The organism is Cohnella kolymensis (assembly GCF_000829465.1).
Taxonomy (GTDB): domain Bacteria; phylum Bacillota; class Bacilli; order Paenibacillales; family Paenibacillaceae; genus Cohnella; species Cohnella kolymensis.
On the sequence record NZ_JXAL01000002.1, the window covers coordinates 1 to 53267 of the forward strand.

Below are 53267 nucleotides of genomic sequence, written 5' to 3' on the forward strand. Positions count from 1 at the left end.
CTTTTATATTTACATAGAGGGGACAAAGTGAATTTGTATAAAGTAGTTGTGTTGGATATCGACGATACTTTGCTGTCTGATAGCGGCCAGATATCCGACGAAACCAAGGACGTGATCCAACAGATTATTCATCGGAACAAGATTACCGTCGTTCTTGCCACGGGAAGAATGTTTGTTTCCGCCCAAAAAATAGCTGCGGAGCTTGGAGTTGAGGCACCGATCATCGCCTACCAAGGCGCGCTGGTGAAAAGCCAATCTGATGGTCGAGTATTGTATGAGCGAGTTGTGGATCCTGCCAGTGTCAAATCTATCATAGAGTATGCTGAGAGTAAGCATTTTCATTTACATATCTACAGTAAGGATGTTCTCTATGTAAAGGAAGAAAATGATAAAGTGCGGCGATATTCGGATATGCATGGAGCACCCTACACCGTAATACCCGATTTTTATGAGTTGATTGAGTCTCCTGTCAGCAAGATGCTGCTCTTTGAAGAACCTGAAACTCTTGATCAAGCCATAAGAGAGTTGCTTCCAACTTTGAAAGAAAGCTGTTATTTAACAAAATCGAAGCCGTTCTTCTTGGAAATCTTGCATCGTGAGGTGAATAAAGGGGAAGCTCTCAGGATGTTTCTTAAGGATCAACAATGTTCGCAATCGGAAGTATTGGCCATCGGAGATAGTTGGAATGACAAGGAATTGTTCAAAGCAGCTGGTTTCACCATAGCAATGGGCAACGCAATAGAAGAATTAAAAGAAGCAGCGGATTACGTAACGAGCACGAATAATGATGATGGAGTGAGAAAAGCACTTGAAAAATTCATATTAAATGTAGGAAAATGATAGCAATTCCATATCATTTACAAGAGGCGGCTGCGAATTGGATATCAACAGTGTAATGAACTGGCTCAACTGGCTTTTTGGTGTAATTGGCGTATTTGGGGTTGTTTTATCGATTCATTATGAACAAAAATCTAAAAAGCTCGAAAGATTAAAAAAGACATTGACTTGGACGGAGCTGCAAGCGGGTACCAATGACGTGTGCAAGGATTTGAAAAGAAAGTATCAATTCGATTTGATATTGACCCCTAATTTACGTGGAGGGATAATCGCCGAATTGGTCGCGGATCATTTTGATCGGCATATCCCGATTTTTGTGGGACAAATATTTTGGAAGGAATTAGCTGGTGAAATTCCCACCATCCCGCAACATTTTATGTGCGTGACCGGTAAATGGGTGATTTATATTCCTGAGAGCATAGTCGCGTTCAAGGATCGCAAGTTATTAATTGTGGATGACTTCGCCATGTCAGGTGATACCGTCCTAGGTATTAAGGAAAAGCTTGCAGCCAGAGGCTTTGACTTGAACAACATCAAGACGTTCAGTCTAATTACAACGCCGATTGCAGTAAAAAGCAATAAGGCACCTGAATTTTATTGGAAAAAAAGTGCGGACGACGATAGTTTTTATTTCCCTTGGGGAAAAGCTAGATAGGGATCAAAAAGGGCATCGATTAGATGCCCTTTTAACTTACCTTCTCACGGGTTGACATCGTGCATTGTAGTAACTACAATGGTTACAACGGAGTGATTCTAAGTGAAGCAGATCAGCAGCAGATTTTCCGTAGCCGTTCATATCCTTTCATTGATCGCTGTCAGTCCCAAGGAATGTACCGGGGATTTTATTGCGGATAGCGTGAACACGAACCCTGTTATTATCAGAAAGATTATGGGGATGCTTAAGAAGGCGGGTCTGGTCGAGGTTCGCCCCGGGGTCGGCGGCGCTTCCTTGCTGAAGGATCCGGATCAGATTACGCTTCTCGATGTGTACCGCGCCGTGGATGTAATCGAAGATGGACAGCTGTTTAACTTTCATGATGAGCCGAATCAAGACTGCCCGGTGGGTCGAAACATCGAATCCGCGCTCCGGTCGGAGCTTAGGGATGCCCAATCCGCCATGGAACAGAGGCTGGCTCAGGTAACGTTAGACCAACTGACCGTACAATTTCATTAATTAAAGCTCAAATGGGCTTTTTTTATATACCAGTTGTAATCACAATTGTTATAACTATAATGTTTACAACCAGAAAAAAACGGAGGCGCAAAGATGAAAATTTTAGTTACAGGTGCAACAGGTAAATTCGGTTCGTTCGTAGTGGAGTCCTTGTTGGAAGCCGTACCCGCCGAGAATGTAGCGGTTAGTGTTCGCGATCCGAAGAAAGCGGAAGGCTTCCGTGCCCGCGGGGTGGCAGTTCGTCATGGGGATTTCGATCAACCGGAATCATTGGAAAAAGCGTTCGAAGGTGTAGACCGTTTGCTTATTGTTTCCGCCGACGGAGACAATGAAAGTCGGATTCGCCAGCATCTCGCTGCAGTATCTGCTGCCAAACGCGCTAACGTACGATTGATCGCTTATACCAGTCTTGGAAATGCAGGTGAAAGCACGCTGTTCCTCGCACCTGTGCATCAAGAAACGGAAAAAGCGATTCGTGAAACCGGCATTCCTTATTCCTTCTTACGCAACAACTGGTACTTAGAGAACGAAGCAGGCACCGTTCAAGCGGTCTTGGCAGGAGCACCTTGGCTGACTTCGGCGGGATCCGGCAAAGTGGGCTGGGCGGCCCGCCGCGATTATGCGCAGGCGGCTGCAGCCGTCCTGGCCGGCAAGGGTCATGACAATACCATCTATGAGCTGTCGGGCAGCCCGATCACGCAGGAGGAGCTGGCTTCAATCCTTGCCGGTGTCCTTGAGCGCGATGTCCCCGTACAACAAGTGGATGACGAGACTTATGCCGGTGTCATGGCAAATGCAGGCGTGCCCGAACCGGTCCTTCCGATTGTTGTCGGCATCCAAAGCGCGATTCGCGAGGGTGCTTTGGATATCAAGAGTGATGATTTAGTGAAATTGCTTGGCCGACCGGCTACCCCGCTCAGCGAAGTTCTTCGTCAAATCGTGAGCGATATTAAGTCTTAAGCACTCGAACGAACCAAAGGCTATCCCGTAAGGTCTAATAAGACCAGAGGGATAGCCTTTTTTTATTAATCCGCATACAAATACGATTTCACATCATATCCGACAAAAGCTTTCCAAATGATGTTGTACGGATAGCTCCAGTCGATCTCGTAGCCCCCAAACATCTCGTGCAGCCGGTTGTTGTTGAAGATGATCGAGCCCTTTTGATCAAAAGCCACTCCGTCCACCCATAGCATCCGGTCATCAGACACGAAATCATGAAACATATGGTTGTTGGGCGTGTAAACCCCGATTCCCTTCCTCTCAAGCATCGTGTAAAACACATTTCCTTTATTATCGGCGTGCATTCCATCGGTGGTCGTGCGCTTGCTGCCAATGGCCCGGACTGCCCTGCGGATATCTTTCAACGACGTATTGAAGTTTCTTAAAAGCGAAGTATCAATGGCATAGAGATTGCGCCCCGTAACCTGACAGTAATACAACGTGGAGCGGTCCGCCGACAGGGCAATGCCATCTGCTCCGATGCGAAGCGGTTTATCTTTGTATACCGGCATATAGTCAATTTGAAAATGAAAATCCGGAAATTCCTGTGTACTGTAATGCCGATCAAGCACCCGTCTGAGTTTTCCCGTCTTCATGTTGTAAACGATGATTCCGCCGTCAAGCGGATGATCCGGCCAACCGCAACCGGAGTCGGTTATATAGACGAACCCGTTCTTATTGTCCACAACCAAGTCGTTCAAAAAAGAAGTCCGATACGGTGCGATCTCATTCGGGATGATAATCGAGTCGAGCAGACGATTGGTGTTTAAATCCCAGACGATGAGCTTCTGTGATCCCTCCGGCGATGGCGCATACGCAATTTTCCCTTGATCGAGCAGCCACACCCGGTTAAGTTCATCGATTTCATAGCCCAGAACGGATTGAAGCACACTGACATTTCCCGCCTGATTCCATTCCCAGCTCGGAAAGGCATCCAATACCGGTTTTCCATCCTTGATAACAATTCGATTCATCGTGGAAGGGATGCCGTGCGCCCATCGGGGGACCGAAACATAAAACCGGCCTTGTGCGTCGACTTTTACTCCGGCAGGCATCGCCTTTCTCCAGTATTGATTGGCTTCAAAATCCTCTTTCACCCTTGGATTCGGAAAATTCCAATCCAGTCGATTCCAATGGAAGATCATTTGATATTGCCCTATCGGATTGGCTCTTATGTTATGAATCATATATAAACCTCCCACGATCGTTAACCAAGATTCTCGATCTTATAGGTATATGCCTATAGGGGAAGATGGTGCGTGTTCGGCAAATGCAGGAAAGGAAATGAAGAAACCACTCTTAAAAATAGATTCCATAAAATTAGGATTATCAGCAGTTACTCGTTGGATTTGTTCATAAATAGCATTGAAGTCGGTCTAATTATCCGTATCTTTAGTTGCAAGCTCGTCGAGAGACCATTGAATCTCAATTGTAGATTCCGTGTGAAAGTTGATCGATTTAGAAATATTTAAGAATTGTTTATGTGCGGTTTAGAACCGTTTTATAGGCAGTTTAGAAGAGGGGGTTAAGATGAATCTATGGAAGCCGAGAGGACATTCCACAAAATAAGAAGCACGGCACTTTGCCAAATCAAAGTAGCTCGATGCACAAATCCAAGGAGGAATTGGTATGAACAAAAAAAATTGCAATGATCGGAGCGGGGGCGGCGCTTGGCAGTATGCTGCTGGTGTCATCGGTGTACGCGGGAATCGGGACTGCGGCAGGCTATGATACTTACAAATCAGCCATCAAGAATACAGCTGCTGTGGCCAATGTCACCGAGAAGGTGAGCATGTCTGTAGTGGATAACGGAAAAGTGCTGCTGCAAGTGAATTCGACGGTGAAGTCCAACAAGGTAACGGATACGGACAGTGCCGACATTACTCTGCAGAGCGGAACTACCGCGCAGAACCTCAAAGTGTACAATCAGAACGATACTCACATCATGAAATCGGGCAGCTCCAACGTGTACAAAGTCTTCGAAATGGATCAAGAGCACCGTGACATGATGAACAAACACAGAGATCAGATGGAGAAGCATGACCCGGCTATGGCCGAGCAAGTGGAAAACGTGATCGATGCTCTGATGGGTAATCTCAAGAACAAGGTGACGCTGGCGAACAACGGCGCCTCTAAGGAAGTGGCGCTCAATCTAACGGGAAGCCAAATCCCTGCTGTCGTGAATGCCGTCGGCTCGGTGCTTGTTAAAGAAGGCGCACGTGACCACGCCGAGGAGTTTGACGCGCACGGCGCAGATTCCATCGTTATAGATGTGGAAACGATAAAAGATAGTCTTCCGAAGCTGTCGGATGATATCAAAATCGAGTCGGTCAAGTTGAACGCAAAGGTCAACGCCGACAACCGCATCACGAACCAAGCCGCGGAAATCGCGATCAGCGGAAAAGACGCCAGCGGAGCTGCGCATAAAGTCGTGGTGAAACTAAACGCGGACCTGTCCGCTTTTAACAGCACAACTCCGGATACCGTTGACTTGACCGGCAAACAAGTGGAAAAGTTGAGCCCTTCAAAGCATGAATGGCGATCAATAGTATGAACGGTTAAGTGTGGAGAGCGTCTGAGCATCAAAGCAACACGGGACGCTCTCCCATTTTCAAATTAGAAAGGAGGCCGGTTTAATGGATCAGATCGTGCAATTGGAAGGACTAACGAAGATGTTTCGCAATGGACGGGGAATTCATGACATTAGCCTGAACGTGCAAACGGGTGACATATACGGCTTTTTCGGGCCTAACGGTGCAGGGAAAACGACAGTCATGAAAATAATGGCTGGGTTAAGCAGAGCGGATAAAGGCAAGGTGCGGTTGTTCGGGCACGACGTCGTCACGCATTACGAGCAGGCTATGGCCAGCGTAGGTGTGCTGATTGAAACGGCGGAAGCTTATCATTACATGAGCGGCAGAAGAAATTTGGAGCTTGCAGCGAGAATGTATCCGCATGTCGACAGCAATCGCGTGGATGAGGTGCTTGAATTGGTAGGGTTAAGAAGCTATCAGCATGAGAAGGTGGGCCATTATTCACTCGGGATGAAGCAGCGGCTTGGTCTGGCTTCAGCCATTGTGGCAAGACCCGAGCTGCTTATTCTGGATGAGCCGACGAATGGGCTCGATATCGAGGGCATGGTTCAGATTCGTGAGATCATCATGCAGCTGGCCCGCGAGGAGAAAATCACCTTCTTCATATCCAGCCATCTCATTCACGAGATGGAGCTGATGTGCAATCGGATCGCCATCCTTTACGGCGGTAAGCTGATAACCGAAGGATATAAATCGGAACTGCTGCAAGGACGATTCAGCTCGTTGGAGGAGCTTTTCCTTCATGAGGTATCACAAGAAAGGAAGGCGGCTGCCCATGCATAGCTTGTATGCCAGCGTGTGGAACGAAACGCTGAAGATTGCTTATAAGAAAAAGACGCTGTTTTTCATGATCATGACTCTGATTATTCCTGCAGGGGCCGCTTTGCTGCTCGCCAACGTGCAGGGCAATCTCGGCATTAGTGCCGTTTCGTCCAGTGACTTTCCGATTGTGATGCTGAATTTGTTTACAGCGATATTTTTGCCCCTCTTCGTATTCATGGGTGCGGCCGACCATTTCTCAGGGGAGATCAGCGATCGGACACTGAAAGTGATATTGACGAGGCCCATTTCGCGCTTTAAAGTATTTGCAGCCAAACAAATCTCTCTAGCTATGTATATTGCCGCGTATTTACTTATCGCTTTGATCGCCTCCGTCGTTTCGGCTTTTTTCTTGAGCGGCGTCATGTCGGGATTTGCTGTTCTTGATTGGTTAATCGCTTACGGGACCGCTTTTGTGCCGCTTGCAGTGCTAAGCATCACGGCCGTTCTATTGGCGCAATTTTTTACGAGCAGCAGCGGAGCTTTAACCATTAGTATTCTGCTGTATATAGCGGCTAAGGTTGGCGCGTTCTTTTTCCCGCAGGCATTAACGTATTCCCCGACATCGTATATGGATTGGCACATGCTTTGGCTCGGCCGCCCGATGCCGTCAGGAGAGTTGTGGAGTATCTGTATGTTTTTGCTGGCGTGTAGTATATTGTTTTTTACGGCAGGGTTTTATTTGTTCGATAAAAAGGAGCTTTGAGGATGTCCATTCGCGTGCGGCTAGTACTCTCTTATTTGGCTATGCTTCTGGTACCGGTCGTGCTCGCGGTGGTGGCCGTTCTCATATTCCTGCTTGTCAATGGATCGTCTGGGGATCCCTTTAAAAATGCATTTGAGCAGGAAGCGGGAATCTATGCCGATATGAAGCAGATGAGTGCACGCGAGCCGGAGTCTTTGCTTCAGCGGTCTGTTGCGCAAGGCTTTGATCAGCGTTTGAACGAGATTGATATGAGGCTCATCATCCGTGTCAATCATGACATTGCTTATGCATCGCCTTATCTGGATCGGACCGCATGGGAAGGACGATTGCCGCAATACGGAACCATTTTGGACCAACATACGCAGATGCATGGCGATTTATGGATTACCCGCCATGAGGATTTTCTATTGCCGGACAACAAGCAAGGCTCAATATTCGTAATTGCGGATATGGCCACGATGCAAAAGACTTTCCGCCACTATATCATATGGGTCATTGTCGGTGTGCTTTTGATTCTCGCTCTGACCAACGGGGTGCTGACGTATCTCGTTTCACGCAGCATTATTCGTCCGCTCAGAGCATTACAGAGAGCAACCGAGGAAATTAAAGAAGGAAATCTGGACCATCAGGTAAAGCCGCAGTCTAAAGATGAAATCGGCCAGCTTAGTGCCGCCTTTGAAGAAATGCGGAAAAAGCTCAAGGAATCGGTGCGACTGCAGCTGCAGTATGAGGAGAACCGTAAGGAACTCATCTCGAACATTTCGCATGATTTAAAAACTCCGGTTACGGCCATCAAAGGCTATGTGGAAGGCATTATGGACGGCGTAACGAATTCTCCAGATAAACTGGATCGCTATTTGAAGACCATTCATACCAAAACGGTAGATCTCAATAGAATGATAGACGAACTGTTTTTATTCTCGAAGCTGGATCTGGGCAAGGTACCGTTTAACTTTGAAAAGGTGGATATAGGCGGTTATCTGCGGGATTGTGCTCAAGAGATACATTTTGACATGGAACAGAAGGGGATCAAGCTGAAGCTGGATACGGTGCCGAAGGGCAGCAACATCTTCGTCAAGGCGGATCGCGAGAAGCTGAAGCGGGTGCTTACAAATATATTAGAAAACGCAATGAAATATATGGATAAGGAGGACGGTAAAATCGAAGTGGGCGTCACCTTTCCGGACGGCGAGGCTGTAATCAGCATCAGCGATAACGGTCAAGGCATCGAGGCTGCTGCGCTTCCGCATATTTTTGACCGGTTTTACCGCGCGGATCCTTCACGCAACTCTACTACCGGTGGAAGCGGACTTGGATTGTCGATTGCGAGGCAGATCGTAGAAGAGCATGGGGGCCGGATATGGGCCGACAGTGAGCTTGGCATGGGTACAACTGTGTACATTTCGCTGCCGGTATGGAGTCAGCGTGAAGGAGAGGGAGCGCAGGCATGAGCAGCATTCTGATTATTGAAGATGAACAAAGCATTGCAGAGCTGGAGCGGGACTATCTAGAGATTAACGGCTATACCGTAGCCATTGAGAACAGCGGAGATAAGGGGCTCCAGCGTGCGCTCACCAGCGATTACGATCTCATTATTCTCGACCTCATGCTGCCTAAGGTCGACGGGTTCGAGATTTGCCGCAGAATCCGAAGCGAGAAGGATATCCCGATCCTCATGGTTTCCGCCAAAAAGGAAGACATCGACAAGATCCGGGGCCTCGGCCTTGGCGCAGACGATTACATCGTCAAGCCCTTCAGCCCGGGTGAGCTCGTCGCCCGGGTAAAGGCTCATTTGTCGCGGTATGAACGGCTCAGCGGACGGGGCGAGTCGCGCAGCGATGAGATACAGATTCGCGGCTTACTGATCAATAAAGCCTCCCGCCGCGTTCTCGTGAATGAGAAGGAGGTTACTTTTACGACCAAAGAATTCGATCTGCTGCTCTACCTAGCCATGAATCCTAACCGGGTGTACAGCAAGGAGCAGCTGTTCGATCATATATGGGGCATGGACGCGCTTGGAGACATTGCTACTGTCACTGTACATATCCGCAAGCTGCGCGAAAAGATTGAGCTGGACCCGTCCGATCCCCAATACATCGAGACGATTTGGGGGGCAGGCTACCGGTTTCAAGTATAATAATCTAAAACACACAACGATGTTGATTTGGAGGGGTTATTAGTGGAGATAGGTTTAAGTACATTTGTTGAGACATCGCCGGACGTTAAAACCGGTGAGGTGATGAGTCATGCACAGCGGATCCGTGAGGTTGTCGAGGAAATCGTACTGGCAGACAAGGTCGGGTTGGATGTGTATGGCGTAGGTGAGCATCATCGCAAGGATTATGCGGCGTCTTCTCCAGCAGTTGTACTGGCTGCCGCTGCGTCACAAACGAAACGCATAAGGCTTACAAGTGCGGTCACGGTGCTCTCATCTGACGATCCGGTGCGCGTGTTTCAGGATTTTGCTACGCTCGACGGGATCTCGAACGGACGTGCGGAAATTATGGCGGGCCGGGGATCATTTATCGAGTCATTCCCGCTGTTTGGATATGATTTAAACGACTACGATGAATTGTTCGAAGAAAAGTTGGAGCTGCTGCTGAAGTTACGGGAGACTGAGAAAGTCACCTGGAAAGGCGGACATCGGCCGGCAATTGAAAATCTAGGCGTATATCCGCGTCCGGTTCAGAATCCTTTGCCGGTGTGGATCGGCAGCGGGGGAAATCAGGAGTCTGTTGTCCGGGCAGGCCTGCTGGGACTGCCGCTCGTTCTGGCTATTATCGGAGGAAGACCGATACAGTTTGCGCCGCTTGTGGAGCTTTATAAGAAAGCCGCGGCTCACGCAGGTCATGACGCATCGAAGCTGCCGGTTGCGTCGCACTCGCACGGTTTCATTGCCGAGGATACCCAAACTGCCGCGGATAAGTTTTTTCCTTCTACCCAGGCCAGCATGAATGTGATCGGACGGGAGCGGGGTTGGGGGAATTACAGCCGTGCAAGTTACGATGCCGCGCGGAGCTTTGAAGGAGCGTTGTATGTCGGCGATCCGGAAACGGTTGCGCAGAAAATCATTCACCTTCGCAAGAACGTGGGCATCACACGCTTTTTTCTACATGTACCGCTTGGCACTATGCCTCATGAGGACGTGATGAGAGCGATCGAGCTGCTCGGAACAGAGGTAGCGCCGCGGGTTCGAGAAGAAATATCAAAATGGGAAGCTGAGAACGAAGATAAGTAGTAACCCTGGGGCATCATGTAAAACACAACCTAACGATGGGGAGGTATGTTCAACGATGAATTCCAATGCGCTTGAGAATACATACATTGTCATCACAGGGGCTTCCAGTGGTCTTGGCTATGCTATGGCTGAAGCTTTACTTCAGGCCGGAGCAACCGTGGCACTCGCCTCAAAGCAGGGGAGCAAGCTGAATGACGCCGTCAATCGTTTGAAGCTGCAAGGGTACCCTGCCGTTGGGCTACCTCTAGATGTACGTTCTGAACAATCCGTTGAGGAAGCGGTTCAATGGGTTAACAGAGAGTGGGGAAGGCTGGACGTCCTGATCAACAACGCAGGCATTGGCATGAGGACGGTAAATCCGCGTTTTCTGGTCGAGCCCCAGCCTTTTTTCGAGGTGACGCCGGAGGGTTTCCGAAATCTGATCGATACCAATCTCACAGGTTATTTCTTAGTGACCCGAGGTTTTGCGCCTTTGATGATTAAACACGGCAAGGGCCGGATTATTAACATTTCCATGAACCATGAGACGATGAAAAGGAAGGGGTTCGTTCCTTACGGGCCATCTAGAGCCGCAACAGAGTCCCTTTCTTACATCATGGCGGAGGATTTGAAGGAGTATGGGATTACGGTGAATATGCTCTTACCTGGGGGAGCCACGATAACGGGAATGATTCCGGATGACATCCGGAAAGATGCCGAATCGCAGCTTCAGTTGCTAGACCCGGCCGTAATGGCTGAACCGATTGTATTTTTGGCTTCGGCGGAAGCAGAGGGCATGACAGGGGAACGGATTGTCGCCGTAGACTTCAACAATTGGCTTCAACGGAGAGGGTGAGGCGGCATCCCTCGCGGTATCTCACACATCCTCAATAAAACACCTTACTATGAAGGAGATCGAGCGCACGTTCGATTTCCTTTAACTCTGCCTCGGGAATATTTTTGATGCGTTGAACAAATCGAGACTCAATGCGTTGAAAAGCCTCGTTCATCAACGCTTCTCCCTTTTCAGAAAGCCGGATAAATTGCTTGCGCCTGTCTTCACCATCGGTAATTTTTTCGCATAACTGTTTTTCGTTTAATTTTCTCAGTTCACGGCTCGTGTTGGGCATGGACATATGCATACAGTCACTGATTTCACTAAGCGTAACCGGCTGACTGATTGCAATGTATTCTAGAATCTTATATTGAACAGGCGTAATCGCTTCGAATTTCACATCTTTTGTCATCTCATGAGTTACTTGATGAACGGCGGCCGTGAAGGCCACGAATTTGTGGAACAGTGGGTTCTTGTCCACTAGATCACCTCCACTGACACGATAGCAAAAATGTTATCACATAACAATTATCAATTGACAACTAAAATAACCATGTGTTACCATTTGCTTATCAAATGATAAGTAAAGGGGCTTTTTACTTTGAAAATGCTCATTATTTATACACATCCGAATCATCGCAGCCTAAGTTATGCATTTTTACAAGAAGTCATCAGGGGCAGCAAAGAGAATACGAGCATACAAGAGGTAAAGGTTTTGGATTTGTATGAGGAAGGATTCGATCCGGTCTTGGTTTTTAATGAAAATAAACGCAGGAGAGATATGCATACCGACCCGGATCTTGCTGTATACAGGGATCAGCTTATGTGGGCCGATAAAATTGTTTTTGTATATCCGATTTGGTGGGGACGTCCTCCGGCTATGCTTATGGGATATATAGACCAGCTGTTTGCTTCGGGATTTGCGTATAAGGATACGGGAGGACTTTTGCCGGAGGGTCTTTTAAAGGGGAAGTCAGTGGTTTGCATTTCCAGTATGAAGGGACCGGCTCTTTATCCGTTGTTATGGCTGTATAACGCCCACAAAACATTAATGCGAAAAGCACTATTTCATTACGTAGGCATCAAAAAAGTGAAGTTCTTTGAGTTCGGCAGCATGGAGAGTCCTCGGGGCAGGCATAAACAAAAACTGAATAGGATCTATCGCTATTTTAAAACGGTTAATGGTTGAACGGATACTTATATCATTCTGTGTATATTTGGATCATGTCTACGACTGTTGTATAGTGGAAATAAATATCGATAAGCGGATGAGGAAAAGAAGAGGCGAATAGATGAGTCAACAAGGTTTTAAAAACTATAAATTAAGCGAAGAAATCGTAAAAGCATTGGATACCTTGGGATATGAGAATCCAACAGAGGTTCAAAGTAAAGTCATACCGATCGCGCTTGAAAAGAAAGATCTTGTCGTGAAATCACAAACGGGCAGCGGTAAGACGGCGGCTTTCGGAATTCCGATTTGCGATATGATCGATTGGAATGAAAACAAGCCGCAAGCGTTAATCCTATCCCCAACTCGAGAGCTTGCTGTTCAAGTGAAAGAGGATATTACGAATATCGGACGATTTAAACGAATTAAAGCAACTGCTATCTATGGGAAGGAACCATTCAATAAACAAACTGCAGAATTAAAACAAAAAAAGTCACGTAGTCGTCGGGACTCCCGGACGTGTGCTGGATCATATTGATAGAGGGACACTCGCGTTAGAGCGCTTGGAATTCCTTGTCATAGATGAAGCTGATCACATGCTGAATATGGGATTTATTGAAGAGGTAGAATCGATTATTAAGAAACTGCCTGGTGATCGAGTGACTATGTTATTTTCTGCTACTTTACCGAATGATGTGGAAAAATTAAGCCGTAAATATATGAAAAACCCTGTACATATCGAGATCAAATCGACGGGAGCAACGACGAATAAAATTGATCATTTTCTTGTGGAAGTGAGAGAAGCTGATAAATTAGACGTTCTTAAAGATGTCATCGTTGTTCAAAATCCGGATAGCTGCTTTATTTTTTGTCGAACGAAAGAACAGGTGGATCGGGTTTCTGAACAATTAGCCGCTTGGGATTTTCCTAGTGCTAAAATTCATGGGGGCATGGAGCAAGAAGATCGTTTTGAAGTTATGAATGGTTTTAAAAGAGGAGAGTTTCGTTACTTGGTGGCTACTGATGTAGCTGCGAGAGGCATTGATATCGACAATATTACGCATGTCATCAACTATGATTTTCCTGAAGAGAAAGAAAATTATGTGCATCGCACGGGAAGAACAGGACGCGCAGGTAAAGTCGGAAAGGCGATCACATTCATCACCCCCAATGAAGAAAAATGGCTGGCAGAAATTCAAGGCTATATTGGCTTTGACATACCTAAAATGAAGATTCCTTCAAAAAATGAGGTATCACTTAGACAAGCAGCTTTTGAAGAAAAAATCCAAGATCAGCCCAGCCCCAAGAGAGCTAAAAGTGAGCAGTTAAATGAACAAATCATGAAGCTGTTTTTCAATGGCGGCAAGAAAAAGAAGCTGAGAGCCGTAGATTTCGTTGGAACGATTGCCAGAATTGAAGGCGTCACTGCCGAGGATATAGGCATTATTACGATACAGGATATGGCCACCTATGTTGAGATATTGAACGGTAAAGGGCCTCTTGTCCTGCAAGCTATGAAGGATACAACCATAAAGGGTAAGCAATTAAAAGTTTACATAGCAAACAAGTGACAAAGGTTGAATAACAGATAGAGGACGTGAGCTTTCGTGATAAACATAACCATTCCAAAACCGGACGTTAGCATTACCAAACAGGTTGATCCTGAGGAAAGCAATATTTACGGATTTACCGATTTTCACCTGATTACTAGAGAGTTAGGTGGCATTTTTATGTTTTACAACGACAACGATGAATTATTGTTTGTCGGCAAAGCGAGGAAACTAAGACCAAGAATCAAAAAACATTTTGAGGATTCTGTATCCCCGATCAAAACGCATAGAGACGAAGTAACGAAAATCGATGTCTGTATCGTCGAAGACCCAGTCCACAGAGAAATTTATGAAACGTATATTATTAATGAACTCAAAGCGAAATACAATGAAGATAAAGTGTTTTTCGAACGTCTTAACTAACAGCTTTCCACGAATCGATGATTGTGTAAGAAAAAAGGCACCTGCGGGTGCCTTTTAAATTGCCTTTGCTTTAGTAAGTCTATCAATGGTTTTTAACATTAACATGATGCCTTTTCTGCTGTAACGAAGATGATTTAGACCTCCGATTATGTAAGTATCCGTGGCCGGGTGGTAGAACATAAAGGTGCCGGTTGACCCCGCATTTCCCCAGGCATTATATCTTTGCGGCATCAATATCGGAACGGTTTTAATATTCATCAAGCCATAACCGTAATCAATGCCCATAAAAAACTTCGCCCAATCTTTCATTTTATTAAAAGTATCTTCGCTGAGAATCTCGCCATGGGCCAATGCTTTCATGAACTTAAGCTGGTCTGCGGTTGTCGAAATCATTCCGCCCCCGGCAAACATAATGGTATTACTCCGGTATTGTAAAATGTCGATATTGCGTCCATATAATCCGGCTGCAGGATATTCGCTTTTTTCTATGGGTTCGGAATAATTAGCGAAAGAGGAGTGATGCATTTCGCAAGGTTCAAAAATATAATGACGAAGTGCTTCGTGGTAAGGTTTAGTCGTTATTTTCTCTACAATTAATCCCAAAAGATGATATCCGGTGTCCGAATAGTGAAACCCTTTTCCGGGAGGGAAATGGGATTCCAAATGTTCTTTGGACCATTGAATAACTTCCTGAGGCGTCCATGAACGGGATGGTTCTTCAAACATCATCTCTACCATGTTCTTGCCTTGCTTCGACTTATCCTCCATAAAATCATTCAAACCGGAAGTGTGATTCAACAAATGCTTGATTTTGATATCATGGGTATAATCCTTACCCTTGTAAATATGTAAGCCCCGGAGCAGCTCAGGATCTACATACAAAGATATGTAATCTTCGAATGATACCATGCCTTTCTCAACCAATATGCCGACAAGAACAGAGGCAAACAGCTTACTTACGCTGGCAATATAATAAGGTTGATTGGGATTCGCAGGTATACTGCCGCTCGAGCCTTCTGCGATACGAAGATCGATGCCCAGGTTGTCAGAGTGGACTAACAAATACGCATTGCGTATGTTAGCGTCGGCCCGTACTCTTTTTCTAAAATAATCGGTAATCAATGACTGTACTTTTTCCTTCTCCATTACGCTCCACTCCCAGTGTTTTTATCATTCTTGCGCAAGTGGGCAGCGGTAATTATATCTCCGCCTGCGCTTTGCAAAACCTTGATCAACTTCTCTTCATCGTAATCCTCTGGCAGCAGTCCATTTACATCCATCACGGAAAGTCCCAATTGAAAAACCCTCATTTTGAAAAAAATCTCCGTCAGTTCCTCATCCGTGAACCCATTCAGCTGTGCATCTTGTTTCATTAATTCAAGGATGCTGCTCATATCCGGCTGCGCCTCATTTATATAGGTGTTCTGTTTCATAACCATATCTCTGAAGAAAACGCTGAATTCCCTGGCAAACTTCACACTGACGATACCTATATTGAGAAAAGGATTTTCGCTGTATGGCGTCCTCAACATCTCCTGGAAAATTCCCTGAATCTTATCGAGTACGGCCTTCTTCAGCTCCTCGATATCTGTGAAGTTTACATAGATGGGAGCAATCGAGCTCCCCATTTTGTCAGCCACCTTTCTGATCGTGATCTGGTCAATTCCTTCTACTCGGGCTATTTCAAATGCGGTGTCAATGATCTTTTCCTTTGAAAATTTCGTCTTGGGTGGCATAGGCATCTCCTAAACTGCGTTGTGTAACACTTGTTATGTAACACATGATATATAATAATCAATAAATTGTCAACATTTAACATTGGAGTAATCAATACAGCAATCTAGAAGAAATCCCGACCCATTATTTTTGGTAATATTTAGTTAAATACAATTGAAAAAGGAGCAACCTACAATGCAAAAAATCAGCACGTGCTTGTGGTTCGATGGCAATGCGGAAGAGGCCGTCCATTTTTACATGTCTATTTTTAAAAACTCAAAGATTGAGAGCATTATGTACTATGGAAAAGCGGGGCCAGGAGAAGAGGGAACGGTATTGTCCATGACATTCCAGCTTGATGGACAACAATTGATGGCACTAAACGGGGGCCCACAGTACAAGTTCACGCCAGCCATATCGTTCTTCGTGAGCTGTGAGTCACAGCAAGAGGTCGACGAACTGTGGGAGAAACTCTGCGAAGGTGGAGAAAAAGGCAGATGCGCATGGCTTACGGACAAATATGGTGTGTCATGGCAGATCGTTCCTACTGCCTTAGGCGACATGCTGCAAGACAAGGATGCTGAGAAAGCGGCAAAAGTGATGAGGGCCATGCTTGAAATGGATAAGATCGACATTGAAATTCTCAAGCAAGCGTATGCAGGATAGCGCATAGCATATCATCGGATGGCTACGACAAAAGGCACCTTACGCAGGTGCCTTTTATGCTGCCGTTATAGTCAGCGGGGATTATATGAAATTCTGTTTATGCTCTGTTTCCGTGTATACGGATATGAGTACTATTGCCAGATCCTCGCCAATGTTTTTCACGAGATGGGGCGTGCAGGCATTCCAACTGAATGAATCTCCTTCGCCGAATTCAGCTGCATCTTCTCCCTGCTCCGCGTAGATCTTCCCTTTGATGACGAGATGTACTTCTTCTCCTTCATGAGCATGCGGAGCTTCACCGGTCGAAGCTCCTGGCGGAAACTCGACGAGCATCATCCTTACGCTTTTTGTCGCGCTTAAGTGCTCCACTTTTAATTTGTCGGTACCGCTTGTCGTGATCAGACGGTCCTCTTGGCGCACGAAATTCATCCGCTCTTCTTTTCGCAGCAATAAATAAGCCAAGGGTACTTTTAACGCTTTTGCGATGCTTTCCAGCGTCGAGATCGATGGTGATGTTTTATTATTTTCAACTTGGCTCATGAACCCTTGAGATAATCCCGTTTCTTCACATATTTGATTTATCGTTATATTTTTTCTTTTACGAATGGCTCGTACGGTGGATCCGATGTCCATGAGTTTCCACTCCTAATAATATTAGTTATACATATTATAGATTGATATTAACAATTTTTCTATTGACACGCCAGTATGAAAACATTTATATTACTCATATGAAATTTTTATGATTATTACTAATACAACTGAGGTGGAGAAAGTGATGACAAAAACAGCAATCGTAACGACCATTATACGTATAGTAATGGGTATATTGTTTCTCGCGCATGGAATCAGCAAATTCCAAATGGGATTGGGAAATGTGGATGCTTGGTTCGACTCTATGGGTGTCCCCGGATTCTTGGCTTATATCGCGGCAGTGCTTGAATTGATTGGCGGCATTTTGCTTATTATCGGTCTCTTTTCGCGTTATGTATCGGTTCTTTTTATTATCATGCTTATTGGTGCTATTATTACGATGAAGCTTTCGGCAGGTTTGCTCGGTAATGGCCAAATGGCCGGCTACGAGTTGGATCTCGCTTTTATGATGGCCGCGCTTTATTTGAGTGTTGCCGAGCCTGCACCGCTGTCTATTGATCACTTGTTTATGAAAAAACGAAGTGCATAAACCACGATATTGAGGAGATCGACTCTCATGAAACCAGCTTACCATTACGAAATTCATCTGCCGTCCAATATGGATCCGAACAAAAAATATCCCGCAATCTTCACGCTCCATGGAAAAGAATCCAACGAGAAAAATATGTTTGGTCTAGTGGCACCGTTGTCCGAAGATTTTATTATTATCGGAATTCGAGGCGATCTGACTTTAGGGGCCGGTTTTCAGTATTATGAGCTGAAAAGTCTAGGAAATCCTATTCGTGAGATTTTTGATCGTGCCGCTCAGCAATTGGAAACCTTTATTGGTTATGCCACTGAAAAGTACCCGATTGACTTGAATAAACGTTATTTGCTCGGTTTCAGCCAGGGTGCGATCTTGTCCATGACACTTGCGCTTATGATGGGTGATCAATTAAAAGGAATCGTTGCGTTAAACGGTTATGTTCCGGAATTCGTGAAGACAGAGTATCCGACCCGAAGCGTCGAAGGCTTATCGGTGTTTGTCTCTCATGGGGAATTCGATACGGTATTCCCGCTGAGCGTCGGACATGAAACAGCGGCCTATTTTCAGAAATTGACACCCAACCTGACGTTCAAAACCTACCCGACCGATCATGGCGTGTCCGAAGAGAACCAACAGGATTTTGTGAATTGGCTTAAAGGGGACGCCGGTATCTAATGCTTCAGCCTGTAGATGCTTCATTTTTTCAACAATCCGCGCTTGATTTAGCCCCTGCACTACTCGGCATGCTGCTTGTGAAGGAAACGGAATCGGGTACGGCCGCAGGATGGATTGTGGAGACGGAAGCTTATGTCGGACCGGAAGATCGCGCCGCGCATAGCTTCGGCAACCGGAGAACTCCAAGAACTGAAGTCATGTTCGGGCCGCCGGGTTACGCGTACGTGTATGTGATGCATACTCACACGCTCATTAATGTCGTAAGCGGTAAGGCAGGCGAGCCGGAGGCCGTCTTGATTCGAGCCGTCCAGCCAGTTACAGGCATCGAACTGATGTATGAACGCCGCGGATACGTGAAGAAAGAACAAGATCTTACGAACGGACCGGGCAAACTCGCCAGATCGTTAGGGATTACGAAAGAGGATTACGGCAGGCCGCTCTTCGAACGTCCGCTTTTTATTGCGGAAGGAAGAGAGGTCAACGCCATAATGACGGGTCCTCGGATAGGAATTGACAATAGCGGTGAAGCCAGAGATTATCCTTGGCGTTATTGGGAGTTGGGAAATCCATTCGTCTCGAAATGAGCGCGGGGAAACCTTTAATTGAAGGGGTTCGATAGCTTGCATATACTCGCCAAAGAGCTCAGCAAGTTCAACGAGATTGTGGTGTTCGAGACAACCGAGTTATATGGAAAGCTGGGGAAATTTCGCTGCTTACGGTTTGCGGATGAGGCCATTGAGGGCGTCGTTGACTTGAAGAATCCCGAGCGTGTCGTGCTGGAATATCAGAAAGCCGTATTTCATTTGATGGAGTTCAACGCAGAGTATTTCCAGAACGTGTTCATTATTGGGCATGGGATCGGGATGATTGCCGGCCATTATCCCGACAAGCGTATTAAAGTCGCAGAAATTGACGCACAAGTTCTGGAGGTTAGCAGGCGATTTTTTAATTATCGGATGGATAATGTCGTCATTGGAGATGGCCGTGAGATTCTCAGCAATGAAGAATCGCAGGCGTACGATTTTATTATTATGGACGCATTTACTCAAAAGGGTACGCCTATGCAATTTACAACACTGGAGTTTTTCAAATTGACCAGCGAAAAGCTTGACTCCCAGGGTCTTTTTATCATGAATCTTATGGGAAAAGCAAAAAACGACAGGTATACTGACGCGATCTTCAGCACACTGAAAGAAGCTTATAGGTTCACTAGAGCGTTCTTCCTGCCAGGGGCGAATGCCGCCGACACCGGGAATATCATTATTGCCGGCAGCAACAGGACAATAGAATTTCAACCGAACGAGATGGGCGGCTTTATTGAGATCGATCTAGGACAAGGACATCTCATCATGGACGGCTAGCACGATATATAAAAAACAAACTCTTCTCCTAAAAAGGGAAGAGCTTTGTCGTGGTTTACGATCATACAGTGTCTTGCCACACGTTAAATTTGTTTCCATCCGGGTCCTTGAATTTAAACTGCAAACCGCAGCTGCCGTGGTCGACCAACGACTCAACATCGACTTCATGTTCGCGCAGCCTCTTATGAAGCTCCACGATGTTCTCCACTTCGAATGTCAGTGAGAACATTTCGTAATTTTCGCCGTCCCATTGGTTAGTAATAAAGTTTGCGTTTCTCTTGTCGACGGTTTCCATCAGGAACAGCCACTGACCGTCTCCCAGGACAAGAATAGCTCCATCCGGTTCGCGCTTCCTGACCGTTAATCCGAAAGTCTCCTCATACCATTTGGCAGCGCGCTCCAAGCTGGACACGGGTAAGTAGTTGCAAAGAACCCTCTTTAGCATTGGTTTCTGTGCCAGCTGCTGTTTCTCCGATTCTTGTGATGTTTTTTCCGCCATTTTTCAGTTCACCTCTTATTTAGTAGATTCGATATATAGACGATACCAATTGATCAAATCCGTCGTAGCCGTAAAATTTTTATTTCAATTCCACGGCATTATATTTGTTACCGTCAACATCATAGAAAACAAAAAGCTTACCGAATAATTTATCGGTTTCGAGGGGCTCGATTTTAACGCCGTCCTTATTTAACTGTAACCATAAATCTTCAACATCGGACACCGAGAAAGTCAGCACCGGGATTTCTTTTGGAAAATGAGAATCACATTCAAGCAAATACAGTTCATGACCCGATTCCAATTGCAGATTGCCATGAGCGCTCATTCCCAGATGAAAGTGACGCACGAACCAGTCTATCGTTTGTTTTTTTATTTGTAACCGGGATATAGAAATGCCCCATTCTTTTCAACACTTGCTCGGCAACCCTCTGCTCGAAATCACGACCCAGCCGATACGTTCGGAAAAAAGGCTCGAAATCAGCGGACAGGTGGAGCTTCAGCGTTTCCCTGGCGCGGCGAATGCGGCTTTCTACTGCGGATACGGATAGATTCAGAAATTGACCGATGTCTTTCATCGGCCAATCGCTTAAATAGTGAAGTACGACAGCGGATTTACTTTTTTCCTCTAACGTCTGTAACGCGCTCCATATCGCTTCTTGAAGTTCATGCTGATCAAGCCAGGAATCGACGTCGCGCGATGTTTGGGTAATCGCTTCTATGTAAGGCATTGTTGTCTTTTTCTTTTTTGCGAAGTCTAGACTGGTTCGATACGCGATCGAATAGAGCCAGCTCCCCAACCGCGAGGGGTCATTCAATGTATGTAAATGATTGTAGCATTTCACAAAAGACTCTTGCGTAACATCTTGGGCTTCATGGAAATCCCCTAAAACGCTGTATGCAACGGAAAGCAGGGCATTGGAATAGCGAAGCACGATGGCGCGAAAAGCACCCAAGTCGCCGGCTTGCGCGTCGCTTATGAGTTCTTGATCGGTCCGAGGTGTATTTTCTTTCACTAAATATCACCGTCCACTGTTTAAGTTGTTCTCCAGCGGTGTGCGATTTCCTCCATTAATAGGAAAGCAGAAAAATAACAATGGTATAGCCGTCATAGACTACGGAGGTTCGTGGAAAGAATTGTGTTTCGACAAGTATGATTTGACAGAATTTTGAATAAAGTTGTGTTAAAGTGGAACTTAGTTCTTAATAACGAACAATTATTTTAATATTAATAATGGGAGGGAATGAATGAAGATATTAGTGTGAATGTTTGAGCGTAGTTATATCCATCCATTAAAATCATGAGGTGATTTAAATTGAGAAGAACCGGTGTTCTGTTTATAGTATTCTCATTTATTATTGGCTTATTAGGGACGGCAGTCTATGCGGCAGTACCATCTAAAGGCGTCGAGCTCGAATGTTGTTCCATTATTGAGTTAGTATCCAATAATGGGCAAATCGGAGCGATCAGAGTCAGCAACGATGATAATAATCTTTCTGTAGAAACGTACTTATGGTCTGACACAATGAAGATATTAAACTACAATGTCGCAGTAGCTAATGTTCCTTCAGAATTACCGAATAGTCCGGGAGATACGCCTAAACCAGGCCTATATTCGATTAGCAGGACTGTAACAAGTGATTTTACACGGCAAATAGATAGTTTTAGCTATAGTAATTTAAACCCCGATTTAATTGCGTTGGCTGTTTTTGCTAAGGTTCAGGATGAAAATGGTCAGCTCATTACTGTATGGGGTCGAGGCGTCCCTATGACAGATAAGAATTGGCCTGAGTACTTTGAATACTCTAAGCGAGCAGGTTGTCCGGCAATAGAAGTCCCGCCTAAAACACCTACTAGTCCGCGAACCATCGGCTATTGGAAAACTCATGCGGGTTTTAATGGCAATAATGAAGATGTCGTTACCCAATATCTCCCTATCACTTTAGGCAATGTCACTGTTAACACTGCAGCATTTGCAGTAGAGGTTCTCACTTTCAAGAGTTTTGAAGGAGGATCGTCAAACGGGTATAACAAGCTGGCTGCACAGTTGCTGGCTGTGAAGTTAAACGCTATCAATGGCGCTGATATCGCCCCCATAGCCTCAACAATTATCGCCGCAGATGCAGCTTTGTCATCCGTGAACGTAAGCCCATGGTCAGTGCTGACCAAAGCAGAAAGATCTAATATTTTATACTTAATGTCCACATTGGATGAGTATAATAACTCTGAATTTTAAAGCCAATCACATCATCAGAATTTCACGACCATTACGGCCGCCACCATTATCAAGCCTATTAAGCAACCTTGACTCGGTATTCCCCGGGTTAAGGTTGTTTAATTTTCCATGGAATTGTAATGATCACGCTTTTCAGGCGAGTGAAATAAAGCTTTATTGAGTCCTGCCTTTTCTCCGCATTAAAAAATCCCCTTGAAGTAGACCGTAGTGTCGGATTTGAACACCTGTCTACTAAAAGGGGATAATATCTACTTCCATAATCCTCACCGGCATGTGCGGAAGCAAAGCCGGACATAGAAAGCAGAAGCCCCATCACCCACAAAAGTACCTTCTTCACGCGTTATCCTCTCCTTATTGAGAAAATTTACGATACATATTGTATCATATCACTTAATTATGGAAAAACCCATGAAATAAGGATCTATTTCCCAAGTCAATATGCTGTGTTAGCCGGATCAAGTTTGTATGATAAAATAGACCTAGAAATTAGGATGCGGGGGGACAGCCATGCGCTTTATTAGCAACAACAATATCACGGATCCGTCGTTGAATTTGGCATTAGAGGAATACATCTTGCGTTCTCTGCCCAGCGATGACGATTATTTGCTTTTCTATATTAACGAACCGTCGATTATCATCGGCAAAAACCAGAATACTCTAGAGGAAATCAACACCGAATATGTTGAGGCAAACGGTATTCATGTCGTTCGCAGACTTTCTGGCGGCGGCGCAGTTTACCACGACTTAGGAAATCTGAATTTCAGTTTTATTATGAGAGATGACGGAAAGTCGTTTCATAACTTTAAGAAGTTTACCGAACCCGTCGTTCACGCGCTGCGGAAGCTCGGTGTAGAGGCGGAATTAACGGGACGAAACGACCTTCAAGTCGGTGAACGCAAAATATCCGGTAACGCGCAATTCTCAACAAGAGGGAAAATGTTCAGCCACGGCACATTGCTCTTTAATTCCGAAATCGACAATGTCGTTTCCGCATTGAAAGCCAACGCGGAGAAGTACTCCTCCAAATCAACAAAGTCGATCCGCAGCAGGGTAGCGAATATCTCTGAATTTCTCGCGGAGCCGATGACCATCGAACAATTCAAGCAGAGGTTGTTAGAGGCTCTTTTCGAAGAACACAGTGAAATTCCATACTACGACTTGAGCGAGCAGGATTGGGCCAATGTAAGGAAGCTTGCAGAGGAGCGCTATCGTAACTGGGATTGGAACTATGGACAATCTCCCGCCTTCAACGTGCGCCACACGAAGCGGATTGAAGGAGCGGGTACCTTCGATGTCCGCCTTCAGGTAAAAGACGGCATTATCATAGACGCAACAATATACGGAGACTTCTTCGGCCGGGGTGACGTCAGCGAGCTGGCTGCTAAATTTAGCGGCACGCGCTATGAGGCAACCGCTCTGAAAGAGCTGATTGATGAAGTTGACCTGCAATTTTATTGCGGACCCGTGACGAAAGAACAATGGTTGGATTTGATAATTTAACGACTTGGCACACTGCCTCCCCTGTTATACGGGGGAGGTTTTTCATGTCTGCAGAGTTGCTGGATTGAAAATAGTGGTAATGCAAAGGATAGAATCATTCTTTCCAAGGGGGAATCATCCTGAGCGAACAGCGTACGCAAGCGGATAGACAGCTGGTTAGGGGCCTGAAGGCCCGGCATATGACGATGATTGCAATCGGGGGATCCATCGGAACCGGATTGTTCCTCGCCAGCGGGGGAGCGATCTCTTCGGCCGGCCCGGGCGGCGCGCTGCTCGCTTATGCGGCAATCGGATTCATGGTTTATTTTCTCATGACCAGCTTGGGCGAGATGGCCGCGTACATGCCCGTGACCGGATCGTTCAGTACGTATGCAGCGAGATTCGTCGACCCCGCATTTGGCTTCGCGCTGGGATGGAATTATTGGTTCAACTGGGCGATTACCATAGCCGCAGAAATAGCTGCCGCAAGTATCATCGTCAAATACTGGCTGCCGGATGTATCCACCTTGGCGTGCAGCGCTGTGTTTCTTGCCATTATGGCAGGAATCAACTACTTATCCGTACGGGCTTATGGGGAATCGGAATACTGGTTCTCTTTGATCAAAGTCGTGACCGTTGTGATTTTTATAGTGGTCGGCGTGCTCATGATTCTGGGAATCATGGGTGGGAAAGCAGTCGGCTTTCACCATTTCACTGAAGGGGCGGCGCCGATCCGGGGAGGGTTCTTAGCCGTGTTCGGCGTGTTCATGGCTGCGGGATTTTCGTTCCAGGGCACGGAGCTGATCGGCGTTGCGGCGGGGGAAAGCGAGGAACCTGAGAAAAATGTGCCGAAGGCGATCAAGCAGATTTTTTGGCGGATACTTATTTTTTACATTTTGTCTATCTTGATCATCGGTATGCTGATTTCTTACCGGGATCCGCTTCTGCTTCAATCCGGAATTGAAAATATCGCGGTGAGCCCCTTCACGGTCGTATTCGAACGGGCAGGCTTCGCATTCGCAGCTTCAGTGATGAACGCCATTATTCTGACTTCCGTATTGTCCGCAGGGAACTCGGGCATGTACGCTTCAACCCGCATGCTCTGGGTACTCGCGCGAGAGGGGAAAGCACCGTCATGGTTAAAGTTTATTAACAAACGAGGCATCCCGACAGCTGCCCTGGCCGTAACGGCGGCGATCGGAATGCTCGCTTTTCTGGCTTCCTTGTTCGGTCAAGGCGTTGTTTACGTATGGCTGCTTAACGCTTCCGGAATGAGCGGATTCTTGGCATGGCTCGGCATTGCCATCAGCCACTACCGGTTCCGCAAAGCATTCATTGCGCAAGGTCATCGTTTGGATGAGCTGCCATACCGGGCGCGATGGTTCCCTTTCGGACCGCTTGTTGCCTTCGTGATTTGTTCTCTGGTTATGCTCGGACAGGGCTATGCGCAATTTCTCAGCGGGCAGATCCAATGGGCGGGTGTGGCCGCCACTTACATCGGATTGCCGTTGTTCTTGATACTGTATTTAGGTTACAAGTTGAAATATCGTACCCGGATCGTCCCGCTCAAGGATTGCCGTTTCAAGGATTAAAGCAACTGAGTTCCGCTATTTTTTGATTTTTTCGGACCTGGTTGGCGGAAGGCTTTAAGTTTCTACCACACTGCAATCGTACCATCCGTGCGGAAGTCCGTGCCTCCGACTAACATACCATTGTCCGCTCGCAGAATGATTTGACCGTTACCGAAAGATCGCGTATCCAGAGCTCTTCTCATGTCATGTCCTTTACGAGCAAGGCTGTGAGCGATGTGATCCGGGAAGCGGGGCTCGATCTCAACGGTTTTGCCCTTGATCCACTGCCATCGCGGGGCATCTAGCGCAGCTTGTGGATTGAGATGGAAGTCGAGCATGTTCATCACCACCTGAACATGACCTTGCGGCTGCATAAAACCGCCCATGACGCCGAACGGGCCTACCGCCTTTCCTTCCTTCGTCATGAATCCCGGAATAATCGTATGGTAGGTTTGCTTCCCGCCCTCCAGACGATTGTTATGATCAGGGCTCAGTGAGAAGGAATGGCCTCTGTTCTGCAACGAAATACCGGTGTCCGGGATGACGATTCCCGATCCGAAACCCATGTAATTGCTTTGAATGAAGGATACCATATTGCCTTCCCCATCCGCTGCCGCAAGATAGACGGTCCCGCTTCTCCCGGGCTCTCCCGCAAGCGGCTCAAGCGCCTTCTCCCCAATCAGCGCGCGTCTTTGCTGCGCATATGCTACGGATAACAACTCCTCTATGGAGACACTCATTTTATCCATTTGAGTTATGTACTTTAATCCGTCCGAAAAAGCCAGTTTCATCGCTTCAATTTGCTTATGGAAGCTGTCAACCGTATCTCTGGCAGGGAAATCATAGCCTTTCAAAATGTTAAGAGCGAGCAAAGAAACTAATCCTTGGCCGTTAGGCGGAATTTCCCAAATATCGTATCCTCTATAGCGCACATTAATGGGAGCGACCCACTTGGGAGAATAGGCGGCCAGATCTTCTTTTCGGAGAAAACCGCCATGCGCTCGGGAGAAGGCATCCATTTTGTCGGCCAATTCTCCGTGGTAGAACGATTCGGCTTTCGTCTCCGCAATACTTCTGAGCGTGCGCGCATGGCCGGGCGATCTCCAGAGCTCCCCGATTTCCGGAGCTCTTCCATTCGGCGCAAATGTCGTGAACCAATGTTCAAACTCTGCGCCGCCTGCTTTCTTATAATTTCTAAAGGCAATTTTCCAGGAAACGCTCAGCGTGGGCGATACCGGGTAACCATTTTCTGCGTAATAGATTGCCGGTTTAAGTACGTCCGTTAACGGCAGTCTGCCGAACCGTTCGGATAAAGCCGCCCAGGCTGACGGAGCGCCGGGTACGGTTACGGGAATCAAGCCATAGCTTGGCATTTGCTCATAACCGGCCTGTTTCACTGCGTCAATAGAGATACTCTGAGGGGAGGGGCCGCTCGCATTCAGGCCGTGCAGCTGCCCATCGGTCCAGACGATTGCGAATGCGTCTCCGCCGATTCCGTTGGAAGTCGGTTCCACGACCGTTAGGCAAGCGGCTGTCGCAATGGCTGCATCGATCGCGTTGCCGCCCGCTTTCAGAATATCCAGCCCCGCTTGTGCAGCGAGCGGCTGCGACGCCGCCACCATGCCGTTTTTGGCGTAGGAAACCGTGCGTTGAGAGGAATAGGGATAGGATAATGCATCGAAGTTCATCAAATTTACCTCCCGCAGTATCAATCTAATTGATTGGATTATAATTCATTTTTCACACCCGAATGCGGGTTTTTTTGTTGTGTTCGCATAGACGCGAGTAGGATGAAACTGTAAAATCTATGCTGTGCCAAAATGGAAAGAGGAAAGTGGTGAGCCCTTTGTCATTTGTGACCCGGCTGCTTTGGTTTTTTAAATGGAGATGGCGTTACTATGTTCTTGCAATCGGCTTCATGACGGGTGTCAGTCTGCTCAATCTCATCCCTCCCAAAATGATAGGAAACACGATCGACCATATAAAAAATGGAGACTTGACCTCCTCCGGGTTGAGTGCGACCATTCTATGGCTTGTATGCTTATCGCTGCTTTTGTATGTGATGACCTATTTTTGGATTACGACTTTGTTCGGGAACTCGGCGCTGCTCGAAAAACTTCTGAGAGGGCGATTTCTCGAGCATTTGACGAAAATGAAGCCTGCTTTTTTCCAGCGTAACAGCACGGGCCAGTTAATGGCTTTGGCCACCAACGATGTATTGGCGATCGGCCAGACTTCCGGATACGGTGTAATGACACTGGTGAACACACTCGTAGGAGCGTCTGTGGTCATCATTACAATGATAACCTTCATCAGCTTCAAATTAATGCTTGCGGCTCTCATCCCGCTGCCTTTTCTCGCTCTGGTCATCAATAAGCTGGGCAAACAGATGAGGACACGCTTTCTTCAAGCGCAGGCCGCCTTTGGGACCATGAATGACCATGCGTTGGAATCCATTTCCGGCATTCGTGTCATTCGTTCCTATGTGCAGGAAGATAACGATTTGTCCGCGTTCGACAAAGTGACCTCAGACGTCCGGAATAAAAATAAACGCGTGTCCTTGATTAACGCGCTCTTTCATCCGGTCATTTCGCTGATCGTCGGAATGAGCTATTCCATCGGTATAGGCTATGGGACATATCTCGTTTTTCAAGATGAGATCACGCTGGGACAGCTGATTACGTTCAACATATATCTCGGAATGTTGATCTGGCCTATGATCGCGTTCGGCGAGTTCATTAATGTGCTGCAGCGGGGCAGCGCTTCGGCTGACCGTCTGGAGACGACGCTGGCTGAAAAGGCGGATGTGGAGGACGTGGAAGCGCCGGTCCCGATCGAAGTGCCGGAAAGCATCGAGATGAAACGCTTATCTTTTACTTATCCAAATTCGGGCTATCCGAGCCTTGATCACATTTCCTTCCGCTTGGAGCGGGGAGAAACACTCGGCATTGTAGGCAAAACGGGCAGCGGTAAGAGTACGCTGCTGAAGCAATTGCTGCGTCAATATCCGGTTGAGCCGGAAAAGCTGTTCATTTCCGAAATCCCTGCAGAGAGGATTGCCTTGGATCAAATCAAAGGCTGGGTCGCCTATGTGCCTCAGGAGCACTTGCTGCTCTCGAAATCGATTCGCGACAACATCGCATTAGGCAAGCCGGATGCTTCGGCCGATGAGATTGACAGAGCGGTGGAGATGGCTTCTTTTACGCAAGATATATCCCAAATGCCTGAGGGGCTCGGCACCATTGTCGGTGAGAACGGCGTCATGTTGTCGGGAGGGCAGAAGCAGCGTCTGGCGATCGCAAGGGCTCTTCTGATCGATTCCGAGATTTTGCTGCTGGACGATGCGTTGTCTGCGGTGGACGCACGCACCGAGAGCCGAATTCTTCATAACATCCGCATAGAACGCGCAGGTAAAACGACACTGATCACGACGCATCGTCTATCTGCCGTCAGCCATGCCAACTGGATCCTGGTCCTGGACGAAGGACGGATCATCGAGGAAGGCACCCATGACCAGTTAATCCTGTTCGGCGGATGGTACAAGGACCAGTGGGAGCGCCAGCAGATGGAAGCCAGCCTGGAAGAAGAAACGGGAGGTATGTGATGCCGAATCAATCTACGGCGAGAAGACTTCTCGCTTATGCCCTTGTCTATAAATACCGGATTATCGGCGCGCTGCTCATTCTTTGCTGTGCGGTCGTCGCGGAGCTTGGCGGTCCGTTCATTATCAAGACGATCATCGATAATCATCTTGATGCCGAGACGGGCGAACTTGCGCCGGTGCTCGCGTTGTTAGGCTTGTATCTCGGGCTGCTGCTCATTGCTAGCGTCGCTAATTTTACACAATCGTACATTTTGCAATCTACGGCGTTACAGATCATCAAAAACATGCGTATGGATCTCATGCGGCACATTAACCGTATTCCGCTGCGGTATTTCGATAACACGCCGATCGGTCAGGTCGTATCGCGAATCGCTAACGATACGGAGGCGGTTCGCGACCTGTTCATGAGTTTTATGGCCACATTCGTCGTGAGCATCGTCCAGTTGACAGGCATCTACACGGCACTTTTTATTCTGGATGTGCGGCTGGCCTTGCTCTGCTTGCTACTGCCGCCTCTGTTCGCGTTGATTATGCGGATCCATTTGAAATACTCCAAGGTATACATCTCCATCATGCGCGCCCGCCTGAGCGACATGAACGCTATGCTTAACGAGTCGATCATCGTCATGCCGGTTATTCAGGCATTCCGCCGGGAGAAGCGGACGCGGGACGAATTTGAGCAGCTGAATGAAGATCGCTATGCGAATCAACTCAAGCAGTTCAGGGTTTTCTCGTTGTCTTCCCGGAATATCGTGAGCACAGTAGGCGGCTTGGTTACCGCTATGGTGATCTGGTATTTCGGCAGGGAGTCGCTGTCTACGGCGATCGCTTACGGTGTTTTCTATGCTTTTATCGACTACTTAGGCCGCATTTTCCATCCCATTATCGGCATCTTCGACCAACTGACAAATGCGCAGAGAGCGTTCGTATCCGCTGAGAAGGTGTTTGCCATCATGGATATGGACGGCTTGGACGTTGCGCAAACCGACCGTGTCAGCCGTCCGGAAGGTGAAGTCAAATTCGACAACGTCACATTTGCCTATAAAGCCGAAGACAATGTTCTGAAAGGCATCTCGTTCGAGGCGCGTAAAGGGGAGACCGTTGCGCTGGTCGGGCATACAGGCTCCGGGAAGAGCTCCATTATGAACCTGCTGCTCGGCTTCTATGAACCGGGTGGCGGGAAAATAACGATTGATGGCCGCGACATCTCAACATTGTCCAAGCAAGCGCTTCGGAAGCACATGGGCATTGTGCTGCAGGATCCGTATCTGTTCGCCGGCGATATCAAATTTAATGTGAGCCTGTATAATCGGGACATTTCAATGGAACAGGTGAAAAGGCGTTGAGGGACGTAGGAGCGGCACCGTTTGTGGAGCAGCTCCCGAATGGTTATGATGAACCGGTTGTGGAGAGGGGCAGCACGTTGTCATCCGGGCAGCGGCAGCTCATTTCCTTTGCCAGAGCGCTCGCTTTCGACCCGTCTATCTTGATATTGGATGAAGCGACGGCAAGTATAGACAGCGAGACGGAAGGGCTTATTCAGCGAGCGTTAAAAGTAGTCAGCGAAGGGCGAACGACATTGGTCATCGCACATAGATTATCAACGATTCGCGACGCCGATCAGATTCTGGTGCTGCATCGCGGCGAGATCGTGGAGCGGGGCAATCACGAGACGCTGATGGCTTTGGGCGGCCGCTATTTCAAAATGTATCAACTGCAAAAAGGGGAAAGAGCACCGGCCCATCCTGCCCCGGTATTAGGAAGTAATACTTTGTAACTAAAACTTGAATATTAAGCGTATGGTTGATTTGGAAACGATGGCTGCCGGAAAAGGTGGAAAGGGTGTAATCATGCTGACGATTACGAATTACAGTGCGGAGCTGGTGAAAGACCCGTTCGGGATTTTATCCGGCAAGCGGTACGAGTTTTTGCTGGATCTCGAAATCCCGGAGGAAGATGAGCTATACTCCGAAAATGGAATATATGCGAGGGTTATTTTCAGAGCGGATGAGAATCAGCAGGACATCGTGAGCTATGATTTCATCGAGAGATCGACGGACCGTGTTCTTGATTTCGATATGGAAACTGAAGAGGCCGCGGTGATCGCCGAGTTCTGCAGAGAACACTTGCCGGAATCATGACGCACACAACAAAGGAATCCGCCTTGATTCAGGCGGATTCCTTTTTTTAAGCACTAACGTTGCGGCAGATTGGTCATCGCGTTCATCTCGCTGCGGATGAATGCAATGAACCGTTTGGCTTCCTCTTCCGTGAGTTCTCTTCCGTCAAGGGTTAATTTGAAGGCATCCAGAGCGGAGCTGTCCGAATGCGTCAAATGATCGATGAACGCCTGAACTTTCTCATCCGGAATCATGGTGGAGCTTTGAGAAAAGCTTGTGCGGTAAAATCCTGGACTTTTTTGATGCATGTTCATTATCTTCCCCCCTTTGCCTCCATAGGTTGACTGCGGTCAAAGTCCCTCTACTATACAATTCGCTGATGAGCGGGAGTTTAAGACCGTCACAACAGAAAAAATGATCCAAAATGTATCAAAAAGCTCCGGTACGGAGCTCTGATTTTCCACTAGGGGTTGCCTTAATTGCTCACGTATAAGAAAATTGTTCGTTTTAATGAATTCTGCTATAATAAAATCAACATTCTGAAGGTCATTACTTCATTCGAAAAGGAAGATCCGGATGATCGGTAAACGTGTACAGCAGCTAAGGAAACAACAAGGCATGTCGCTTACGGAATTGGCGGAGCGGGCCGGTGTTGCGAAGTCATATATCAGCAGTCTGGAGCGGGATATTCAGAAAAACCCGTCGATTCTGTTCTTAGAGAAGATCGCGGCAGTATTAAAGGTGCCGGTCGAACGGTTGATTGATCCTGAAACAACTGCGAAGGATGAACAGCTGGATCAGGAATGGTACGACATCGTCAAGGAAGCCATGGCTTCAGGCGTGGATAAGCAGCAATTCCGGGAATTCCTGGATTTCAACAAATGGAAAATGAACCGTCCCTAACGTCGACTCGCCTCTTGGTCTGATCGGGGTTCGCCGGATTCTCTGAGAAAAGCGCGCACTTCTTCTATACTAAGGCCCATATTACGAGCCGTAAGCATAAGATCGATCCACTCTAAATCCAATTCCTCGATGTCCATCGATTTCGTAACGCTCACAGAAAATCCCCCTGAATATTCGATACAATCTGTATCGTTATTATGTCATGATCTCGTACCGAAATCAATGGGGTTTTGCTGCAAAATACACATTTATTGAACTTCAGCACTTAGGTATGATCTACTTCATCGATCGCTCCGCACGAACAAAAGCGATGAACGACTTAGCTTCCTCCTCGGATAACCCCCTCCCATCGATTACAAGTGAAAACTTTTCTATAATATTGCGATCCGACAGTTCCAGGTGATCTACAAAATCCTTTACATTGTCATCTAGCACCATGTTCGGGTTTGTCGTGCGACCGAGCAAATAATCGACGGAAACTTTAAAGTAATCGGCGATCTTCTGAATCGTGTTGAAATCGGGTTCTCTTCGCAATTTTTCGTAATGAGAGAGAGATGCGCGCGAGATGCCCAGACTGCCGGCTAAAGTTTCCTGTGTTAAATGATTTCTTTCACGCAGAGATATAATTCGTAGGCCGATTGATGACATCAATTTTTGCGCTCCTTTCGCACATGAATAGCTAGATACAGTGTGTATCATTACATTATAGTAAAACAAATTTTGGAGATTTGCACCTATTTACTACAAAAATATTCAAAATTATTAAATGTAAACTTTGATATCTATATGGATAATACACATCTTATAACGATTGATATAGAACCGACCACAGTATTGTTCAGATGTATTGTTCAGACGCATAGTCTTGAAAGCAATAATACAAAGACCATATGCGCCTTCGCCGCGCATATGGTCTTTTTTGAATTGATGGACCGCTAGAGCCGGATACGTCTGAAATGTCCTTATCAATTGTTTTTGCGAGGCGACAACGAATGGATACGGATAAAATGACCGCAACCTTGTTCTTGCTAAATGATCAATCGTTCTGATGAACATAGCGGCCGTGTTCTGGAATCGCGATCGTTTCGAAATCACGCGCAAGCCTTGCCAGCGAGGTTTGGAGCTCTTGCCCAGCCATGGCGGGACCATGTCCGGTTACGGCGTAAAGCGGCTTCAGAGCTTCCAGCTTCTTCACCGATTCCCATGCGGCATCCCAATCCGTGGTAAAGTAAGCGGGCGGACGATGGATGTCTTCCTCTTGAGTGAGATTGGCAATCAGTGATTCTTCTTTGACGCTGGTAAAGGCGTCTCCTGCGATGAGCGCCCTGTCGGACTCCCGAAACAGGGAGATGTGGCCCTGCGTATGTCCGGGAGTAGGAATCCAACGCCAGCCTGGCATCCGAGGAATGCTTCCATCAGCAGGAAGCGCATGTACCCGCCCGCTGATATCAATGCCCGAACGAGGGAATAGAGGCGATATGCGCGACAGCAAACCGCCTCCGACCGTCGGATCAGGCTCAGGGTAATCGTCTTTGCCGGTAAGGAAAGGCAATTCTCTCTCATGAGCATATACCGGCACGTTCCATGATTCCAGCAAACCCTCAAGTGATCCAATATGGTCAAAATGGCCGTGGGTTAGGATAATCGCTTTTGGCGGAGCGGGTCCGAATCGTTCTTTTGCCGCTTCTAATATCTTATCGGCATAACCTTTAATGCCGGTATCTACCAACACCCAATCCTTTGAACTCTGATCGCCAACCAAAACGACATTCGCAATTGCGGTTCTCAAATACGTGATATCTGCAGGAAGATCTTCCATCCAAGCTTCCCTCCATTTCATGGAGTAGTGTGCATGGATTCATTTGGAAATATTCCTTGATTGCTTCCAGAACCATGATTTTGAGCCTGTGCGCTATATCTCTTCACCACCGGTTCTTCCTTGGTAGGCATGGGTGTGGGGAGTGCGTCCGTTTACCATGGTACGACCTTCGAATACGTGGTAGTGGTCGCTCCCGGAATCGGAACCGCCGGTCCGGTGGTGCCCCTGATGACGTGTGTATGACCGTCGTCAAAGGAAGTGACTGTATGATACTCGTGAACGTGCTCGACTCCGGTCGGCGCAGGAGCAGTGAACCCTTCGTACTCATGGGAATGACCGACATCATAAGAAGTAATGCCGGCAAATTCATGTACATGAACGGGCCTGCCGTCCCATGAGGTGATATAAAGCTTATGGGAATGGCGGCCGTCAGACTCCAGCGAACAAACAACCAATCCGGTGACTGGGATCTCCATTATACATCTCCTTATCACTTAGTTGATTTGTTCTAGACTATGGTGAATGCCAAATTATGAACATAGATAGACACCTATTTTTTTTGGAGTATTACGCTGCTTATGGTGGTCTTTTTTACATATACAGAATATCGGAATATTGGATAAGCTGTCTCTCGTATCATTATTGATGATGTTTTGATATGGAGGTGAGGCCGTGTACCCACCCGCGCCGGGAACATATGAAATGGATCCGCAACGTGCGTTGTTATTACCGCCGGAGTTGAAAGCCGCACCAATTGAGTCTTTAACCGAGAAGTTGTTTATTGAAAGATCGCTGACCGAGAACCGCTTCTGGCTGAGAATTATGAAGGAGCATGCTCTATTTCTAGGTGAAGGATTCAGCAAGGGCGACACGCAATTAATTCAGGAAGCGGACAGATTTTTTCATTATTTTGATCAGCTTCTGCAGAGAGCGCACAAAACTCCCGAAACCGTACAGGCCGTTCGCGCGCTTAACGAGGAAAGCATCCGAACCGCAAGCGCATTTCGAAACTTTAAAAGAAACCTTCTAATACTCATCATAAACTGTAAAGTTGCCGGCTATAACTTCCCATTGCTCGTCGACCATATCGCACGGGAAGCTGAATATTTTGTGAGAAACCTCATGAAGTTTAATCAGGGTATCATGGAGCCCATACAAGATGCCATTATTAGCGAGAATGTGTTTTGGCTCAGGATCATGATGGAGCACTCACGTTTTATCAGCAGCCTTCTTGATCAATCGGAGAGAAATTTGGTTAACCAGGCAAGGAAATTCGGAGACGATTTCGAGGTGTTACTAGGTCAGGCGCGTGATGTGGAGTCAATGCTCTATAACAAGCAGCCTACCTATCCAATTATTTCGAAAATGAATAAGGACAGCGAAAGTGCAACAGTCGAGCTGCGGAATTTCAAGAAAGCAGGGTTGGACTTCATTCGTACATGCCAAATCAAAAATGTAATTAACCCGCTTCTGGCGGATCATGTGGTGCGTGAGGCGGAACATTTTCTTCTGATTATTAAGGTGCTCCAGCACAGACTTGTTTTAAAGCAATCCGGCAGATCCGATTAAAAGGGAGAGCCCATCGGCTCTCCCTCTTTTTGAAATCATAACTCTATTAACCTTTGAATTTGCCGGACAGAAGATAGCCTGCATTTGGGACGACGGGCTCAAGCCCGAGATTACTTAATATGGAATAGACGGTTGCGGTAGCCGCAGACAAAACAGGTTTGCCCAGCCGATCCTCAACCTTTTGAATCGCTGCCAGAGACGGCATTTGTACACAGGCAGACAATACAATGGCATCGGCTTGGCTGATATCGAGACGGTCGGCATGCTCGATCAAGTTCAGCGGATCCAGACGGCCTACTTCCAGATTATCCGAGACCTCAAGGCTGATAGAATCCGTAACTTCAATGCCGTCACTCTGAATATAATCGACGACCTGAGCGGTCAACGGCTTCATGTAAGGGGTTATAATCGCAACCTTTTTGAAACCGAGAGCATGAATACCTTCTATTAACGCACCTGCAGAACTGACGATCGGAGCGGGTGCCTTGTTCTCTTCCACTACTTTGGAGAGACGCTCCTCTGAAACGGTGTGATAACCGGGCCCTTGGCACATGATCGCAACAAGGCAGGCATATGCAAGTACATCGCATCTCGCATCACTTAGCTCAAGTGCGCATCGGTCGCTGTCCACGTCCATTTTACGCAGCTCTTCCGGCGTTACATGCATCATTCTCATACGTGACGAATGAAAGGTGAATCGCTCCTCCGGAAATTGCGGAGCACGAGATTGAAGCATTGCCGGAATTTCCGTCTCCATGGTTGTATTAGAACTCGGTACGATCAGACCAACTCTATAATTTTTACTGATTTTAGACACCTCTTTCTTTAATTTCCGCTTGTTAATTCCGTCCCCTTGGTTTCTTTTAGCGTGAATACCATAACGGCGGCTATCAAGTAGGACACTGAAGCGAGGGTGATCGTATAGGTAAATCCGATTTTCGGAATCAAGAAAGGCACGAGTTTAATGCCGAGAATTGCGCCCACCCGGCCGAAGTTAAAGCAGAAGCCGGATGCGGTGGATCGAATGCTCGTCGGGAACAACTCGGAATACCAAGCGCCGAACCCGCTGAAATAGCCGGTAAAGAAACCAAGCAGGGCAGACAAGGACCCTAGAATCATAACATTCTGAGCCGTGAACGCAAGCTTGCCGTCCGTCAACGGCATGTGGCTCACCGCATAGGTAAATGCAGGTATCATCAACGTCATGCCGATGAAGAAGATCGCGAAGGTTTTACGGCGGCCGAGTTTCTCAGCCATAGAGCCGAAGACGATATAGCCTATGATCGCTCCGATGCCCGTCCACACGAGGAACACAGGTGCCTGATCAATTCGAACCTTCAGAATATTCTGCAGAAAAGCAGGCGTGAAGGCAGTTATAATCCAGTATCCGTACATCCCCAGTATGGAAATGGTCAGCGCCAATAACGTAGCTTTCAGATATTGCGGCTTGAAAATCTCAAAAATACTATTGTTGCCCGCATTATTCTTCCTGAATTCCCGGTTAGCCAACCATACGGGAGACTCTTTCACAAAAATAAGGATATAAACGAAGGTCGCAAAGGCCGGAATACTTGAATAAAGGAACAGATGCCGCCAGGATTCCGGATCATGAGGGTTCAAAATCGTCCATGCGAATACCGCCGCGAGCAGCTGTCCGCCGGACCAGCCCGTCTGCATCCAAGCGATCGCTTTGGCACGGCCTTCGGGTTTCCAAATTTCGGATACGAGAGATGCGGCTGCGGACCATAATCCACCCACGGCAACCCCGACGATGAATCTATAAACGTTCAACTCCGCGACACTGTCCGCATATCCGCAAAGCAAAGTACCGGTGCCGTACGCCAGTACCGAGGCAAGGATCGTGGTTTTACGACCGATTTTGTCTGAAATGCCTCCGAGGAGATATCCGCCGATCCCGGTCGCGAGGAGAAACCAAGCGATGGTAGAGACGACATCTCCCAATTGGACGGAGAACGTTGTTGCAATCGCTAACATAACGAATCCGAAAATGCCTGCGTCCAAGGCGTCGAACAGCCAAGCTGCCCACGCCCCTCCCAGAGTTAAATAACGCTGCTTATTTGCCACAGTCGGTTGAGCAGTTACACTCGGTTGTGCCATTGCCATTAGCGACGGCCCCTCTCCTTGAATTTGGTGAGAATGGCTTCTCCCACTTCGGTTGTGCTCGCTTTACCGCCGAGATCAGGGGTAATGATTCCTGCTTCCATCGTATCTTCGATCGAGTCAAGCAACAGCTGGCCGACATCCTCGAAGCCGAAGAAATCCAGCATCATTTTGGCTGTCCACATTTGACCGACCGGATTGGCAATGCCTTTACCGTAAATGTCAGGAGCTGAGCCGTGTACCGGTTCGAACATCGAAGGGTATTTCCGGTCAGGGTTAATGTTCGCCGAAGGAGCAATTCCGATCGAGCCCATGATTCCCGCACCCAAATCCGTCAGAATATCGCCGAACAAGTTCGACGCGACGACGACATCAAGCGTCTGAGGCTTTGTCACGAAGAATGCGCTTAGGGCGTCAATGTGGGTAGAGGTTTGCTGGATTTCAGGGAACTCTCGGCCCACTTGTCCAAAAACTTCATCCCAGAACGGCATAGAGTGAATGATTCCATTGGATTTGGTTGCGCTTGTTACAAACTTTCTGTCGCGTTTGCCGGCCGCTTCAAAAGCGAACCGTATCGCGCGTTCCGTACCGCTGCGTGTGAAGACGGCGTTCTGCACGACAATCTCATCATTGCCTGCGATCATGCGGCCGCCGATCGGGGAATATTCGCCTTCGGCGTTTTCACGCACGACAAGGATATCGAAGCCCTTCGGATCTGCTAATGGGGAACGGACTCCGCGCATTTGTTTGACTGGGCGAAGATTGATGTATTGCTTCATTTCTCTGCGGATAGCGATCAGCAGACCCCAGAGAGACACATGATCGGGAACCGTTTTCGGAAGTCCTACCGCTCCTAGAAAAATAGCTTCAAAGTTCTTAAGTATATCGATCCCATTCTCCGGCATCATACGGCCATGCTCTACATAATACTCGCAGCTCCATGGGAACTCTTGCATTTTAAATGACAGTCCTCCGTGGATTTCAGCCGCCAGCTCTAACGCTTTCACTCCAAAAGGAACAACTTCTTTACCTATTCCATCACCGGGTATGACAGCGATTTCAATATTTTTCATCGTATTCTCCCTTTCCTCAACGGAATGCACTTTACGCAGTTTTTACATTTCTGAGCTTAAGAAAAGAATACTGTATTCTGTATACAAAATGCAATCTAGTATTCTACTTTTATTTAGGCTATAATTTTTTAACAACTTCGCCGCCGGGGTGATTATCATTCAGTCCATCAGAAAAGTGGAGCCTGCTTATCAACAAGCCTATGAGATTATAAGGGGAATGATTTTTGACGGTACTTTAGCAGCCGGACAGAAGATCACCGAGGAGTCTCTGGCAGCGATATTGAATGTGAGCCGCACGCCTATTCGCGAGTCGTTAAGACGCCTGGAACAAGACGGGTTAGTCATGCAAAAGCGGGTCATTAAGCCGACGAATACGATGCTTAGCGAAATCTACAGCATGCGGATGTTGTTGGAAGGTTATGGGGCTTATCAAGCGGCGGGGAATTTATCGGATGACAAAAAGGCGCTTCTGCCTGAATGCATAGAGAAAGCCAAGACGGGCTCAAAAGAAGACGCGATGCACTATAACACCGTCTTTCATGACACGATCATGGAAGCCTGCGGTAATTCTTACATGTTGGACGCTTATGAGAAAATGAGAACGCTGATCCTTCTGTTTCGGCATGATGTTGTTTTCTACGACCGCCCGCATCTGCAAGAGGAACACGAGAAGATCTATCATGCAATTGTTAATGGTAATAGCGATCAAGCCCGACAACTGATGGAAGAACATTTGCAGAATGATCTCGAATTCTGTTTGGCGGTGCATGAAAAACAGAAATAAATAGAGCGTAACCGAAGAGCGGTCTCCATACTGCCTTGCTTTTACAGCAGGCGGGATGAAGACCGCTTATTTGTTTCTCTTTGTTTTTTCCAGCGAAGCACCTTTACTCTTACTAAAATCGTACCAATCCCATGTGAAGCTGCATACAGAATTGCCAACACAACAATCAAAGGCTTATACACGAACCAAGCGGCGACACCAAGAAGTGCGAACTGCCACACTTTCACCTTCTGCATATAGCACGGCAGCAGAAGAAGGCGATATAACCAATTGCATTTACGCAGACAGTTCGTATATTCGGTTCGGAGATGAGCATTTCCGGGCTCGATTCCAATGGCTTTTTCCAGATATTCCAGCGCTTTCTGATGTTCCCCTCTGATCCGGGCAGCCCAAGCTAAATATAGGAAAGTTTCACCATCAGCCGGTTCCCTGAGCAGAGCGCCTTTCTCGGAAACACGTGAAGCCTCGTAATCCCCGCAATTCGCCTGCAAGTAACTATCCGCTGCTTTATACAATAACTTTTCAGGAGACATATACAGCGCCTTGTTCAGCTCTTCCCGGGCTTCTTGAAGTCTGCCGTTCTTGCGGCAGAAATTGAACTTTAGAAAATAGTAATGCCCTTCATAAGGATCGAACCGCTGCGCTTCTTTGACCGCCTTGAAAAATTCTCTTTCCTCGCCTTGCGCATACAGCACAATCACCCGAACAAACCAGGCCGTTGTGTTCTCAGCGTCGTAACGCAAAGATTGGTCAGACCAATACAGCGCTTGGTCCAGATTATCCGACTTCAAATAGATTTGCGCCAACATTCCATACGCCTCGGCGTTATGAGGATTGCTCTTGATCCATAGCTCTGCTTCTGCAAGGGCTTCTTCAGAGCGGCCTTCGTTCATGAGTTGCAATATCCGTTCAGATCGCGCGGTACCTTGATTGATCGTCAACACTGCCATCACCTGCCGGTCATTTCATGCGCTTGTTCGACTTTATCTTCATTGTCATCTGACAGCCATTCCAAACCTCCGACCAAGATATTTAATAATTGGCACATGGTGAACTTGCCGAACACTTCCCTGATTTAACGCGTTATGCCGTCATGAAGCATCTCAGCGCATTAGAGAAGGCGAAGCTCGTACTGGTTCGCCGCGAGGGCAAGTACCGGGTGAATTTTCTGAATGCCGTACCGCTTCAAGAGCTCTATGGCAGGAGATTGTAATCGAGGCACCTCGTGAAAAGGTGTTTCAGGCTTTAACCCATGACGTACAATCCTGGTGGGAATACCGCTTGGCACCTCAAGGTACGGACAGAAAGTTGTCACTGTCTCCGGAACTTGGGGGTCAATTCATCGAGACTTGGGGAAGCGGACAGGGCGCCCTTTGGGGAACGGTGTACTATGTGAATGCGCCTGAAGAAATTCGCTTGCAAGGCCATCTTGGAATGAAAGGCGCCGTAAACAGCTCTTACATTTATCAGCTGGAGGAGAGAGGCAGCCAAACCGTATTGAAGCTGTCTCATACGGCATCCGGCTATATCGAAGACGGATGGAGAGAGTCCCATGAGCACGGATGGAGAGAGCTGCTGGGCAAATTTCTTAAGGATTATGTGGAAAATAACTGAGCTGAAGTTCTATGAAAGGAGGTGCGGTCGGTGAAAGAATTGTCATGCAATTGCGGTTACGTCGTGAAGGGAGAATCCGCATGTTGTTGAAGCGAAAATGTGGCATCATGCGATACAAGATCATACGGATATGTTGAAATCCATGTCTGAAGAACAACTCGTGGGCTGGTTAACGCAAACTCATCAAACAATTAAGCTGGCTTAGTACAAAAAGAGAGGCACCCGCAGGGGTGCCTTTTAATTTCCATTTTCTACAATTAATGATATAAGATTAGAAACCTTTAACCTCCTTTTGGGTATATAGCGGGATGTGGCATAACACTTCGTGTGGCAAAGTAATACCTGTACATCTTACATAACAGGAGGAATGCCTTTTTATGAACTTCCATTTCTATGTGGGTAACGATAACGGCAACAGTGAACATGATTTGATCATTGACGGTAATTTGATTCAACAGCCGAATGTGAACTGCACGGTCGACGAGCTTCCGTGGAGTGAGGAGCAGGCGCCGGAAAGCTTCATCAAAAATCTGCCGGATCAGCTCGTGGTTACGATCGATTCTCCTGCAGCACGGCCGGGTATGTATTATGTCGGCAAGTTTGCGCTCGAGAGCGGCGAAATATTGGACAACCTGCAAATCGGCATCGATCTGAAAAGCGATATGGACCTGCCCGTTGTGAACACATTGGCCCAAATTGCAGCGGCAGCCGTACAGAAAGCCTACGACGAAGAGAAGAAGATCCCCGATCACATCGATGTTGAGGTCGATATGGCCACCGCCCTGCCGGTAACCCAGCATACCGACGCCACTTCGGCAAAGTTCGAGAAACGTTTTACCGGCGGCTCCCATCACGTTACCGTACATCTCGGTATTCAAAGGGTAGCAGTGAAAATCGTATTTCCATTCACCAAAGTGGTGCCTGAAGCGACGCCGGTCATCTTCACATTGCAGAAGGATGCGGACGGCAATTGGCGTGAGGGAGATATTTTTCAGGATTTCGTTGAGAGCTATCATATAGAGAAGAAGTTTAACGGCAGTTATTTTAAAGACAAGCGCATTCTCCATGTGGACATCGGCGATGGTTCTACAGAGTATCCGATCACCGAGGGCAACAAATTCTTGCGGCAGTTTGTGTACGGGAGCCATCACGGTACGGGTTATGCCATCGAGGAAGCGCTGGGCGAGTTCAACCGGCTGATCCACCTGCCTGAGAGCCCCCGGCAGTTCTTCAGTGATGTAATTAAAAATCCTAAACATAAGTACCATGCTCGAGCCATTAAAACACTGAAAAGACCGATGGAAAGTCAAGTCAGACAAATCGTGCAAAACGTGAAAAGGCAGCTGACCAAAGCCCGGAACGAGATCGACTTGATCTGCGTGTATGGGGGCGGCAGTATTCTCATGCGCTCGATGCTCTATCCTGGGCTGAAAGAACTGTGCGCCGAACGAGAAATGCAGCTTTTGTATATCCCTGCGGAATATGCGGTGCAGCTCAATGCTATGGGACTGGACGCTTTCGTCCGAGGCAAAATCTACGAAGCTCTTAAAAATAAAGCAGTACAAACGGCCTAATAAGTCCTATGAAAAAGACCAAACAACCCGGCGACAACTTCAGCTTAAAAACGAAAAAAACCGAAGATCCTTTGGTCATGCAATGGATTAACACCCAAACGAATTTGATGGATTCCATTCGTTATTTGATCGAGAATGAAATCGTTCGGAGCGGAGTACGGAACCTGCAGGCGCATATTCCAACGGAACGTAATTTGTTGAATCCCGTCTCGAATGACGTTTCGACGTACGCAGCGTACACGGAGCAGGCCGCCGATGCCGAGCTCGATCATGAGCCTGAAGCGGCACCTGAGGATGAATTTGACGATGAGGATATCGAGTCGTGGATCTAGTAATTCGAAGTAATACTTAGTAATTCCGGATAACACTTTTCAGTAGAATTACCGGGTAATACTTGGTCGAACTTTGTAATATTAAGGCGCAGAACCCGCATTATATCAACAAAAAAGGCGAATCACGGACAAGTTCCTGGTGCGCTTTTTTTGTTTTTAGAGCAGTTCTCGGAGCTCCCTTTGAAACTTGTTCAAGCGTTGACTTGAAGGGGTAACGGATTTGGCGTTGCGGATACCGCCGATTTTGATGTTTCGAACGACGTGGTACGGGGCCGTCAAAAGGGCGTGCAGAAGGTGCAGATCATTGTCGTTTAACGGGCGTTTATTGTCATAATAATCGACCCAGCGAAGCATGCCACTGCCGTTCCATAGAAAGTTTCGATGGAGAATATGGGAGAGATCTTTCATTCTGGCGTTCAGGGATGTATTTTCAAAATCGATCAAGTGAGTTTTTCCCCGGCTGTCTTTGATCAAGTTCGGATAGTTGTAATCTCCATGCACGAGCGCGGCCGCATTTTGCTCCGCTTCAACGGCTTGCAGGACTTTAGGCTGACTCAAGCCATACAAAGCCTCATCGCAGGCCGGGACCAAATGCTTAGTGTTCTTGTAGCGGCTTAGCACTTTTTTATACTCCGATACCTCATCATGAAGTCCGGCATACCGGATGCGTCCGCCCGGAGCCTCGTCCTTCGGAAAACCTGCGGCCATGGAATGAAACTTAGCCAGCGTTCGGATCGCACTCTTGAAATCCTTTCTTCTGCGAAAAAGGGGTCTCTTTCCAGGGACCCAGTTGGTCACTGTGTAGAAAACTCCGCCATGACGGATATAGGAGTCCTGCTCCGCAGTTGCATACACTCGCTGGCCGCGGGTGAAGCCGCGCTCCTCCAGGAAGGAGAAAACCCGAGCAATGAAACGCACATCCTCTTCCGGGAAATCGTAGCCCTTCAGGCAATAACTGCCGCTTGCCGCTTGAATGAGATAAACATCCTGAATCTTCACGGTTTTTTTGATCTGCAGCGCATACATTTTCTCAATTGTCGACCACAAGGACATCCGTTTAAGCACACCCTCTCCATGATCTATTCCCGGGGAAATGAGTTGTCCGGATCGCCAGTGCTATGATAACGTATGATACACGCAGCTTGTTCGTGAGGAGTCGGCAAAATGATGCAGCTTAGTTTGGAAATGACGCTACTTATCATCTTGGGTGGATTTCTGGCGGCATTCGTGGATTCGGTCGTCGGCGGCGGAGGACTCATTTCCCTGCCGGTTCTGTTAGCGACAGGGATGCCCATTACGGATGCGTTCGGAACGAACAAACTCGCCAGCTCCATGTCTTCGCTGACGAGTACGATGTCGTTTTATGTATTCGGGAAAAGTAGACGTTCGAATGGTAAGGGGATTGTTTATTCTCTCCGCCGCAGGCGCGGCCGGCGGTGCGCTGACTGTGCATAGCATTCCTTCCGATTTTCTGAGGCCGCTTGTCGTTGTCATGCTCATTCTGATTACGGTCTATACCGTATTCCGGCGCAGTTGGGGGAATCTGTCTACATTCCAGGGACTGTCGAAGGGCTCGGCGTGGCTCATGAGTATCGCGGCATTAAGCATCGGCTTCTATGACGGTTTTTTCGGGCCGGGTACCGGTTCGTTTCTGATCTTTGTTTTTCTGCTGCTCGGATATGATTTTGTGACGGCAGCAGGCAATGCCAAGGTGCTTAACTTCGGCAGCAACATAGCCAGCTTGGTCACATTCATGTTTCTTGGCGCAGTTAACTATCAATACGGCATTCTAATGGGATTGTCGATGGTTTGCGGCTCCTTGCTTGGCTCGCGAGTCGCCGTCCGCAAAGGCGCTTCCTATGTTCGCCCGCTGTTTCTGATCGTCTGTACAGTGCTGATCGGCAAACAGGTGTGGGACTTATTGCATTGATGCGGGTTATTTACAGCCGGAGGGGATCCACTTTCTCCGGCTTTCCGTTCCTGACCAGCGCAACCGGGAACCTGTCACAATTATGCACGGCGGCTGTCCGCCCTTTATTGTCAATAACGATCAGCCCCCCATACTCTCCGGTAAGCCGGTGCAGCCTGCGAATGGCCTCAATCGCAACTTCCTCCGGATGTCTGCCTGCGTGAATGCCGTCGTCGACGTATTTCGCGGTCAACGTCTGAATGAATGCTTCGCCTCTGCCGGTGCATACCACAGCGCAGTCGGCCGATGCGAAGATACCCCCGCCGATGAACGGAGTATCTCCGACACGGCCGGGCAGCTTGAGGAAGGATCCGCCGGTTGATGAGGCTGCAGCGTGATTCCCGTCATCATCCAACAAAATGCAGCCGACGGTATCGGTCTCTCTTTTCAAACCGGTGTATGCGCTGAAGTCCAACTGCTTTCCTTCCTTCAACAGCTGCATGGCGTAATTCCAGGATTCCATCTGTTCCGGTGAAATGCACGAATCATCGGCAAACCCCTTTTCCTTGGCAAACAAGGAAGCTCCCTCGCCGGCGACTACGACGTGTTTCGTATCTTCCATGAGCTTCCTCGCGACCGACACGGCATTGCGTATCCCCTTCATCGCGGCTACTGCCGCAAATCTACCGGAAACTCCGTCCATTATCGCACCATCAAGCTCCGCCTGACCGTCCCGATTGAGAACCGATCCATATCCGGCGTTATACAGAGGATTATTTTCAAGTTCAATAACGGCTTGCTCGACCGCATCCAATCGATTGTTCGAGGCCTTCAACGCGTCGTAGCCTTTCTTCGCGGCAGTCTCCAATCCTTGTATGAACGGCGGCTCCGTACTCGTTTCCACGCTTCCGTGAACCAGAATTATGCTCATCCGACTCGACTCCTCAAGTAGAAGATAGTTAACCAGACCCATCAAACAAATGATACCATAATGCGGTTTCCGGAAGGCAAGATAGGACCGGGCAGCGGCGTTGACAAATTTCTTGCTTCCAGGGAGGAAAATGACAAGGATTATGGAGAATCAGGTCGAATAAATAATATCTTGGTACCCGTTATCATATGCAGATCTCAGGGAGGCGCTCGGCAGCACATGAGCAAAGTCAACGATTCGGAATCGATTTCTCTTCACCGCTATCTCTTACGCAGTATGATCCCCGCAGCAGTCGGCGCGGCGGTCATTGCAGGCATACTTTTTCAATATGCAGGTGTGGATACTGCGGACGCGACTTTTTGGCCGGGTGTGGCATGGGGAGCATTCAGCGGAATACTGCTGGGTGCGGTCATCGGATACGCGAACTATCGGCGGTTCGTGTCGCCTATGAAAGGTATCATCGAGCATATTCGCCATATGGCCGCCGGAGACCTGAGCAAGGAACTGGATTTATCCGCCATCGGCGAGCTGCGGCCGATCGGCATCTCCGTCAATCGGCTGACTGTTAATTTGCAAACCATGATTTCGGAAGCAGAACGCGCATCCAAGCAATTATCAAGCTTATCGGAATCCTTGAACCTCACATCGAATGAAAATACACATGCGCTGAACCAGGTGGCATCATCCATCCAGCATACGGCCGGGGAGAACCAGACGCAGGCGCATGACATCGACACCATGTTTAAAGCTGTTAACAGCATTCACAGCGGTGTGCTGGAAATAACGGAGAGAATGAAGACCGTCTCCGATACATCGGCCTTGATGACGGGCGAGTCGGAGTTCGGCAGAAAAGCGCTGAATGACGTAGTGGTGCAGATGAATGAAATTCAGAAGAGCGTACGTGCGTCTCACGCGACCGTTCAATTGTTGAATGATCGCATCAACGCCATAGGGGATATCATGAGGTTGATCACGGACATTGCGTCGCAGACGAATCTGCTCGCCTTGAATGCCGCGATCGAAGCAACCCGCGCGGGGGAGAACGGCCGCGGCTTTGTAGTCGTATCGGCGGAAATACGGAAGCTTTCCGTGCAGTCCCATACCGCAATCGACAAGATTTCCGACATTCTGGGCGCGATTCAGGAAGACAGCCAGCAATCGATTCATTTGCTCGATAATGAGACCAAAGAAGTCGCCGTAGGCATCGAGATGGTGGACCAGACCTCGCGGAGACTGGAAAACATCAATCAATTGGCCGGGCAGGTCGCGCAATCCGTCCGGCATGTTTCGCAAGATATCGACGCGATATCCGCTGAATCCACAACGATCCACAACCGTACAGATCGCGTCACCCAGAGAATCTATGCATCGTTAACCGAGACCGATAATTTGGCCGCATTCACCGAGCAGTTATTGGCCTCCACGGAAAGCATACAAAGCGTCATGGAGCAGCTGCATGAGACAACCGTTACGCTGGAACGGCATATTCAACAATTTAAAGCCTGAGAAGGAGACATAAGATGCAGTGTGTATTGTCTTCATCCTCCATTCACTATGAGGAATACGGTGAAGGGAAGCCGATCTTGTTTTTTCATGCATTAAGCTTAGATCTTGTATCTATGAGAAATGTGATGGAGCCGTTGTTCACGGAACGAATAGGGTGGCGGCGCATTTATGTTGACTTACCGGGTATGGGTGGCTCGCCTGCGGAAGATTGGATGAGAAGTTCAGACGATGTGCTTTCCGTGATTATTGAATTTCTTGAAAAATTAATTCCTGGTCAAAGGTTTGTGCTGGCAGGCCTATCCTATGGCGGATACATTGCCCGCGGCGTGGCTTTCAAGCAAATCAACCGAGTAGACGGGATGCTGCTCATCTCACCGATGATTAAGGCGCGACCTGCTGACCGTCAACTGCCTGCTCGTGTCGTGGTTGACAAAGATGAAGCTTTATTGGCCAGTTTACAGAATAACGAACCTACTGGTTTTGAGAATTTTGCTGTCGTACAGACCGAAGAAATATGGGAAAAATATAAAAGAGATGTATTAAGCGGCGCCGAGAAGTCAGATCGAACCTTTTTGACCTCTGAATTTAGGACCAAAGGCTACGCGTATACTTTTGAGTCGGTGCTGTCTGACGTATCATTTCAAAAGCCCGCCCTTATTGTGCTTGGGCGCCAAGATGCGGTCAGCGGCTATGAAGATGCAATGCGGTTGATTGAAAGCTACCCGCGAGCCACTTTTACGATCATGGACCGCGCAGGACACTTTCCTCAGCTTGAGCAAGAAACGCTGTTACTTGCTTTAACGGATGAATGGTTGGAGCGAGTTGAGACAGAGGCAGGGGTTGCGCGGCAGGATAACGGGGCAGCAGAATGAAGCCTTTTACTCTTCAAGTGATTTCGATCGTTAAGAGTATTCCGGCGGGATGTGTCATGACGTATGGACAAGTCGCAGCATTGGCAGGCAGTCCACGCGGCGCAAGGCAAGTCGTTAGGATTCTTCATTCGATGAGCGGATCCTATAATCTTCCATGGCACCGCGTCGTGAATATCAAGGGGCAAATCGCCGTCACGGATGAGGAATCCAGATTTATGCAAAAATTCTACCTCGAGCAAGAAGGCGTTATCGTCGATGCATACGATCGGATAGATTTGAAGAGGTACCGATACCAGACCGAAGGTTGAGCCGCAAATACGCGGCTTAACCTTTTTTATTTGTGTATCAGCTGGCAGAGAGGACTGCTTTGGGTAATAACAAATGCAAAGATGGTTACCATAATTGGAAATGACGTTTGGAGGTCACATCATGGGATACAACCCTCCGCAGAAGGTCGCGGAAATCGCTATTGAGGCTGGTGCCCGGAAGAGCCGTTTGCCTCTCAGTACGATGCTCGTTCTGGGCTTCCTGTCCGGTGCTTTTATCGCATTAGGGTTTTTATTAGACGTGCGGGTAAGCGGGCATATGCCCGTAGAGTGGGGCAGCTTTGCCGGATTTTTAGGAGCTGCCGTGTTCCCGTTAGGTCTTATCCTTAGCATTATTGCCGGAGGTGAGCTGTTGACCGGGAATATGATGGCCGTCAGCTTCGCGAAGTTCGCCGGCAGGGTTACCTGGGGCGGCCTCCTGTACAACTGGATTGTCATTACAGTGGCCAATTTCATTGGGGCCGTGTTTATCGCTTACATGTTCGGCCATGTCGTGGGATTAACGGCGGAAGGTCCTTATCTCGACAAAACGGTGGCCATCGCAGAGGCGAAGATCGGGGAAAATTTTGTACAGGCATTTGTGTCGGGTATCGGCTGTAACTGGCTGGTCGGTCTTGCTGTATGGCTTTCTTATTCAGCCGAAGATGTCGCCGGCAAAATTCTGGGCATCTGGTTTTGTATAATGGGCTTTGTCGCCGTCGGATTTCAGCACGTGGTCGCGAATATGTTTATCATTCCTGCGGCGATCTTCGAAGGTGAAGCAACCTGGGCGGAGTGGTTCACCAATTTCGTGCCTGTGTTTTTAGGAAACGCGGTCGGCGGCGCAATTATGGTTTCACTATTCTATTGGATAGCCTACGTCAAAGCTGCCAAATAACATAAAAAGAATACAACGAAGAGGCCTCTCCAGAGAGTGCCTCTTTTTTGCCGTCATTCCCTCACCCGGGTGTCTTGCATATAGTACAACTGTGCAACATTCGGTGAAGACGGGGAGGATCGCGTAATCGTGAGGCAAGGAAAAGCTAAACGATGGTATCGTCCGATTCTGCTGCAATACGGTATGCGCGCTCTTAAGGTAACGGCATGCGGTTCATTCTACAAAAAGGTGGCCGCATACCATGTGACGACAGATAAAGGGGAGTTTCTTCTCAAGCCGTTTGCAGGATTTAAATCACGACTTGATCGCGTATATTCCCGGATCGTTTGGCTGACTGGCAGCGGCTTCAGCAACATGCCTAAGTGGCGTACAACATTGCGGGGAAAGCATTATGTGAACAAAAATGGAAGGCTGTATTATGTATCCGACTGGATTAAAGGTTCGAAATTAGGCGATAGAGACGAGGATTACGAGAAGATAGGCGAAGTGCTGGCCCAGCTCCATAAAGTATCAAAACGCAGTGCGTCCGGATTCCGCCGTTATTCGGCAAAGGAAATAAACCGATTCCGTCAGCAGCATCGGTTGTTCATTTCCAATTTAGCGGTTATCAAAAAAACAGGCTCCAGCAAATGGCTCACAAAACACGGGAATCAATGTGTCTCTTTGGCGGAAAAGGCATGGAAAACACTTCGTCACCCCGACATTCAGCAAGCTCTGAAAAATGAAAAGCCATGTATCATCCACGGGGATGTAACGACACCTAACATCATTTTAAATTCGAACGGCGTTGTTCTGGTGGATTGGGAATTTGCCAGGCTCGGATCCGCTTATTATGAAATCGCTAAAACCATGAGCAATATAAGCAATTACTCACTGCCTTACATGCGCGTCTTTCTGTCCGGTTACGAGAAAATTTCCCCTCTAAAGCCGGAGGAACGTCTCATCATCGCCTCTCTATTCCGCTTGCCTCGGGAAGCCTGGATTGCCGCCGGTGAAATTCGATCAGGCCGGCCCTCGCCCGCTTACACCATTCTAAAAAAAGCATGGACCGGACGAATCCGGGCGGTGGAATGGGTAGACCATTGGGCAAAGACCCATTAATAGGAAATTAGACCTATTCCCATAATTGAACATGGAAATTATGATGGATTCATAGTTCAAAAATCCCAAGTGCAAAGGGCAAATCATGGGAAACCGTGAGACGCAAAGCCAAGGGCCTGAACCACGACGATTGACCTAGCGTGGATGGCAGCCGGTTGCCACAAGGAATCATAGGTAAATCTACTATGAACCTTGTTTGAGGTTCATTTTTTGTTGTCTCCAAAACTATTATCGTAAAAAGAAAGGTAGGCTGTTATGATGAAAAATCGCATTCTTGCCAAGCTTCCATTGTTGTTATCATTGGTTCTTTTGGCGCAATTGACGTTCCCTGTGTTTAGCGCGTTAGCCTCAGCCAACAGCAGCACGATGCTGCCGCCAAGCAACCTCGCGTATCAAAACGTGACACCGGATGATGTGAAATTGACTTGGAGCCCTGTGTTTGGAGCCACCGGTTACAAAATCTATGAGATTACCGACGGCCAATTGCTGCCGTTAGCCACCGTAACTACCAGCACCTATTCCATCAACAATCTCGCAGAAGGATCCTACTCTTATGTCGTTTCGACACTGAGTACCGATGGCGAATCAGGTCCATGTGCGCCGATCACGGTTGACATTGTTTATCCGGAAATGGCAGCGCCGGCAACCCTGACTTACACGATGCAGAAGGGCACCGACATCGTGCTGAATTGGGGAGCATCGACCTATACGGAAAAATATAATGTCTATCAGATTAGCGCAGCCGGTGATAAAACACTTATCACTTCAACGGCACCAGCAACACGTACATACACCGTTGTCAATGCACCTGCCGGGGACTATAGCTACGCGGTAACTGCAACCCATTCTCTCTACGGCGAGTCGCCTCTTTCCAACGCTGTCGATGTCACAGTAACCACGCCGACAATGACAGCGCCGAAGGATTTGACATTCTCTATAGCTAACGGCACTGATGTCATATTGAGATGGACCGCTGTGAGCTATGCAACCAATTACAGAGTCTATCAAATGATCGACGGGCAAAAAGTGTTGAAAAGTACAGTAACCGCCGCCACCGCAACATTCACGAAGCTGCCGGCAGGCGATTACTCCTACGAAGTTTATTCCTACAGCGACCGCTTCGGCGAATCGGCGGAAGGCAGCCCGGTCAGCTTAACCGTAAGTGCAGTTGCCATAGCGGCGCCGACAAACTTTGCATACAGACTTGCCAACGGCAACGATGTTATTCTCACTTGGACCGCCGCAGTCAACGCAACAAACTACAGAATTTATCAGATTGTCGACGGCCAACCGGTATTGAAAAGTACGGTCACCGGCACGACAACGACGTACACAAATCATGCTGCCGGCAATTTTGTGTACGAGATTCGCACTTATAGCGATCGCTACGGCGAATCCGCAGAAGGCAGTCAGGTGACCGTCGTCGTCGACGGAGTAGCGATGACTCCTCCGGTGGATGTCACTTACAAGATTGTGAATGGAAACGATATTGTCTTAAACTGGAGCCCCGCGGCTAACGCAAACAGTTACAAGGTCTATCAAATTGTCGGTGAACAAAAGGTGCTGAAAGGCACAATCGGCACAACGACGGTAACGTATCCCAACATAGCTGCAGGCGAGTATGTTTACGAAGTTCATTCCTTCTCAACGAAATTCGGCGAGTCGGCGGAAGGCACACAGGTAACCTTTACGCTGGTTCACCCAACGATGGCGCCTCCTGAAAATTTAATACAGACGATCAAGAGCGCCACGGAATTCAGCTTAAGCTGGACAGCATCCACTTACGCCACGAACTATAAGGTTTATCAAATTGTCGACGGACAGAAAGTTTTGAAGAGTACGGTTACAGGTACCACGGTCAACTATCCGGGCGTGAAGCCAGGAGAATATAGCTTTGAAGTTCATTCTTACTCAAGCCGTTTCGGCGAGTCCGCAGACGGAGCGAAGCTGACGTTCACTATGGACGGACAAGTCATGCCGGCACCGGCGAGCCTGACGCAAACGATTGCAAACGGCAATGATGTAACATTGAAATGGGCGGCTGTACAATATGCGACAAAATATATTGTGTACCAGGTCATTGACGGAAACAAAGTTCTGAAAAGCTCGCCGACCGGCACTTCTCTTTCTCTGCCAAACCAGGCGGCAGGACAATATACGTTCGTCGTCCATTCCTTCTCCACGCTGTTAGGCGAATCACCGGCCGGCGCGGAAGTCACTTTTGATCTGGTATATCCGACCATACTGGCTCCAGCCAATGTGACATCCAGGATTGTCAATGGCAATGATGTGGTGTTGACTTGGACAGGAGCAGCATACGCCGCTAGTTACAAAGTGTATGAGCTTGCAGGTGATGAAAAAATCCTGAGAAGCACCGTCTCAGCTCTAAGTGCAACATTGCCTAAGCAAGCGGAAGGCGATCACATCTATCTCGTTCACACCGTGAGCACCCGATTCGGAGAGTCTTCGGAAGGAGCCCGGATCCAGGTTACGATAGATCAACAGACTATGCACTCGCTACGTTAC

Annotated in this window: 55 protein-coding genes, 5 pseudogenes and 1 riboswitch; of the genes and pseudogenes, 39 read left to right on the forward strand and 21 right to left on the reverse strand. The window is 47.8% G+C overall.

The annotated features are described in order from the left end of the window. The 4 genes from SD71_RS03720 to SD71_RS03735 form a co-directional block, all read left to right on the forward strand. On the forward strand, window positions 1–840 hold an 840-nt coding region (locus SD71_RS03720; protein ID WP_052475916.1), incomplete at its 5' end, for a Cof-type HAD-IIB family hydrolase. Window positions 841–877: 37 nt separating this feature from the next. Continuing rightward, window positions 878–1492 (forward strand): phosphoribosyltransferase, encoded by a 615-nt coding sequence (locus SD71_RS03725; protein ID WP_041059870.1) that lies wholly within the window; start codon window positions 878–880, stop codon window positions 1490–1492. 102 nt (window positions 1493–1594) lie between these two features. Further along, window positions 1595–2011 (forward strand): Rrf2 family transcriptional regulator, encoded by a 417-nt coding sequence (locus SD71_RS03730; protein WP_041059873.1) that lies wholly within the window; start codon window positions 1595–1597, stop codon window positions 2009–2011. Between the two features lie 93 nt (window positions 2012–2104). Next, complete coding sequence (locus SD71_RS03735; protein WP_041059875.1) at window positions 2105–2971, forward strand: SDR family oxidoreductase; 867 nt, start codon at window positions 2105–2107, stop codon at window positions 2969–2971. A 65-nt stretch (window positions 2972–3036) separates the two neighbouring features. Here the strand turns inward: SD71_RS03735 and SD71_RS03740 are convergent, their stop codons facing one another. Continuing rightward, a complete protein-coding gene (locus SD71_RS03740) occupies window positions 3037–4200 on the reverse strand; it encodes an L-dopachrome tautomerase-related protein (protein WP_052475917.1) in 1164 nt (387 codons plus the stop codon). Window positions 4201–4661: 461 nt separating this feature from the next. On the opposite strand from SD71_RS03740, the gene SD71_RS03745 reads away from it, so the two are divergent. The 7 genes from SD71_RS03745 to SD71_RS03775 all read left to right on the forward strand — a co-directional run bounded on the left by SD71_RS03745 (window position 4662) and on the right by SD71_RS03775 (window position 11205). Next, a complete protein-coding gene (locus tag SD71_RS03745; RefSeq protein WP_041059881.1) occupies window positions 4662–5567 on the forward strand; it encodes a hypothetical protein in 906 nt (301 codons plus the stop codon). 82 nt (window positions 5568–5649) lie between these two features. Then, window positions 5650–6390, forward strand: coding sequence for an ABC transporter ATP-binding protein (locus SD71_RS03750; RefSeq protein ID WP_041059883.1), 741 nt, complete (start codon window positions 5650–5652; stop codon window positions 6388–6390). Then, window positions 6383–7132, forward strand: a complete 750-nt coding sequence (locus SD71_RS03755) for an ABC transporter permease (RefSeq protein ID WP_041059886.1) — start codon at window positions 6383–6385, stop codon at window positions 7130–7132. The genes SD71_RS03750 and SD71_RS03755 overlap by 8 nt, the downstream gene beginning before the upstream one ends. 2 nt (window positions 7133–7134) lie before the next feature. Continuing rightward, on the forward strand, window positions 7135–8583 hold the full coding sequence (locus SD71_RS03760) for a sensor histidine kinase (RefSeq protein WP_041059889.1): 1449 nt from the start codon (window positions 7135–7137) through the stop codon (window positions 8581–8583). After that, the gene (locus tag SD71_RS03765; protein WP_041059894.1) at window positions 8580–9269 is read left to right on the forward strand and encodes a response regulator transcription factor; all 690 of its coding nucleotides are present in this window, start codon (window positions 8580–8582) and stop codon (window positions 9267–9269) included. The genes SD71_RS03760 and SD71_RS03765 overlap by 4 nt, the downstream gene beginning before the upstream one ends. 42 nt (window positions 9270–9311) lie before the next feature. After that, window positions 9312–10370 (forward strand): LLM class flavin-dependent oxidoreductase, encoded by a 1059-nt coding sequence (locus SD71_RS03770; RefSeq protein WP_041059897.1) that lies wholly within the window; start codon window positions 9312–9314, stop codon window positions 10368–10370. Between the two features lie 55 nt (window positions 10371–10425). Further along, entirely contained in the window at window positions 10426–11205 is a 780-nt protein-coding gene (locus SD71_RS03775) for an SDR family NAD(P)-dependent oxidoreductase (protein ID WP_041059899.1), read from the forward strand. Window positions 11206–11236: 31 nt separating this feature from the next. On the opposite strand, the gene SD71_RS03780 is transcribed toward SD71_RS03775, so the two are convergent. Continuing rightward, window positions 11237–11665 carry a MarR family winged helix-turn-helix transcriptional regulator gene (locus SD71_RS03780; RefSeq protein ID WP_041059902.1) on the reverse strand — a complete coding sequence of 143 codons (429 nt, stop codon included), beginning with the start codon at window positions 11663–11665 and terminating at the stop codon, window positions 11237–11239. A gap of 120 nt (window positions 11666–11785) precedes the next feature. Here SD71_RS03780 and SD71_RS03785 point away from each other — a divergent pair, with 120 nt between their 5' ends. The 3 genes and pseudogenes from SD71_RS03785 (at window position 11786) to SD71_RS03795 (ending at window position 14325) form a co-directional block, all read left to right on the forward strand. After that, entirely contained in the window at window positions 11786–12373 is a 588-nt protein-coding gene (locus SD71_RS03785; RefSeq protein ID WP_041059905.1) for an NAD(P)H-dependent oxidoreductase, read from the forward strand. 103 nt (window positions 12374–12476) lie between these two features. Beyond that, window positions 12477–13923, forward strand: a pseudogene (locus SD71_RS03790) (DEAD/DEAH box helicase). 36 nt (window positions 13924–13959) lie between these two features. Continuing rightward, window positions 13960–14325 carry a nucleotide excision repair endonuclease gene (locus SD71_RS03795; RefSeq protein ID WP_041059908.1) on the forward strand — a complete coding sequence of 122 codons (366 nt, stop codon included), beginning with the start codon at window positions 13960–13962 and terminating at the stop codon, window positions 14323–14325. A 54-nt stretch (window positions 14326–14379) separates the two neighbouring features. On the opposite strand, the gene SD71_RS03800 is transcribed toward SD71_RS03795, so the two are convergent. Both SD71_RS03800 and SD71_RS03805 read right to left on the reverse strand, forming a co-directional pair. Continuing rightward, a complete protein-coding gene (locus SD71_RS03800) occupies window positions 14380–15471 on the reverse strand; it encodes a serine hydrolase domain-containing protein (RefSeq protein ID WP_041059911.1) in 1092 nt (363 codons plus the stop codon). Beyond that, on the reverse strand, window positions 15471–16061 hold the full coding sequence (locus SD71_RS03805) for a TetR/AcrR family transcriptional regulator (protein ID WP_041059914.1): 591 nt from the start codon (window positions 16059–16061) through the stop codon (window positions 15471–15473). Before SD71_RS03805 ends, SD71_RS03800 begins: the two co-directional genes overlap by 1 nt. Window positions 16062–16236: 175 nt before the next feature. On the opposite strand from SD71_RS03805, the gene SD71_RS03810 reads away from it, so the two are divergent. After that, window positions 16237–16707 carry a VOC family protein gene (locus tag SD71_RS03810; RefSeq protein WP_041059917.1) on the forward strand — a complete coding sequence of 157 codons (471 nt, stop codon included), beginning with the start codon at window positions 16237–16239 and terminating at the stop codon, window positions 16705–16707. Between the two features lie 81 nt (window positions 16708–16788). Here SD71_RS03810 and SD71_RS03815 read toward each other — a convergent pair whose 3' ends face one another. Continuing rightward, window positions 16789–17340: a helix-turn-helix domain-containing protein gene (locus tag SD71_RS03815; protein ID WP_041059920.1), complete on the reverse strand. Its 552-nt coding sequence runs from the start codon at window positions 17338–17340 to the stop codon at window positions 16789–16791. A gap of 142 nt (window positions 17341–17482) precedes the next feature. On the opposite strand from SD71_RS03815, the gene SD71_RS03820 reads away from it, so the two are divergent. From SD71_RS03820 to SD71_RS03835, 4 genes are read left to right on the forward strand one after another with little or no spacing between them, the layout of a single operon-like run. Then, window positions 17483–17890 (forward strand): DoxX family protein, encoded by a 408-nt coding sequence (locus SD71_RS03820; protein ID WP_082034022.1) that lies wholly within the window; start codon window positions 17483–17485, stop codon window positions 17888–17890. Window positions 17891–17917: 27 nt separating this feature from the next. Beyond that, the gene (locus tag SD71_RS03825; protein WP_041059926.1) at window positions 17918–18562 is read left to right on the forward strand and encodes an alpha/beta hydrolase; all 645 of its coding nucleotides are present in this window, start codon (window positions 17918–17920) and stop codon (window positions 18560–18562) included. Beyond that, window positions 18562–19146 (forward strand): DNA-3-methyladenine glycosylase, encoded by a 585-nt coding sequence (locus SD71_RS03830; protein WP_041059929.1) that lies wholly within the window; start codon window positions 18562–18564, stop codon window positions 19144–19146. The genes SD71_RS03825 and SD71_RS03830 overlap by 1 nt, the downstream gene beginning before the upstream one ends. A gap of 18 nt (window positions 19147–19164) precedes the next feature. Beyond that, window positions 19165–19923 (forward strand): spermidine synthase, encoded by a 759-nt coding sequence (locus SD71_RS03835; RefSeq protein ID WP_235426979.1) that lies wholly within the window; start codon window positions 19165–19167, stop codon window positions 19921–19923. A 61-nt stretch (window positions 19924–19984) separates the two neighbouring features. Here the strand turns inward: SD71_RS03835 and SD71_RS03840 are convergent, their stop codons facing one another. The 3 genes from SD71_RS03840 to SD71_RS03845 all read right to left on the reverse strand — a co-directional run bounded on the left by SD71_RS03840 (window position 19985) and on the right by SD71_RS03845 (window position 21435). Beyond that, a complete protein-coding gene (locus SD71_RS03840) occupies window positions 19985–20422 on the reverse strand; it encodes a VOC family protein (RefSeq protein ID WP_041059934.1) in 438 nt (145 codons plus the stop codon). A gap of 79 nt (window positions 20423–20501) precedes the next feature. After that, window positions 20502–20747 carry a VOC family protein gene (locus SD71_RS25785; protein ID WP_326998692.1) on the reverse strand — a complete coding sequence of 82 codons (246 nt, stop codon included), beginning with the start codon at window positions 20745–20747 and terminating at the stop codon, window positions 20502–20504. Further along, on the reverse strand, window positions 20707–21435 hold the full coding sequence (locus SD71_RS03845) for an RNA polymerase sigma factor (RefSeq protein WP_235426980.1): 729 nt from the start codon (window positions 21433–21435) through the stop codon (window positions 20707–20709). Before SD71_RS03845 ends, SD71_RS25785 begins: the two co-directional genes overlap by 41 nt. Window positions 21436–21735: 300 nt before the next feature. Here SD71_RS03845 and SD71_RS03850 point away from each other — a divergent pair, with 300 nt between their 5' ends. Then, window positions 21736–22656: a hypothetical protein gene (locus SD71_RS03850; RefSeq protein WP_041059936.1), complete on the forward strand. Its 921-nt coding sequence runs from the start codon at window positions 21736–21738 to the stop codon at window positions 22654–22656. An 88-nt stretch (window positions 22657–22744) separates the two neighbouring features. On the opposite strand, the gene SD71_RS03855 is transcribed toward SD71_RS03850, so the two are convergent. After that, window positions 22745–22993 carry a hypothetical protein gene (locus SD71_RS03855; RefSeq protein WP_041059939.1) on the reverse strand — a complete coding sequence of 83 codons (249 nt, stop codon included), beginning with the start codon at window positions 22991–22993 and terminating at the stop codon, window positions 22745–22747. Between the two features lie 170 nt (window positions 22994–23163). Here SD71_RS03855 and SD71_RS03860 point away from each other — a divergent pair, with 170 nt between their 5' ends. Further along, window positions 23164–24156: a lipoate--protein ligase gene (locus SD71_RS03860; RefSeq protein WP_041059941.1), complete on the forward strand. Its 993-nt coding sequence runs from the start codon at window positions 23164–23166 to the stop codon at window positions 24154–24156. Between the two features lie 179 nt (window positions 24157–24335). Beyond that, window positions 24336–25727 (forward strand): amino acid permease, encoded by a 1392-nt coding sequence (locus SD71_RS03865; protein WP_152619329.1) that lies wholly within the window; start codon window positions 24336–24338, stop codon window positions 25725–25727. 62 nt (window positions 25728–25789) lie between these two features. On the opposite strand, the gene SD71_RS03870 is transcribed toward SD71_RS03865, so the two are convergent. Next, window positions 25790–27397 (reverse strand): gamma-glutamyltransferase family protein, encoded by a 1608-nt coding sequence (locus SD71_RS03870; protein WP_041059948.1) that lies wholly within the window; start codon window positions 27395–27397, stop codon window positions 25790–25792. 155 nt (window positions 27398–27552) lie between these two features. Here SD71_RS03870 and SD71_RS03875 point away from each other — a divergent pair, with 155 nt between their 5' ends. From SD71_RS03875 to SD71_RS03885, 3 genes and pseudogenes are all read left to right on the forward strand, one after another. Further along, on the forward strand, window positions 27553–29310 hold the full coding sequence (locus tag SD71_RS03875; RefSeq protein ID WP_041059991.1) for an ABC transporter ATP-binding protein: 1758 nt from the start codon (window positions 27553–27555) through the stop codon (window positions 29308–29310). After that, a pseudogene (locus SD71_RS03880) lies at window positions 29310–31087 on the forward strand (ABC transporter ATP-binding protein). Before SD71_RS03875 ends, SD71_RS03880 begins: the two are co-directional and overlap by 1 nt. 73 nt (window positions 31088–31160) lie before the next feature. Then, entirely contained in the window at window positions 31161–31451 is a 291-nt protein-coding gene (locus tag SD71_RS03885) for a DUF6509 family protein (protein ID WP_041059995.1), read from the forward strand. A 53-nt stretch (window positions 31452–31504) separates the two neighbouring features. Here SD71_RS03885 and SD71_RS03890 read toward each other — a convergent pair whose 3' ends face one another. Further along, window positions 31505–31744 (reverse strand): hypothetical protein, encoded by a 240-nt coding sequence (locus SD71_RS03890; RefSeq protein ID WP_052475919.1) that lies wholly within the window; start codon window positions 31742–31744, stop codon window positions 31505–31507. Between the two features lie 262 nt (window positions 31745–32006). Here SD71_RS03890 and SD71_RS03895 point away from each other — a divergent pair, with 262 nt between their 5' ends. Next, window positions 32007–32333, forward strand: a complete 327-nt coding sequence (locus SD71_RS03895; RefSeq protein WP_041059950.1) for a helix-turn-helix domain-containing protein — start codon at window positions 32007–32009, stop codon at window positions 32331–32333. Here SD71_RS03895 and SD71_RS22845 read toward each other — a convergent pair. The 4 genes and pseudogenes from SD71_RS22845 to SD71_RS03910 form a co-directional block, all read right to left on the reverse strand. Then, window positions 32330–32488: an anti-repressor SinI family protein gene (locus SD71_RS22845; protein ID WP_082034023.1), complete on the reverse strand. Its 159-nt coding sequence runs from the start codon at window positions 32486–32488 to the stop codon at window positions 32330–32332. The genes SD71_RS03895 and SD71_RS22845 overlap by 4 nt on opposite strands. A gap of 121 nt (window positions 32489–32609) precedes the next feature. Then, a complete protein-coding gene (locus SD71_RS03900; protein WP_041059951.1) occupies window positions 32610–32981 on the reverse strand; it encodes a helix-turn-helix domain-containing protein in 372 nt (123 codons plus the stop codon). A gap of 388 nt (window positions 32982–33369) precedes the next feature. Next, window positions 33370–34152, reverse strand: a complete 783-nt coding sequence (locus SD71_RS03905) for an MBL fold metallo-hydrolase (RefSeq protein ID WP_235426981.1) — start codon at window positions 34150–34152, stop codon at window positions 33370–33372. Between the two features lie 93 nt (window positions 34153–34245). Next, window positions 34246–34628: pseudogene (locus tag SD71_RS03910) on the reverse strand (YmaF family protein). Between the two features lie 226 nt (window positions 34629–34854). Here SD71_RS03910 and SD71_RS03915 point away from each other — a divergent pair. Further along, window positions 34855–35721, forward strand: coding sequence for a DUF2935 domain-containing protein (locus SD71_RS03915; protein WP_052475925.1), 867 nt, complete (start codon window positions 34855–34857; stop codon window positions 35719–35721). Window positions 35722–35767: 46 nt separating this feature from the next. On the opposite strand, the gene SD71_RS03920 is transcribed toward SD71_RS03915, so the two are convergent. Genes SD71_RS03920 through SD71_RS03930 form a run of 3 tightly spaced genes read right to left on the reverse strand, consistent with a single transcriptional unit; the run spans window position 35768 to window position 38915 of the window. Continuing rightward, entirely contained in the window at window positions 35768–36538 is a 771-nt protein-coding gene (locus SD71_RS03920; RefSeq protein WP_407637514.1) for a maleate cis-trans isomerase family protein, read from the reverse strand. A gap of 8 nt (window positions 36539–36546) precedes the next feature. Further along, on the reverse strand, window positions 36547–37845 hold the full coding sequence (locus SD71_RS03925; protein WP_052475921.1) for an MFS transporter: 1299 nt from the start codon (window positions 37843–37845) through the stop codon (window positions 36547–36549). Beyond that, window positions 37845–38915, reverse strand: coding sequence for a tartrate dehydrogenase (locus SD71_RS03930; protein WP_041059958.1), 1071 nt, complete (start codon window positions 38913–38915; stop codon window positions 37845–37847). Before SD71_RS03930 ends, SD71_RS03925 begins: the two co-directional genes overlap by 1 nt. Before the next feature lie 175 nt (window positions 38916–39090). On the opposite strand from SD71_RS03930, the gene SD71_RS03935 reads away from it, so the two are divergent. Continuing rightward, window positions 39091–39699 (forward strand): GntR family transcriptional regulator, encoded by a 609-nt coding sequence (locus SD71_RS03935; RefSeq protein WP_268747707.1) that lies wholly within the window; start codon window positions 39091–39093, stop codon window positions 39697–39699. A gap of 41 nt (window positions 39700–39740) precedes the next feature. Here SD71_RS03935 and SD71_RS03940 read toward each other — a convergent pair whose 3' ends face one another. Continuing rightward, window positions 39741–40640 carry a tetratricopeptide repeat protein gene (locus SD71_RS03940; RefSeq protein ID WP_161793325.1) on the reverse strand — a complete coding sequence of 300 codons (900 nt, stop codon included), beginning with the start codon at window positions 40638–40640 and terminating at the stop codon, window positions 39741–39743. Between the two features lie 98 nt (window positions 40641–40738). Between SD71_RS03940 and SD71_RS24665 the strand changes: the two genes are divergently transcribed. From SD71_RS24665 to SD71_RS03960, 4 genes are all read left to right on the forward strand, one after another. Beyond that, window positions 40739–40912: an ArsR/SmtB family transcription factor gene (locus tag SD71_RS24665; RefSeq protein WP_235426982.1), complete on the forward strand. Its 174-nt coding sequence runs from the start codon at window positions 40739–40741 to the stop codon at window positions 40910–40912. Between the two features lie 20 nt (window positions 40913–40932). Further along, window positions 40933–41313, forward strand: coding sequence for an SRPBCC family protein (locus tag SD71_RS03950; protein ID WP_041059964.1), 381 nt, complete (start codon window positions 40933–40935; stop codon window positions 41311–41313). A 377-nt stretch (window positions 41314–41690) separates the two neighbouring features. Further along, window positions 41691–42887: a ParM/StbA family protein gene (locus SD71_RS03955; RefSeq protein WP_041059967.1), complete on the forward strand. Its 1197-nt coding sequence runs from the start codon at window positions 41691–41693 to the stop codon at window positions 42885–42887. A gap of 8 nt (window positions 42888–42895) precedes the next feature. After that, the gene (locus tag SD71_RS03960; protein WP_041059970.1) at window positions 42896–43219 is read left to right on the forward strand and encodes a hypothetical protein; all 324 of its coding nucleotides are present in this window, start codon (window positions 42896–42898) and stop codon (window positions 43217–43219) included. A gap of 156 nt (window positions 43220–43375) precedes the next feature. Here the strand turns inward: SD71_RS03960 and SD71_RS03965 are convergent, their stop codons facing one another. Next, window positions 43376–44272, reverse strand: coding sequence for an aminoglycoside phosphotransferase family protein (locus SD71_RS03965; protein ID WP_041059973.1), 897 nt, complete (start codon window positions 44270–44272; stop codon window positions 43376–43378). Window positions 44273–44383: 111 nt separating this feature from the next. Between SD71_RS03965 and SD71_RS03970 the strand changes: the two are divergent. Then, window positions 44384–45149 (forward strand): annotated as a pseudogene (locus SD71_RS03970) (sulfite exporter TauE/SafE family protein). Window positions 45150–45159: 10 nt separating this feature from the next. Here the strand turns inward: SD71_RS03970 and SD71_RS03975 are convergent. After that, window positions 45160–46059 (reverse strand): isoaspartyl peptidase/L-asparaginase family protein, encoded by a 900-nt coding sequence (locus SD71_RS03975; protein WP_052475923.1) that lies wholly within the window; start codon window positions 46057–46059, stop codon window positions 45160–45162. 219 nt (window positions 46060–46278) lie between these two features. Here SD71_RS03975 and SD71_RS03980 point away from each other — a divergent pair, with 219 nt between their 5' ends. The 6 genes and pseudogenes from SD71_RS03980 to SD71_RS04005 all read left to right on the forward strand — a co-directional run. Beyond that, a complete protein-coding gene (locus tag SD71_RS03980) occupies window positions 46279–47565 on the forward strand; it encodes a methyl-accepting chemotaxis protein (RefSeq protein WP_161793326.1) in 1287 nt (428 codons plus the stop codon). A 77-nt stretch (window positions 47566–47642) separates the two neighbouring features. After that, window positions 47643–48437: an alpha/beta fold hydrolase gene (locus tag SD71_RS03985; RefSeq protein ID WP_161793327.1), complete on the forward strand. Its 795-nt coding sequence runs from the start codon at window positions 47643–47645 to the stop codon at window positions 48435–48437. Further along, window positions 48434–48745, forward strand: a complete 312-nt coding sequence (locus SD71_RS03990; RefSeq protein WP_041059979.1) for an MGMT family protein — start codon at window positions 48434–48436, stop codon at window positions 48743–48745. The genes SD71_RS03985 and SD71_RS03990 overlap by 4 nt, the downstream gene beginning before the upstream one ends. A 121-nt stretch (window positions 48746–48866) precedes the next feature. Then, window positions 48867–49640 carry a formate/nitrite transporter family protein gene (locus SD71_RS03995; protein ID WP_041059982.1) on the forward strand — a complete coding sequence of 258 codons (774 nt, stop codon included), beginning with the start codon at window positions 48867–48869 and terminating at the stop codon, window positions 49638–49640. 129 nt (window positions 49641–49769) lie between these two features. Beyond that, window positions 49770–50741, forward strand: coding sequence for a phosphotransferase (locus SD71_RS04000; protein WP_041059985.1), 972 nt, complete (start codon window positions 49770–49772; stop codon window positions 50739–50741). Window positions 50742–50808: 67 nt separating this feature from the next. Further along, window positions 50809–50904, forward strand: a riboswitch (cyclic di-GMP riboswitch). Window positions 50905–50996: 92 nt separating this feature from the next. Further along, window positions 50997–53267, forward strand: a pseudogene (locus tag SD71_RS04005) (fibronectin type III domain-containing protein); the annotation flags it as partial.

Excerpts from the sequence above, each read along its gene's own strand:
- SD71_RS03805 (WP_041059914.1), bottom strand. The coding sequence starts at position 16,061 with ATGCCACCCAAGACGAAATTTTCAAAGGAAAAGATCATTGACACCGCA.
- SD71_RS03975 (WP_052475923.1), bottom strand. The coding sequence starts at position 46,059 with ATGAGCATAATTCTGGTTCACGGAAGCGTGGAAACGAGTACGGAGCCG.
- SD71_RS03775 (WP_041059899.1), top strand. The coding sequence starts at position 10,426 with ATGAATTCCAATGCGCTTGAGAATACATACATTGTCATCACAGGGGCT.
- SD71_RS03865 (WP_152619329.1), top strand. The coding sequence starts at position 24,336 with ATGACGATGATTGCAATCGGGGGATCCATCGGAACCGGATTGTTCCTC.
- SD71_RS03765 (WP_041059894.1), top strand. The coding sequence starts at position 8,580 with ATGAGCAGCATTCTGATTATTGAAGATGAACAAAGCATTGCAGAGCTG.
- SD71_RS03760 (WP_041059889.1), top strand. The coding sequence starts at position 7,135 with ATGTCCATTCGCGTGCGGCTAGTACTCTCTTATTTGGCTATGCTTCTG.
- SD71_RS03925 (WP_052475921.1), bottom strand. The coding sequence starts at position 37,845 with ATGGCAATGGCACAACCGAGTGTAACTGCTCAACCGACTGTGGCAAAT.
- SD71_RS03895 (WP_041059950.1), top strand. The coding sequence starts at position 32,007 with ATGATCGGTAAACGTGTACAGCAGCTAAGGAAACAACAAGGCATGTCG.
- SD71_RS03840 (WP_041059934.1), bottom strand. The coding sequence starts at position 20,422 with ATGGCGGAAAAAACATCACAAGAATCGGAGAAACAGCAGCTGGCACAG.
- SD71_RS03965 (WP_041059973.1), bottom strand. The coding sequence starts at position 44,272 with ATGTCCTTGTGGTCGACAATTGAGAAAATGTATGCGCTGCAGATCAAA.
- SD71_RS03980 (WP_161793326.1), top strand. The coding sequence starts at position 46,279 with ATGAGCAAAGTCAACGATTCGGAATCGATTTCTCTTCACCGCTATCTC.
- SD71_RS03740 (WP_052475917.1), bottom strand. The coding sequence starts at position 4,200 with ATGATTCATAACATAAGAGCCAATCCGATAGGGCAATATCAAATGATC.
- SD71_RS03930 (WP_041059958.1), bottom strand. The coding sequence starts at position 38,915 with ATGAAAAATATTGAAATCGCTGTCATACCCGGTGATGGAATAGGTAAA.
- SD71_RS03755 (WP_041059886.1), top strand. The coding sequence starts at position 6,383 with ATGCATAGCTTGTATGCCAGCGTGTGGAACGAAACGCTGAAGATTGCT.
- SD71_RS03890 (WP_052475919.1), bottom strand. The coding sequence starts at position 31,744 with ATGAACATGCATCAAAAAAGTCCAGGATTTTACCGCACAAGCTTTTCT.
- SD71_RS03825 (WP_041059926.1), top strand. The coding sequence starts at position 17,918 with ATGAAACCAGCTTACCATTACGAAATTCATCTGCCGTCCAATATGGAT.
- SD71_RS03745 (WP_041059881.1), top strand. The coding sequence starts at position 4,662 with ATGATCGGAGCGGGGGCGGCGCTTGGCAGTATGCTGCTGGTGTCATCG.
- SD71_RS03995 (WP_041059982.1), top strand. The coding sequence starts at position 48,867 with ATGGGATACAACCCTCCGCAGAAGGTCGCGGAAATCGCTATTGAGGCT.
- SD71_RS03830 (WP_041059929.1), top strand. The coding sequence starts at position 18,562 with ATGCTTCAGCCTGTAGATGCTTCATTTTTTCAACAATCCGCGCTTGAT.
- SD71_RS03900 (WP_041059951.1), bottom strand. The coding sequence starts at position 32,981 with ATGTCATCAATCGGCCTACGAATTATATCTCTGCGTGAAAGAAATCAT.
- SD71_RS03905 (WP_235426981.1), bottom strand. The coding sequence starts at position 34,152 with ATGGAAGATCTTCCTGCAGATATCACGTATTTGAGAACCGCAATTGCG.
- SD71_RS03955 (WP_041059967.1), top strand. The coding sequence starts at position 41,691 with ATGAACTTCCATTTCTATGTGGGTAACGATAACGGCAACAGTGAACAT.
- SD71_RS03860 (WP_041059941.1), top strand. The coding sequence starts at position 23,164 with ATGCGCTTTATTAGCAACAACAATATCACGGATCCGTCGTTGAATTTG.
- SD71_RS25785 (WP_326998692.1), bottom strand. The coding sequence starts at position 20,747 with ATGAGCGCTCATGGCAATCTGCAATTGGAATCGGGTCATGAACTGTAT.
- SD71_RS03885 (WP_041059995.1), top strand. The coding sequence starts at position 31,161 with ATGCTGACGATTACGAATTACAGTGCGGAGCTGGTGAAAGACCCGTTC.
- SD71_RS03815 (WP_041059920.1), bottom strand. The coding sequence starts at position 17,340 with ATGGACATCGGATCCACCGTACGAGCCATTCGTAAAAGAAAAAATATA.
- SD71_RS03800 (WP_041059911.1), bottom strand. The coding sequence starts at position 15,471 with ATGGAGAAGGAAAAAGTACAGTCATTGATTACCGATTATTTTAGAAAA.
- SD71_RS03750 (WP_041059883.1), top strand. The coding sequence starts at position 5,650 with ATGGATCAGATCGTGCAATTGGAAGGACTAACGAAGATGTTTCGCAAT.
- SD71_RS03960 (WP_041059970.1), top strand. The coding sequence starts at position 42,896 with ATGAAAAAGACCAAACAACCCGGCGACAACTTCAGCTTAAAAACGAAA.
- SD71_RS03990 (WP_041059979.1), top strand. The coding sequence starts at position 48,434 with ATGAAGCCTTTTACTCTTCAAGTGATTTCGATCGTTAAGAGTATTCCG.
- SD71_RS03735 (WP_041059875.1), top strand. The coding sequence starts at position 2,105 with ATGAAAATTTTAGTTACAGGTGCAACAGGTAAATTCGGTTCGTTCGTA.
- SD71_RS03810 (WP_041059917.1), top strand. The coding sequence starts at position 16,237 with ATGCAAAAAATCAGCACGTGCTTGTGGTTCGATGGCAATGCGGAAGAG.
- SD71_RS03915 (WP_052475925.1), top strand. The coding sequence starts at position 34,855 with ATGGATCCGCAACGTGCGTTGTTATTACCGCCGGAGTTGAAAGCCGCA.